The sequence below is a fragment of the Streptomyces sp. NPDC002564 genome, assembly GCF_042889645.1.
Lineage (GTDB): Bacteria > Actinomycetota > Actinomycetes > Streptomycetales > Streptomycetaceae > Streptomyces.
This window is the reverse complement of the sequence record NZ_JBIARE010000014.1, coordinates 1-57,671: the sequence shown is the minus strand read 5'-3', so window position 1 is coordinate 57,671 and position 57,671 is coordinate 1. Positions and strand designations below refer to the sequence as shown.

Here is a 57,671-nt window from a genome sequence, read left to right as displayed (position 1 = left end):
GTCGAATCGGATCACGGATGCACCACGGGTTGCCGGGGGTAGGTGAGCGTGACCATACGCGAAGGCGGTACGCGAGCGCAGTCGGCGTCCTGAGTTGCGCGAATTGTCACGGAAGTGTGGGGGTTCGGAACGGTCGGAATCCGTCGACGGGCGGCGGGCCGCGCCGAAATCCGCGGAAGCTGGCACAGTGGTAGGGGGAACGATTGGGTTCCCCCCAGCGTTGGGCAGGCTGAGACTGTGCGGGAGGAGAAGCGCATGACCCTGGACCGGTTGGTATGCGCGAACTGCGCAGCGCCCGTGAGCGAAGGCCGTTGCCCCGTGTGCCGGGCCCATCGCGCGCGCATGCAGCAGGAGGGCCCCTTCGCGGGGCTCAACCCCGCGGCACTGATAGCGCTGCTCGTGGTGCTGATCGCGGCGGTCGCGCTGCTGGCGCACCAGACCGCGTAGGAATTTCCGGCGCAGTACCCCACCGGCACCGCGCGCGACGGCGGGCGCACGGCGCGTCACCGCCGGCGGAGGGCGCGGCGACACGGCGACACGCGGAAGGGCCCGGAGCTTCGGGAAGCTCCGGGCCCTTCGGCTGTCACGTCGCACGGGCCGCGGACGGGTCACCGGCGCCGCCGCACCGGTGCCACCGTCGGTCAGGCAGCGGCGCCGCGGTTGCCGACGAGGCGCGGCAGGAGGCGGAAGCCGATACCGCCGGCGATCATCGTCGCGGCGCCGACCAGCAGGAACGTGGTCTCGGTGGCACCGGTCTCGGCGAGCTCGCCGCCCTTGTCCGCCGTGTTGCCGCCCTGCTGGACCGGCTTGGAGCCGGTGTCGGACAGGCTGTCCTTGCCCTTGCCCTGCGCGGCCGGGGCGGCCCCGCCGTCGGGGTTGGTGTCGTTGCCGCCGGTGGCGCCGCCGTTCCCGTTGCCGGGGCCGCCCGGGTCGGAGGTGGGCGGGTCGGTCGGGTCCTCGGTGGGGTCGGTCGGGTCCGTCGGGTCCTCGGTGGGCTCCGTCGGCTCCTCGGTCGGCTCCGTGGGCTCCTCGGTGGGCTCGGTCGGCTCCTCGGTGGGCTCCTCCGGGTCCTCGGGGCCCGGAATCGTCGGGTCGTCCGCGTCGGGCTCCTCCGCGCCGGGGCCGGGCACGTCCACGTCGACACCGACGCCGCTGTCGTCGGCGTGCGCACCGGCGCTCGCACCGCCGAGGTCGACACCGACGTCGAGGGCGGATGCGGCACCCGCGGCGGTCAGCGAGGCACCCGCGGCGATCACGGCGCCGGCGGCTATCCGCGCGACACGGATCCGCGTCTTCTTGGTCATCTGGTTGCTACCCCCAGTAGCTGAATCGTCAGTGAGGCAGCGTCCGGGGCTGCGCTCGCCGGGGGGCGATGCGATCAGCCCCCACAGATCCCATGCGCCCCAGTAATACGCATGCCGCGCGCCAGCCTTTCTACTTTTCACAGCAGCGTCAAGGTCGTTGCGCGCGCGATGTCCGTTATTGGGGCAGTTGCCCGGCGTACGGAGATGTGACTGTGACGAAAAAGGCAACTGCCGCCCATTTGGCGGCAGTTGCCTTGTCGATAAAGCCGTTTCCGGTCGCTGCGACCGGCTTTTACTTCTCCTGCTGCTTGCGCCAGCGAATTCCGGCTTCCAGGAAACCGTCGATCTCGCCGTTGAACACGGACTCCGGATTGCCGACCTCGAACTCCGTCCGCAGGTCCTTGACCATCTGGTACGGGTGCAGGACGTAGGAGCGCATCTGGTTGCCCCAGGAGTTTCCGCCGTCGCCCTTGAGGGCGTTCATCTTCTCCTGCTCCTCCTGGCGGCGGCGCTCGAGGAGCTTGGCCTGGAGGACGTTCATCGCGGTCGCCTTGTTCTGGATCTGCGAGCGCTCGTTCTGGCAGGAGACGACGATGCCGGTCGGCAGGTGGGTCAGGCGCACCGCGGAGTCCGTGGTGTTGACGCCCTGGCCGCCGGGGCCCGAGGAGCGGTACACGTCGACGCGCAGCTCGCTCTCGTCGATCTCGATGTGGTCGGTCTGCTCGACGACCGGGAGGATCTCGACACCGGCGAAGGACGTCTGGCGGCGGCCCTGGTTGTCGAAGGGCGAGATGCGCACGAGGCGGTGGGTGCCCTGCTCGACGGAGAGCGTGCCGTACGCGTACGGGGACTGGACGGAGAAGGTGGTCGACTTGATGCCGGCCTCTTCCGCGTACGACGTCTCGTAGAGCTCGGTCTTGTAGCCGTGGCGCTCGGCCCAGCGCAGGTACATGCGCTGGAGCTTCTCGGCGAAGTCGGAGGCGTCCACGCCGCCGGCCTCCGCGCGGATGGTGACGACGGCCTCACGGGCGTCGTACTCACCGGAGAGGAGGGTCCTGACCTCCATCTCGTCCAGCGCCTTCTTGACGGCGGCGAGCTCGGACTCGGCCTCGGCACGGGTGTCCGGGTCGTCCTCCTCCTCGGCCATCTCGAAGAGCACGCCGAGGTCGTCGATGCGCCCGCGCAGCGCCTCGGCCTTCCGCACCTCCGCCTGGAGGTGGCTCAGCTTGCTGGTGATCTTCTGCGCCGCCTCGGGGTCGTCCCACAGGGACGGCGCGGCCGCCTGCTCCTCGAGCACGGCGATATCGGCCCTCAGCTTGTCGAGGTCCAGGACGGCCTCGATCGACTCCATGGTCGAGGAGAGGGACTTGAGCTCTTCGGATACATCGACGACTGCCACGACTCCAGCCTAACGGCTGCGGCAAGCGACGCTGTCCGGGCCGGGGGCCGCGGGCGCGCGGGGGCCCCGCCACGGGCCCCGGGCTAGGGGGTCTCGGGGGCGGAGGTGCCGCTGTCGGGCGCGGGGGCGTCCCCGTCGTCGCCGCTCGTGGCCGCCCAGGTGCCGATGCCCGCCGCGGCGACCAGCACCGCGCCCGCCACCCCGAGCGTGATCCGGCGCCGCCGGGCCGATGCCCGGTGCTTGGCCGAGCCGGGGCGGGCCGCGCCGGACGCGCGCGGCGCGCGGGCCGTGCCGCGCGCCCCGCCGGCCAGCTCGTCGGGGCCCGGCACCCGCATCGAGGTGTGGGTGTCCCGGTTGGAGTCGGCGGACGCCGAGCCGGGCACCAGCGGGACCGCGCCCCGCCGGGGAGCGGCCTCGCGCGGCTCGGGGGCGGTGTCCTCGTACGCCTCGTCGGCCTGCGCGGGCTCGCTGTCCGGCTCGTCGACGTCCAGCGGGGGCATGCCCGCGACCAGCGGCAGCAGCTCGCGCAGCCGCGCGGCGAGCTCGGAGGCGCGCAGCCGGGAGGCGGGCGCCTTGGCCAGGCACTGGACGAGGAGCTGCCAGAGCTCCTCGGGGATGCCGGGCAGGGGGACCACGGTCTCGGTGACGTGGCGGCGCAGGATCGCGCCGGGGTGGCCGCCGCCGAAGGGGGTGAAACCGGCGAGGAGCTCGTAGAGGACCGTCGCCAGGGCGTAGATGTCGACGGCGGCGCGGGGCGGCAGGCCCTCGATGATCTCGGGGGCGAGGTAGTCGGGGGTACCGATGATCTTCGTCGCGCGGGTGCGGCGCGGGGAGTCGATCAGCTTGGCGACGCCGAAGTCCGTGAGGAGGGCGGGGTGCGCGCCGCCGGGGCCGAGGGGGCCCTGCATGTCCAGGAGGACGTTCTCCGGCTTCACGTCGCGGTGCACGATGCCCGCGGCGTGCGCGGCGGCCAGGCCGTCGGCGACGTCCGCGACGATGGCGACGGCGGCCTCGGGTGCCATCCGGCGCTCGCGCTCCAGGCGGGTGCGCAGGTCCGTGCCGCGCACGAGGTCCATGACGAGCGCCAGGTCGTTGCCGTCGACCACCAGGTCGTGGACGCCGACCACGCGCGCGTGGTCGAGGCTGAGCAGCGCCGTGCGCTCCTGGACGAAGCGGCCGACGAGTTCCTGGTCGGACGCCAGGTCCTCGCGCAGCAGCTTGATGGCGACGGGCCCCTCGGGGCCCTCGCCGAGCCACACCGTGCCGGCGCTGCCACGGCCCAGGATCTGGTGGGCGGTGTACCGGCTGCCGATCTTGCGCGTCAAGACTGCTCCTACGGATGCGTGTTGGCGACAAAACTACGCGGCCTTGCCGCCAACCTTCACTCCGGGAGCGGAAATCACTCTGCAGATGTCGACAAATCCCCGGAGTGACCCGGGGATTGCCGCCCGTCAGTTGCCGTTGATCTTCCCGACCCAGTCGCTGACCTTGTCGTACCCGTCGCCGAGCTGGCCCCAGAAGCTCTTCGTCGTGCCGATCCAGTCCTGGAGCGGGCTGAACTCCCACACCAGCCAGCTCGCCACGAAGAGGATCAGGAGGGTGAACAGGCAGCCCTTGAGGCAGCCGAGGCCCGGGATCTTCATCGGGTTGGCGCTGCGCCTGCGCGGCTCGCGGGGCTCGCGTGCGGGACGCGGCGCGGGCTGCTGGGGCGGCGGCGCCTGCGGGGGCGCGGCGTACTGCTGGGGCTGGTGCTGGGGCTGGTGCTGGGGCTGGTACTGCTGCTGTTGCGGCGCGTACTGCTGCTGCTGCGGCTGGCGCCGGCCGCGCGGCTGCTGCGGCGCATACTGCTGGGGGCGCTGCTGCGGCGGCGGCTGCTGCTGGGGGCGCGCCACCTGGCGCTGGGGGCGGCGGCGCAGCGGGTCGTCGTTCGGGTCCAGGTGCGCCTGGTACTGGGTCTGTTCGTTGCGGTCGCGGGCCGCGGCCATCTGGCTCTGCCAGGGGTGCGGGTCGTTCGGGTCCCCGCCCGGGCCGTTCGGCGGGACCGGCGGCATGACCGCGGTGGGGTCCGCGGCGCCGCGGCCGTGCGGCAGGACGGAGGTCGGGTCCGCGTCGCCGTGGCCCGGTCCGCCGGTGTTCGGCAGGACGCTGGTCGCGGCGTTCGGGTCGTACGGGCCCGCGGTGTTCGGCAGGACGCTGGTCGCCGCGTTCGGGTCGGCCGCGCCCGGGGTGTCCGGGACGGGGGCCGGCGAGGGGTCCGGCATGAGCAGCGCGCCCACGCCCTCCGCGGCGGCGATCTGCGCCGGGCTGGAATGCACGCCGACGCCCTCGGCGACGGCGCGCAGGCCGCGGGCGAGGTTCTCGGCGCTGGGGCGGCGGTCCGGGTTCTTGTCGAGGCAGCGCTCGATGACCGTCCACAGCGGGTCGGGGACCGTCGAGGGGCGGCGCGGCTCGGCGCTCAGGTGCTGGTGCAGGACCTCCAGGGCGGAGCCGCCGGAGAACGGCGGGCGCCCGGTGACCAGCTCGTACAGCAGGATGCCCGCGCCGTAGATGTCCACGGCGCTGGTCTGCGGACGGCCCTCGGCGGACTCCGGCGCCACGTACGCGGGCGTGCCGACGAACTCGTGGGTGCGGGTCAGGCCCGGGGAGTCGGCGAGGCGGGCGATGCCGAAGTCGGTGAGCATCGGGTGCATGCCCCCCTCGTCCTGCTTGAGCAGGACGTTCGCCGGCTTCAGGTCGCGGTGCACCACGCCGTCGGCGTGGCTCGCGGCGAGCGCGTCGGCGATCTGCGCGGTCAGCAGGGCCGCCGCGACCGGCGTGAACGGGCCGTTCTCGCGCAGGTAGCGGTGCAGGTCGGGGCCGTCGACCAGGTCCATGACCAGGGCCAGGAGGTCGCCCTCGACGACCAGGTCACGCGTGCGGACGATGTTCTCGTGCGTGAGCCTGAGCAGGACGGACCGCTCTCTGAGGAACCGCATCACGACGTCCGCGTCGTTGGCGAGCTCTTCCTTGAGGACCTTGATCGCGACGGTCTCGCCGGGCTGGCCGGGAACGGCCGCCTCGGCACCCGCGGTCTCCCGCTGGCGGGCTCGCCAGACGGTGCCCGTGGCGCCGCGCCCGAGCGGCTCCTCGAGCAGGTACTTGCTGCCTACCGGCCGCACGTCATGCGCTCCCTGCTGGTCTGGCTGGTCCCGTCCGGACGCTGGTCCTGTCCGGGGGTCTGTCCGAAGGTGTTCCGACCCACTGTAGTGCCGCCGAAAGCGGCGCCGGCCGGTCGGATTCCGCCCGGCCTTTTCTCTCCGGGGTCTCTCCGGTGGTCTTTCCGGGGCGATCCGGATCGCTGTTCGGTGGAAAGACGCTCTCCCGTGGCCGTTGGTTGCCGAGTGGTCCGGAATTGACCTTCCCCGGATATCTCCCGCAGATATCCGCAACGGTCCAAGCAGGCACTTTTGTGAGCAGAGCCGACCAATCAAGATCACTTACGGGTGGCCGCCGGGCGTGTTGTCGGTGGCAGGTGCGAGGATGCCTCCTGTACTGGCCGACGTGCCCGTGTGCGGTGGGGGGAATCACAGCGCGTGTCCCCGTACCGGGCGCCCAGCGCAGAAGGGACCGCTGACGGCGATGCAGATCCGGCTGACCGTCCTCGGGCCGCGCAGCGGCCAGACCGAGCAGCAAGGCCGCCCGGTGGCGGCGGGGGCGCACGGCCCCTGTGACGTCCTGGTCACCGCCCCGGCCGGGACCGCGCTCGCCGCGGTGGCCTCGGGCCTCGCCACGGCCGTGGCCGGCACCGACACCCCCCTCGTGCTGTACGCGGGCCCCGAGCGCCTGGACGCCCAGCGCTGCACGCTCGGCGAGCCCCCCTTGATCGACGGCGCGGTGCTCTCGCTGGGCGCCCCCGCCGAGCCAGGACCCGAACCCGCGGGGGCGCCCGCCCAACTGCACGTGGTCGCCGGACCGGACGCGGGCGGCGTCCACCTGCTGCACGGCGGCCAGATCCGCGTCGGCCGCTCCGCCGACGCGGACGTCGCGCTGGACGACCCGGACGTCTCCCGGCTGCACTGCTCGGTCACCCTCGCCCAGGACGGCCGGGTCACGGTCACCGACCTCGGCTCGACGAACGGCACGGCGGTGGACGGCAGGGAGATCACCGACCGCCCGGTGCGCCTGTCCCCCGGCTCCCTGCTGCGCATCGGCGAGTCCGCGCTGCGCCTGACGGACGGCGGGGGCGGCACCGGCGGCGCCGGGGCGTACGGCCCGCGCGGCCCGCTCACCACCGCCCCGGACGGCGAGGGCCACGTGCGCGTGCGCCCCGCCCCGGCCCCGCCGCCCACCCTGGGCGACGCCGCGCCGGGCCCCGAGGGCACTCACCACGCGTACGGCCCCGCGGGCTGGGGCGCCGCGGGCGGCACCGGCGGCACCGGGGCGTACGGCCCGCAGGGCACGTACGAGAACCGGCCGTCGCCCGCCCTCGACACCCCCGGCGCGTTCGGCGCCCCGCCGCCCGTCGACACCTCCGTCGTGCCCCCGCAGGGCGGCGCGCCCTACGCCGAGCGGACCCGCACCGGCACCCCCGCACGCGGCACGACCGTGCCCCAGAACCTGCGCAGGCGCGGCGGCCTCTCCGCCTGGGCCAGGCGCCTGACCGGCGGCCGGGACGGCGGCCAGGACCCCGCGGGGCACGAAGGGCCGGACGATCACGTCCCCTATGACGGGCACACCGGTGGCCCCGCCCCGTTCGCGGACGGCGGGTACGGCGGCGACGGCGGGCAAGCCCCCCTGGAGCCCTCGCCGGAGGAGCTCGCCGTGGCCGCCGCCGCGCGCACGCCCGAGGCGTGGCCGGATCCCGCCGCCCTGCTGCTCACGGCGCTCGGCCCCGGCCCGCGCCTCTGGGAGCGCGGCCCCGGCCACCCCGAGGCTCTCGCGGTGCGGCTCGGCACGGTCGACCGGGCACTGCCCGCCGCGGACGGCTCGGAGGCGCTGCTGCCCGCCGTGCCCGTCACGGTGAGCCTGCGGGAGGCCGGGTCACTGGGCCTCGCCGGACCCCGGGCGCGGCTGACCGGCCTGGCCAGGGCCGTCGTCGCCCAGCTCGCCGCGCTGCACTCCCCCGACACCCTGGAGATCGTGCTGATCAGCACGGACCGCGCCCGCCCGGTGGCCGAGCGCACCGCGGAGTGGGCCTGGCTCGGCTGGCTGCCCCATCTGCGGCCCACCCACGGCCAGGACTGCCGTCTCCTGCTCGCCTACGACCGGGACCAGGCGGCCGCGCGCACCGACGAGCTGATCCGCCGCCTGGACGACCGCATCGCCGACGCCGCCGCGTACGCACCCGCCGACCCGTTCGCGCCGGGCGTCCCGGACCGTGCGGACGGCCCCGGGGCCGGTGCCCGCACGGTCGTCGTCGTCGACGGCGACCCCGGTTCCGCCGGGCTGCGCGAGGCCACCGTCCGGCTGGCCGGCGAGGGCGCGCGGGCCGGGATCCATGTGGTGTGCCTGGCCGAGACGGTGGCCGCCTCGCCCGCCTCCCCGGTCCTCGACACCTACGAGGCGGCCTGCTCGGTCACCCCCGCCTTCCGCGCGTGCGGCGCCGCCGCGCTGCTCAGCGGTGACGTGGCGACGGCCCTGCGGCTGATGCGGACGGCGGGCGGGCGGCCCGCGGGGCACGGCACCGTCGCCGCCGTGGACGCGGTGTCGGCGGCCTGGGCCGAGCGGTTCGCCCGGGCGCTCGCACCGCTGCGCACGGACGGCGCGGCGGGCGAGGGGCACGCGCGTGTGTCCGCTCCGCTGCCCCAGGCCGCCCGGCTCCTCGACGAGCTGGGGCTTGCCCGGGCCACGCCCGCGTCCCTGATGGCGCGCTGGGCCGCGGCGGCCGACGACCCGGAGGCGCTCGGCGGCCGGGCGCTCGCGGTGCTCGGCGCCGGACCGCGCGGCCCCGTCGTCGCCGACCTCGGGTCCGACGGGCCGCATCTGCTGGTCGAGGGCCCCCCGGGCAGCGGGCGCACCGAGCTGCTGCGCTCCGTCGCCGCCTCGCTGGCCGCCGCCGAGCGGCCCGACCGGCTCGGCGTGGTGCTGGTCGACGGGCGGGACGCCACCGGCGCGGGCGGCTCCGCCGCCCGGCAGGGCACCGGCCTCGGCGTCTGTACGGACCTGCCGCACGTCACCACGCACCTGGCGGCCAACGACCCGGTGCGCATGCGGGAGTTCGCGCAGTCCCTCGCCGCGGAGCTCAAGCGCAGGGCCGAGCTGCTCGGCAGGCTCGGCTTCGCCGAGTGGCACACCCGGCGCGAGGTGTCCGGGCGGATGGTCGCGCAGCGGTCCGGCCAGGCGGGGACCGGCGGGAGCCCCGGTGCCGGGGCGTCCGGCGGTGCGGACGGCGGTCCGCCGGCCGGTGGCGCCGTGCTTCCCGCGCAGGTCTCGGACGGCGACCTCGACGCTCCGTCGACGACGTCCACGATGCGGCTGCGGCCCGCCGCCGCGCGCGAGCGGGTGGACCCGGGGCCGCCGCTGCCCCGGCTCGTGGTGCTGGTCGACGACTTCGACGCGCTGCTCTCGCCCGCGCTCGGGTCCCCCGGGCGGCCCGCCGCCGGTTCCGTCGTACGGGCGCTGGAGGCCGTGGCCCGGGAGGGCGAGCGGCTGGGGGTGCACCTGGTGGCGGCGACGGCGCGCAGCGAGCGGGTCCTGGAGACCGAGCTCGGCCAGCGGGCGTCGCTGCGGGTGGCGCTGGACGCGGTGGTGGCCGGCCCCGAGGAGCCCGCGCCCGGGCGGGGCGAGCTGCGCTCGCCCGACGGGCGGGCCACCGCCTTCCAGGCGGGCCGGGTGACCGGGCGCATCCCGCGCACGGCGACGCTGCGGCCCACGGTGGTGCCGCTGGAGTGGGAGCGGATGGGCGATCCGCCGGCCCGCAGGCCGGTGCGCGAGCTGGGCAACGGACCGACCGATCTGGCCCTGCTGGCCAGCGCGTTGGAGCGGGCCGCGCGGTCCGTGTCGGCCGACCAGGTGCCGTCCCTGCTCTGACCCGGTAGGACCCCCGCCCCGATCCCGTACGGCCCCCGCTCCCCATCCCGAACTGCCCCCGGCGGGGGCCCGTGCCGCCCCTGGGCGCCCCAGCAGGACCATGCGGCAGGGCATGCACACCTGTGGTGACACGACGTCACAACGGCATCACGATCGACGAGTTGACAGCGCAGGCCATCTTGCCGCCCCTCCCCGCGCGGGCGTAGACAGACCGCACGGGATCCGCCAGGGAAGAGAACGGGGCAGTGATGCGCAGCACTCTTCGTACACGCAGGGCACCGCTACAACGGCGTACCACCGCCAGGATCGCCGCGGCCGTCGTCGCCGGCGCGCTCGCGTTCACCGTCACCGCGTGCGGCGGCGACGGTGACGACGACGACAAGGACCCCGGCAAGGGCGGGGCCAAGGACACCGGGTCCACGCTCAAGCTGCCGAAGCTGGACGGGGAGAGCGTCTCGGTGAGCGCCGTGTGGGGCGGCGCCGAGCGCAAGGTGTTCCTGAAGGTCCTCGACGAGTTCGAGAAGCGGACCGGCGCCAAGGTCTCCTTCGTGCCCGCGCAGGACCCCATCATCAGCTTCCTGGAGTCGAAGGTGGCGGGCGGCCAGCCGCCGGACGTCGCGATGCTGCCGCAGGTCGGCGCGATCGAGCAGGCCGTGGCGAACAAGTGGGCCAAGCCGGTGGGCCCCGAGGCGCTGAAGCAGCTCGACAAGAACTACGCGCAGGGCTGGAAGGACCTCGGGGCCGTCGACGGCAAGCAGTACGGCGTGTACTTCAAGGCCGCCAACAAGTCGCTGGTCTGGTACAACGCGCGGGTCTTCGACAACGCGGGCGTCAAGGTCCCCAAGACCTGGGACGCGTTCCTGCAGACCGCCCAGACCATCTACGACTCGGGGGTGCCGCCGGTGTCCGTGGCGGGCGCCGAGGCGTGGACGCTCACCGACTGGTTCGAGAACATCTATCTCTCCCAGGCGGGCCCGGAGAAGTACGACCAGCTCGCCCAGCACAAGATCAAGTGGACGGATCCGTCCGTCAAGGACGCGCTGACCACGCTCGGCGGGCTGTTCGGCAAGAAGGGCTTCGTGGCGGGCGGCGCGGACGGCGCGCTGCAGACCGAGTTCCCCGCGTCCGTGAAGCAGACCTTCCGGGGCGGCGACCAGCCCAAGGCCGGCATGGTCTTCGAGGGCGACATGGTGTCTCTGTCGATCGCGGAGACCAAGGCCGAGGTGGGCAAGGACGCCAAGGTGTTCCCCTTCCCCGCGGTCGGCTCCGACTCCCCGGCCGTGGTCGGCGGTGACGCGGCGGTCGCGCTGAAGGACAGCAAGGGCGCCCAGGCGCTGCTGACGTTCCTCGGCTCGCCGGACTCGGCGAAGATCTGGGCCGAGGCGGGCGGTTTCGTCTCGCCCAACAAGAACCTGGACATGTCGGCGTACCCGAACGACGTGCAGCGCAACATCGCCAAGGCCCTGATCGCGGCCGGCGACGACATCCGCTTCGACATGTCGGACCAGGCGCCGCAGTCGTTCGGCGGCACGCCGGGCAAGGGCGAGTGGAAGGCGCTGCAGGACTTCCTGAAGAACCCGAAGGACGTCGCGGGCACCCAGAAGGTTCTGGAGACGGCCGCCGCCAAGGCCTACAAGGACTGACGCGATGTCGTCCGCGAACGCCGGGGGCGCACCGGAGCCGGTGACGCCCCCGGCACCGGCCTCGCGCAAGAGCGTGACCGGCACCCGCAAGGCGGTGGCGGTCCTGTTCCTGCTGCCCGCCCTGGTGCTGCTCGGCGCGCTCGTCCTCTACCCCATCGGGTACTCGCTGTTCCGCAGCTTCTTCGACAAGTCGGGCGACTTCACGGCGTTCGACAACTACGAGACGCTCTTCACCGACGACGGCATCCGCACCGCGATCAAGAACAACGCGATCTGGCTGGTCGTGGCGCCCACGGTGGCGACCGCGCTGGGCCTGATCTTCGCCGTGCTGACCGAACGGGTGCGCTGGGGCACGGCGTTCAAGCTCGTCATCTTCATGCCGATGGCGATCTCGATGCTGGCCGCGGGCATCATCTTCCGGCTCGTGTACGAGTCGGACCCCGACCGGGGCGTGGCCAACGCGGTGATGGTGAGCGTGCACGACACGTTCGCCGAGTCGTCCGCGTTCCCGCAGGGCCATCCGAGCACGAACTCGCCGCTCAGGTCGGCGGGCGGCGGCGCCTTCGTCACCAGGGAGCCGGTCCGGGCGGGCACCCCGGTGGTGCTGCCGCTGACGGGGGTGCCGCCCGGCGACATGCCGGACGACGCCGAGGCGGCCAGGCCGGCGCGGGCCGACCCGGACCGGGTCACCGGCACGGCCTGGCAGGACTTCACGCGGGGCAAGGGGCGGGGCGAGGCCAACGCCCCCGACGCCACCGAGTTCGGCTACGCGGGCATCACCGTCGAGGCCGTGAAGGACGGCGAGGTGGTCGCGTCCACGCAGGCGAAGGCGGACGGCACCTTCGCGCTGCCCAAGGAGGCCGACGGGGCCCTACTGCGCTATCCGGCCTCGAACTTCCGGGAGGCGTACAACGGCATCGACTGGCTGGGCCCCACCCTGATCACGCCCGCGATCATCGGTTCGTACCTGTGGATGTGGGCCGGGTTCGCGATGGTCCTGATCGCGGCGGGCCTGGCGAGCGTGCCGCGGGAACTCCTGGAGGCGGCGCGGGTGGACGGCGCGAACGAGTGGCAGGTGTTCCGCCGGGTGACGGTGCCGCTGCTCGCGCCGGTCCTCGCGGTGGTGCTGGTCACGCTCATGATCAACGTACTGAAGATCTTCGACCTGGTCTTCGTGATCCCGCCGGGCTCCTCGAAGGACGAGGCGAACGTGCTCGCTGTCCAGCTCTACAACTCGGCGTTCGGCGACCGGGACGCGGGCGTGGCGAGCGCGATCGCCGTCCTGCTCTTCCTGCTCGTGATTCCCGTGATGCTGTTCAATATCCGGCGGATGAGGCGGGAGGGGCAGCGGTGACGACGCAGACCGAGATCGTCAAGGCCAGGCAGTCCGTGGGCGGGCGGATCGCCGCCGCGCTCGGCGGCACCGCGCTGCGCGTCTTCCTCGTGCTGGTCGGCCTGTTCTGGCTGGTGCCGACCATCGGGCTGCTCATCGGCTCGCTGCGCACGCCCGCCGACATGAGCGAGTCCGGCTGGTGGAAGGTCTTCAGCACGCCGTCGCAGATGACGCTGGACAACTACACCAGCCTCCTCAAGGACGAGACGATCACCGACTCGATCCTGTCCAGCGTCATGATCACCGTCCCGGCGACGCTGCTCGTCGTGATCATCGGCTCGCTCGCCGGGTACGCCTTCGCCTGGATGGAGTTCCCCGGCCGCGACTGGTGGTTCATCGGCGTGGTGGGGCTGCTCGTCGTGCCGGTGCAGGTGGCACTGGTGCCGATCTCCAAACTCTTCGGCGAGATCGGGATCTTCGAGACGACGATCGGCGTGGTCCTCTTCCACGTGGCGTTCGGCCTGCCGTTCGCGATCTTCCTCCTGCGGAACTTCTTCGCGGAGATCCCGCGCGAGCTCCTGGAGGCGGCACGGCTCGACGGCGCGGGCGAACTGCGGCTGTTCCTGCGGGTCGTGATGCCGCTGGGCGCGCCCGCCATCGCCTCGCTGGGCATCTTCCAGTTCCTGTGGGTGTGGAACGACATGCTGATCGCACTGATCTTCGCGGACTCGCAGAATCCGCCGATCACCGTCGCGCTCCAGCAGCAGGTGCGGTTCTTCGGCGACAACGTGCAGATCCTGGCGCCCGGCGCGTTCATCTCGATGGTGATCCCGCTGGCCGTCTTCTTCGCGTTCCAGCGGCAGTTCGTGTCCGGCGTGATGGCCGGCGCGGTGAAGTAGCGGCGCGGCGGGGGCGGCCGCGACGCGGCACGGCGGGGGCCGGGGCGGGCCCTCGGCGGGGCCTGATTATGGCGGCCCGCGGGGGCTGATCCGGGGAGGCGGTCCGTGACCGGGCCGCCTCTTCGCGCACATCCCCCGGATGCCGCATCCGGCGTAACTCGCCCCCGGCGTCGGCCGTTGCCGGGAGAACGCCCGCGCCGACCCATGGATGTGTCTTGCCCCGGTTCAGTGTCATCGTCCCCGTGTACCAGGTGCAGGCGTATCTGCACGAGTGCCTGGAGTCCGTGCTGGAGCAGTCCTTCACCGACCTGGAACTCATCGTGGTGGACGACTGCTCACCGGACGCGAGCGGCGAGATCATCGACGAGTTCGCGGCCCGCGACGCGCGCGTGCGGGCCGTCCACCTCGTGGAGAACGTGGGCCTGGGGCGGGCCCGCAACGCGGGCATGGAGCACGCCACCGGCGACTACCTGATCTTCCTGGACAGCGACGACACCCTCACCCCGGGCTCCCTGCACGCCATCTCCGACCGCATCAAGGAGACCGACGAGCCGGACGTCCTGGTCTACGACTACGCGCGCACGTACTGGTCGGGCGAGGCGGCCCGCAACCAGTTCGCCTGCCATCTGCACGAGGACGGCGCGGCCCCCTTCCGCCTCGCCGACCGGCCGGGCCTGCTGAGGGTCCTGATGGTCGCCTGGAACAAGGCGCACCGCCGCGACTTCATCGAGCGCGAGCGCTTCACCTTCCCGCCCGGCTACTACGAGGACACGCCCTGGACGTACCCGATCCTGATGGCCGCGGGCACCCTCGCCACCCTCGACCGGGTCTGCGTGCACTACCGCCAGCGCCGCCAGGGCAACATCCTGGGCACCACGAGCCGGCGGCACTTCGACATCTTCGACCAGTACGACCGGGTCTTCGCCTATCTCGACGAGCACCCGGAGCTGTCCGCGGCCTGGCGGCCCGTGCTGTTCCGGCGGATGGTCGACCACCTCACGACGGTGTTCACCAAGCGGGGCAGGCTGCCGCGCGGCTCGCGCGCCGAGTTCCTGCGCAAGGCCCGCTCGCACTACCGGCGCCACCGGGCGCCCGGCGTCCGCCTCCCGGCCCGCACCCGGCTGCGGCACGGCCTGGTGCGGCTCGGCTCGCACCGCACCTACCGGGGCCTGTGGGCGGCGATGCGGCTGCGCATCCGCCTCCTGCGCCTTGCCGCCACGGTCCGCCACCACTGCCGGGGCGCCGCGCTCCAACTGCACTACCGCGTCCAGCTGCGGCTTCCGGTGCGCGAGCGGTGCGCCGTCTTCTCCGCGTACTGGGGGCGCGGCCACGGCTGCAACCCGGGGGCGCTGGAGGCCGCGATGCGCGAGCTGGTGCCGGGGATGCGCACGGCGTGGATCGCGCACCCCCGCCACCACCACACGATCCCGACGGCGACGGCCCGGCTGCGGCCCGGCACCGCCGCGTACTGGACGGCGCTGGCCCGCTCCAAGTACCTCGTGAACAACGTCAACTTCGACCGCAGACTGGTCAAGCGTCCCGGACAGGTCCTCCTGCAGACCCAGCACGGCACGCCCCTCAAGCACATGGGCCTCGACCTCCAGGAGCGCCCGGCGGCCGCGCGCGGCATGGACTTCGCCGCGCTGCTGCACAACGTCGACAAATGGGACTACGTCCTGTCGGCGAACCGGCACTCGACGCTGGTGTGGGAGCGCGTCTTCCCGGCCGGATACACCACGCTCGAATACGGCTATCCGCGCAACGACCGCTTCCAGACGGCGACGCCGGACGAGGTGGCGCGGCTGCGCGCGAGCCTCGGCGTCCCGCCCGGCGCGGTCGCCGTGCTGTACGCGCCGACCCACCGCGACTACCGGGCCGGCCAGCGCGTCGGCCTCGACCTGGAGCGGATGCTGCACGCGCTGGGCCCGCGCTTCGTGGTGCTGGCCCGCGCGCACCACTTCTACGGGGCGCCGATGACCGGCGCGACGCCGTCGGGTCGGCTCATCGACGTGTCGGACCACCCGAGCGTGGAGTCGCTGTGCCTGGCCTCCGACGCGCTGCTCACCGACTACTCGTCGATCATGTTCGACTACGCCAACCTGGACCGGCCCATCGTGGTGCACGCCGACGACTGGGAGGCCTACGAGGCGGCCCGCGGCACCTACTTCGACGTGCGGCGGTTCCCGCCCGGCGCGGTCGCCCGCAGCCAGGACGAGCTCACCGACATCTTCGCCACCGGGCACTGGGCGGGCTCCCGCTCCGCGCAGCTGCGCAGGGCGTTCCGGGAGCGGTTCTGCGCCTTCGACGACGGGCGGGCGGCCGAGCGCGTCGTCCGCCACGTGGTGCTCGGCGAGGGGGGCGGGCTGCCGCCCGTGGTGCCCCTCGCGGAGCGGCGGCCGGTGCCCGCGGCCGCCCCGCAGCCCGAGCGGGTGCCGTCCCCGGGCCTGCGGCACTCCCCGCACCTGTGATCCGCGTCGTGTGAACCACCACCGAGAGAGGCTGTCTTGTCGCGCTTCAGCATCATCGTCCCCACCCATGGCGTACCGGGGCGGCTCGCCGACTGCCTCGCCTCGGTCCTCGGGCAGTCCTTCACCGACTTCGAGCTGATCGCCGTCGTCGACTCCCCCGACGAGGGCGCGGGCCAGGGCCCGGCGATCGTCGCCGAGCACGTGGCGCGCGACCCGCGGGTGCGCCGCGCGCAGTCGCCGCCCGGCGCGGGCCTGCCGGGCGCCCGCAACACGGGGGTGGCCGCGGCGTCCGGCGAGTACCTGCTGTTCCTCGACGGCGACGACACCCTCACGCCGGGCGCGCTCGACGCGCTCGACGCCCGGATCAAGGAGTGCGAAGGCGTCGACCTGCTGCTCTTCGACCACGAGCGGCTGCACTGGTTCGAGGGCGGCCAGGGCCCGGCCCTGGAGCGGCTGTGGCGGGGCGCGCCGCGGGGGGCGTTCACGGTGGCCGAGCACGCCGCGCTGCCCGATCCGCTGGTGCCGGCCTTCTCCGCCGCCTACCGGCGCGCGTTCGTGGCCGGGCACGGTCTCTCGTTCGCGCCGGGGATGTTCACCGACGCGGTGTGGGGCGTGCAGAGCGCGCTGCGGGCCGACCGGATCGCGGTGCTCGACCGGGTGTGCGTGCGCCATCTGCTGCGCCGCCAGGGGGCGCGCAACCGCCGGGTGGGCGTCCATCATCTGGAGCTGCTCGACCAGTTCGACCGGGCGATGGCGGGGGCCGCGGTGCTCGACGTGCCCGCGCCCGTCGTCGCGCGGCTCTTCGGCCGGTTCACCCACGAGGTCCTCAAGACGGCGTCGACGCCCGCGCGGCTGCCCTCGGCGCCGCTGCGGCGGCGCTTCTTCCGGCAGGCGACGCGGCTGTACCGGCGCCACCGGCCCGCCGGGTTCCGGCCGCCCCCGGGCAGCATCGGGGTGCAGCACCGGCTCCTCGCGGCGGGGGCGTACGAGGCGTTCTGCGCGCTGCGCGGCCTCAAGTCCCGTGCGGACAAGGCCTGTGCGTCGGTGCAGGAGGTGCGGGAGACGCTGGAGCGGCGGCTGCCGGGGCGGGACGTGTACGCGGCCGCGCTGAAGCGGCCGGTGGACGAGAACCTCGCCGTGTTCTCCGCGTACTGGGGGCGCGGCTACGCCTGCAACCCGGCCGCCATCCACGCCAAGGCCCGCGAGCTGGCCCCGCACCTGCGCTGCGTGTTCCTGGTCGACGAGGAGCACGCGCACCAGATGCCGGAGGGCGTGGAGTGCGTGGTCACCGGCAGCGGCCGCTACTGGGAGGTGATGGCGCGCGCCAAGTACACCTTCAACAACGTGAACTTCGAGGGGCGCGTCCAGAAGCGGCCCGGCACCGTGCACGTGCAGACCCAGCACGGCACGCCGCTCAAGCACATGGGCGTCGACCAGGCCGCGTACCCGGCGGCGGCCGCGGGCATGGGGCCGTTCGGCAGGATGCTGACCCGCACCGACCGCTGGGACTACAACCTCTCCGCCAACCGGCACTCCACCGAGGTGTGGGAGCGGGCCTTCCCCAGCGGCTTCGAGCAGCTGGAGTACGGCTATCCGCGCAACGACGCGTACTACACCTCGACCGCGGAGGACGTCCGCAGGATCCGCCGCGGCCTGGGCATCCCCGAGGGCAGGACCGCGGTGCTCTACGCGCCGACGCACCGCGACTACCGGGAGGGCTTCTCCGCGCAGCTGGACCTCGCGGCGTTCTGCGCGGCCCTGGACGAGTCGTACGTGGTGCTGCTGCGCGCCCACCACTTCTACGAGGGCTCGGCCGGCCTGGCCCGGGCGGTGCGCGCCGGGAAGCTGATCGACGTGACCGCGCACCGGTCGACCGAGGAGATCTGTCTGGCGGCGGACGCGCTGATCACGGACTACTCGTCGATCATGTTCGACTACGCCAACCTGGACCGGCCCATCGTGGTGTACGCGGACGACTGGGACGTCTACCGGGAGTCGCGCGGCGTCTACTTCGACCTGCCCGCCAACCCGCCGGGCCCGGTGGCCCGCACGCTGGAGGAGCTCGTCGGGGTCTTCCGGGGCGACACCCTGCACGGGGAGCGGTCGCGGCGGCTGCGGGCCGCCTTCCGCGAGCGGTTCTGCGCCTTCGACGACGGACACGCGGCCGAGCGCGTGGTGCGCCGGGTGCTGCTCGGCGAGGAGCCCGACGCGATCCGGCCGCCGATGCCGCTGCACGTGCGGGTGCCCGCTCCCGCGTCGCCCTGAGCCGGGCCCGGCGCCCCGTCCCCATCCGTCACGACCCGTGGAATCACCGTGCCCCGTTTCAGCATCATCGTCCCCGCCTACCAGGTCCAGGGCTTCCTGCGCGAGTGCCTCGACTCGGTGCTCGGCCAGTCCTACCCGGACTTCGAGGTCATCGCCGTCGACGACCGCTCGCCCGACGGCTGCGGGGCGATCATCGACGAGTACGCGGCGCGCGACGACCGGGTGACGGCGGTCCACCTGCCGCGGAACGTGGGCCTCGGCCGGGCCCGCAACGCCGGGCTGCCGTACGCGCGGGGCGACTACCTGCTCTTCCTGGACAGCGACGACAGCTACACGCCCGGCACCCTGGAGGCGCTCGCGCGGCGCATCGAGGCGGCGGACGACCCGGACGTGCTGATCTTCGACTACGCCCGCACCCACTGGTGGGGCGGCTTCCAGCGCAACATCATGCACGGCGTCTTCGCGGCCGCGGGCGACGCGGTGTTCACCGCGGCCGAGCGCCCCGAGTTCCTCGACCTGATCATGGTCGTGTGGAACAAGGCGTACCGCAGGGACTTCACCGAGCGGCACGGCTTCGCCTTTCCGCCGGGCTACTACGAGGACACGCCCTGGACGTTCCCGGTGCTGCTGTCCGCCGGGCGGATCGCCGTCCTCGACCGGGTCTGCCTGCTGTACCGCCAGCGCCGCCAGGGCAACATCCTGCGCACCACGAGCCGCAAGCACTTCGACATCCTCGACCAGTACGAGCGGGTCTTCGCGTTCCTCGACGAGCACCCGGAGCTGGCCGACTGGCGCCCGTACCTGCACCGCCGGATGGCCGGGCACTGCCTGGAGATCCTCGACAAGAGCAACCGGCTGCCCGAGGGCGACAAGCCCGAGTTCTACCGGCTGGCCGCCCGCGCCTGCCGCCGCCACCGGCCCGCGGGCCACACGCTGCCGGTGTCCTCGCAGCGCACCGCGCTGCGCCTGCTGTCCGGCGCCCCCTACTGGCTGTTCGCCGCGCACCGCGGCTGCCGGGCCGCCCTCACCCGGCTGCGGGCGCACGGCACGAAGCTGCGCGGGCGCGCCCTGCAGCGCGCCAAGCGGCTGGTCCACCGCCTGCTGTCGCTGCGCCCGCTCGACCCGCACCTGGCCGTGTACTCCGCCTCGCACCACCGCGGCGTCCTCGGCGACCCGGCCGCGATCCACCACCGGGCCCGCCAACTCGCCCCGCACATCAGGAGCGTGTGGGTGGTGCGCCCGGACGCGGTGGCCGGCCTGCCGCCGGGCATCGACCACGTCACGCCCGACTCGCTGCGCTACTGGGCGACCGTGGCCCGTGCCACGTACTTCGTGAACAACGTCAACTGGGCGCACGAGCTGGTCAAACGCCCCGGCTCGGTGCACGTCCAGACCCACCAGGGCACCCCGCTCAAGCACATGGGCGTCGACCTGCTCGGCCACCCGGCGGCCACCCACCGCACCAACGTCCGCGCCATGCTGCGCCGCTGCGACCGCTGGGACTACAGCCTGGCCGCCAACGCGCACTCCGAGCGGATCTGGGACCGCGCCTACCCCTGCCACTTCACCTCGCTGCCCACCGGCAGCCCGCGCAACGACGTGCTGTTCACCGCGGACCCCGCGCACGCCGCCCGCGTCCGGCGCCGCCTCGGCATCCCGCAGGGCGACACCGTCGTGCTGTACGCGCCGACCCAGCGCGACCACCACGCCACCGGCTATGTCCGGCGCGTCGACCTGGCGGCGTTCACCCGGGCGCTCGGCCCCGGGCACACCCTCCTGGTGCGGCTGCACCCCACGCTGGCCCGGCACCCGGTGCGCGGCACGGAACTGGCCGACCTGGCGCGGCAGGGGCTGCTGATCGACGTCACCGACGAGCCCTCGGTGGAGGACCTGATGCTCGCCTCCGACGCCCTCGTGACGGACTACTCCTCGCTGATGTTCGACTACGCGCACCTGGACCGCCCGATCGTCCTGCACGCCGACGACTGGGAGACGTACCGGGCCAACCGCGGCGTCTACTTCGACGTGCTCGCCGAACCGCCGGGTCACGTCTGCACCGACACCGGCCGGCTCGCGGCCCTCTTCCGCAGCGGCGCCTACGCCGACGAGCGCGCGGCGCGGCTGCGGGCCGCCTTCCGCGAGCGGTTCCGGGGCTACGACGACGGGCACGCCGCCGCCCGTGTGGTGGGCCGCCTGATGCTCGGCGAGCGGCCGGCGACGGCCATCCCGGCCCAGGAACAGGGGCCCGCCGCCGAGCCGGTGGCCGGGCTCGTCGAGGGGGGCCGGGCATGACGCAGGCGATCCCCCACCCCGCCGCCGAGCCCGTCGTCGCCGCCGCACAACCGCCCGCGGGCGCGCCCCGGCGGCGCCGGCTGCCCGACGTGCTCGCCGCCCTCGCGGGCACCGCCCTGATCGGCTGGCAGGGCGCCCGGCTCGGCCAGTGGATGGTCGACGACGCGGCGATCACCTTCGCGTACGCGCGCAGCATCGACGAGGGGCTCGGCCCGGTCCAGCAGGCGGGCGCACCGCCCGTGGAGGGCTACTCCAACCCGGCGTGGCTGGCCCTGCTGCTCGTCGGGCGGCGGCTCGGACTCTTCGACCACCGCGCCTACGCCGGCGTCCCCGACCTGGTGCTCTACCCCAAGCTGCTCGGTCTGCTCTGCGCGTTCGGCATCCTGCTGTGCGTCGGTCTGGCGGCGCGGGGCGCGGTCCGGCACTCCTGGGCGGTCACCGCGCTCGCCGGGACGCTGCTTGCCGCCAACGTCTCCTTCACCGCCTGGATGTTCTCGGGCCTGGAGAACCCGCTGTACGCACTCGCGGCGACCGCCCTGGCCGCCGTCCTGGCCCGGGCCGCCGTCGGCGGCGGCCTGCTGCACCGCGGGCCCGCGGTGGCGGCCGGGCTGCTCGCGCTGGCCGCGGCGCTGACCCGGCCCGACGGCGCGGTGCTCGCCGCCGTCCATCCGCTGCTGCTGCTCCTGCACGTCACCCGGGCGCGGCTGCTGCCGTCGCTGCGGGCGGCGGCGCTGGGGGCCGCGGTGTTCCTGCTGCCCTACGCCGGATTCCTCGCCTGGCGGTACGCGACGTTCGGGCGGCTCGTGCCGAACACCGCGGTGGCCAAGGCGCAGGAGCCGCCGACCCTGGAACTCTTCGCGGGCACCGGCGCGTTGCTGGCCTTCGCGGGCTGGACGGCGGTGCTGGTCTGCGCGGGCGTGACCGGTGCGGTGCTGGGGCGCCCCGGGCCCGCGCGCGCCGCGCTCGGCGCCGTACTGCTGCCGCTGGCGCTCACCCTGGCGTCGTTCGGGGTGCTCAAGCCCGACTGGATGGGGCTGTACCGCTTCGCCACCCCGGTGTGGGCGCTGGCCGCGTGCGCGGTCGGCGTCGCCACGGTCGCCCTCCTGGAGCGCGGCCCGGCGCGGGCCGGCGCGCTGACCGCCGTGACGGTGTGCGGGGCGCTGCTCCTCGCGTGGGGCGGGCAGCGCGAGCGGGCCGCGGAGTTCCGCGCGCACCCGACGCTGCCGATGTGCGTGGTCGTGGACCGCTACGGCGTCACGTTCAACGAGTACGCGGACCGGCTCGGCCTGAAGGACGCCAGCTTCCTCACCCCGGACCTGGGCGGCACGCTGCTCACCAGCGACCTGGTGGTGCAGGACCTGGCCGGGCTGACCGAGCCGGACCTGGCCGACGCGTTCGCCGCCGGGGACATGGCGGCGCTGCGCGCCCACGTGTTCGGCACGCTGCGGCCCACCCTCGTGCATGCGCACGGCTACTGGGCCACCTATCCGGGCCTGACCCCGCGGCGGATGGCGGCCGAGGGCTATCTGCCGCTGTACGCGGAGAGCAGCAGGCACGGCGACGGCGGCGACTGGGTGCGGGCCGACGCCGTCCGCGACCCCGGGCGGCTCGCGGCGACGCGCGCCTGGGCCCGGCGCGAGGTCGGCCGGATCCTGCGCGCACAGGAGGCGGGCCGGCGCGGCGACTGCGGCGAGGTCCTCCGCCCCGGACAACGCCTGTCCTGACCAGGGCACGCGAGCTTTTCCCCTCCCCCACCGAAGGAGTTCCGTCCATGAGCGCCACCGAGACCGCACCGGCCAGGCCCGCCACCCTCGACGAGGTGCCGGGCTGGTTCCACCGCCTGGACCAGCAGTTGTTCGCGTTCTTCCTGGAGGCCACCGCCGAGCGCGGCGGCGACGTCCTGGAGATGGGCTGCTACCTCGGCAAGTCCACCATCGTGATGGGCCGGCACGTCCGGGAGGGCGAGACCTTCACGGTCTGCGACCTGTTCGGCGACGAGTCGCAGGGCAGTTACAGCCGCGAGGAGACCCGCGACTTCTACCAGAAGACGCTGTCGCTGCGGGCCTTCGAGACCAACTACCTGGCCTTCCACGACACACTGCCCACCATCGTGCGGGGCCGCACCAACGTGCTGGCCGACTCGATCCCCGCGGACAGCTGCCGCTTCGTCCACATCGACGCCTCGCACATGTACGAGGACGTCAGCGTCGACATCGACACCACCCGCGAGATCCTGCGCCCGCACGGCGTCGTCGCGCTCGACGACTACCGCACCGAGCACACGCCGGGCGTCTCCGCCGCCGTCTGGGAGGCCGTCTTCGCCAAGGGCATGCGGCCCGTCTGCGTCTCGGGCAGCAAGCTGTACGCGACCTGGGGCGAGACCGCCGGACTCCAGGAGCGGCTGCGCGCCTGGGCCGCGGACGTGCCGACCTGCACGCTCGCGGAGGACCTGATCGACGGCGAGGTGATGCTGCGCCTGGCCGCGAAGAAGCCCCGCCCGAAGCCCGCGGCCAAGACCGCCCCCGAGCAGACCGCCCCCCGGCCGGCCGCCCCCGCTGCCGGTGCCCCCGCTGCCGCCCCGAAGGTGCCCGTGCAGGCCGCCCCCGCCGCGCAGGCCCCGCCCGCCGGGCGGTCGCTGGCGCGCCGGATCGCGCTGAACGTGCTGCCTCCGGTGATCACGCGCGCGGTGCGCCGCGCGAAGCGGGGCTGACCCGCCGGGGGGTGGCGACGGCCGGAATGGCGTAGCCGCGCGAGTAAAAATCCCCATAAGCGGTCAAAGTTGTTAAATGCCGTACATGTGGTTCACTTCGCCCCTGCGGTCCGGGCCGCCTCCCCCGCTCGTCCGGCGGCTGCGCGCCACCGCGCGGACCACGCGCTTCCGGCTGGAGCGCGCGGTGGCGGGCCGCACGGCCACCGGCCCCGCGGAGGGCTCCGGCACCGGGCCGCTGGTGCCGCCCGTGCACCTCTCGCTGCGCGACAGCCGCACCCTGAACCTCGCGCTCGACGCCGACGCCGTCCTCGCGGCCGGCGCCCCGCGCGAGGACGGCGGGCACCCCCGGCTCCTGATCACCCGGGGCCGCCGCAGGATCGCCGTCCCCCTGGTCCGCGAACCGCAGCACTCCGGCGCCACCCCGCTGCTGACCGCGACCGCCACCCTGCGCGGCCTGCGGGACGGCGTGTGGCGCCTGACCGTCGAGACGCGGGGCCCCGACGGGCGCCTGCGCCGGTTCGGGCTCGCCCCCGCCGACCCCGGCACCCCGCCCGCGACGCCCACCGCTCCGCACGCCCCCGACCCGGCCACCGGCACGCTCGTGCGGGTCGTGCGCACCCGCGGCGGCCGGGCCGTGCTCCAGGCCACCCGGTCGCGGCCGCGCGCCGAGCTCGTCCGCTTCGTGCCGTCCGGCGACGGCATCACCGTGCACGGGCGGCTCGTCGCGGGGGCGCCGTCCGGCGGGGCCAGCGCGGTACGGCGGCGCGACGGTGTCGTCGTACCGGCCGAGGTCGCCTGGCAGGGCACGGCGTTCACGCTGCGGGTGCCGCTCGGCGCGATGGCCGGGGCCGGCGACGGACAGTGGGTGTGGGACTTCCGCGTCGGGCCGCACCGCCTGGGCCGGTGGCTGTCCGACGTGCGCGACCCCTCCGCCGCCTACCCCACCCCCTTCCGCGTCCACGCGCTGCCCGGCGGCGCGCTGGTGCGGGCGCACGCCCACTTCACCGCGACGGGCGCCTTCGCGGTCACGTGCTGGGACATCACCGCCGTCTCGGAGGAGACCTCATGAAGATCACGTATCTGCTGGGCTGGGGCGACGAGATGGGCGGCACCGAGCTCGCCACGTACACCCAGGCGCGGCACCTCGCCGAGCGGCCCGGCGTCGAGGTCGAGGTGCTCTCGGTGTTCCGGACCCGCGCCGAGCCGTTCTTCCCCGAGGCGCGGGAGCTGACCGTGCGCCACCTCGTGGACCGCACCGTGACGCCCGAACGGCCGGTGCGCGCGAGCGCGTTGGACGAGGCGGCGTGCCGCACCCTGGCCGCGCTGCCCAGCGAGCTGATCAAGCCCGCCTGGGAGGACGCCTTCGACCGTCTCTCGGACATCGAGATGACCGCCGCGCTCGGCACGCTGGACACCGACGTGCTCGTCACCACCACGCCCGCGCTGCTCGCCGCCGCGGTGGCGCTGGTGCCCGCGCGGGTCGTCACCGTGCACCAGGAGCACCGCCCCACCCAGCGGCGCGGCCCGTCCGGCGAGCCGCTGCTCGTGCACGCGCCGCGCCTGGACGCGCTGGTCACGCTGACCGACCGGACCCGCGACTGGCTCGCGGAGTCCCTGGGCGCGACCGCCCCCGAGCTCGCCGTGGTGCCCAACGCGGTGCCCGACGGCTACCGGCCGCGCGCGGACGGCGAGAGCAGGGTCATCGTCATGGCCGCCCGGCTCACCGGCGAGAAGCGCGTCGACCACGCCATCCGGGCCTTCGCCCAGGTCGCGGAGGCGCACCCGGAGTGGACGCTGCGGATCTTCGGCGACGGCCACCGCGAGCGGCACCTGCGCCGCCTGGTCGACGGGTTCGGCCTGCACGACCGCGTCGAACTCCTCGGCCCGTGCCGGGACATGGCCGCCGAGTGGGCCAAGGCCGGGCTGAGCCTGATGACCGCCGGGCACAACGAGGCGTTCCCGCTGGTCCTCCTCGAGGCGCTCGCGGCCGGGGTGCCCGTCGTCGCGTACGACGTGCTGACCGGGCCCGCCGAGATCGTGCGGCACCGCGTCGACGGGCTGCTCGTGCCGCCCGGCGAGGTGCGGGAACTGGCCCTCGCCATAGACGAGTTGATGGGCGACGACGCCCGGCGCCGCCGGTACGCGGAGGCGGCTCGCGAGGGCGTCTACGCCCGCTTCTCCCCGGCGGACGTCACCGCGCGGTGGGAGGAGCTGTACGAGCGGCTGGTGGCGGGGCGCGACCGGCCGGAGCGGCTGCGCGGGCGCGCGGACCGGGTCGCGCTCGGCGTGGCGTCCGGCGGCTGCGGCTTCCGGCCCACCGCGCCGCACACCTTCGACGCGGCGGCGGCCGCCGACGAGCACGCCCGCGAGGGCGAGATCCTCGCCGCCGACACCACCGGGCGCCTCATCCGCTCGGTGGGCCGGCTCGCCGAGCGGCGCGACGACGTGCTCGCCCCGGACATGGCCGACCAGAACCTGCGCCTGGCCGCCGAGGCCCTGGAGGCGCAGGAGGTCCCCTACGCGCTGGTCCGCACCTCGGGCGGCACCGCGCACACCCTGGCCGTCGCCGCCGACGACCGGGACCGCGCGCTGAAGGCCCTTGCGGGCGCGCTGCACGGGCAGCCGGTCTACGCGGAGCTGGTCCACCCGCGCGACGCGGCGCCCGGCACGGTGCTCGCCGAACGCCTGGACTCCATCGGCGAGCTGGCGGGCCTGAAGCTGTTCAGGCCGGTGACGACGACCACGCTGTCGCTGCGGCACGGCGCCGGGCTCGCGTGCACGGTGGCGTTCTGGCCGCGCACGGACACCGGCGCCTTCCACGCCCCGTTCGGCGCGACGCTCGCGGGCGCCGAGCTGCCCTCGCTCACCCCGACGGCGACGCTGCGGGTGGCCGACCGCGACTACCCGACGCTCGACGTGTTCACCGAACTCCTGGTCAAGGACGTCGACTTCCCCGTCGACGCCGTCTACACCTGGGTCGACGACTCCGACCCCGAGTGGCGGGCCCGGCGCGACGCGACGCGCGGCGGCGGCGACACCTCCGCGGACGACGGCGCGGTGCGCTTCCGCAACCGCGACGAGCTCCGCTTCAGCCTGCGCTCGCTGGCGATGTACGCGCCCTGGATCCGGCACGTGTACCTGGTGACGGCGGGACAGACCCCGTCCTGGCTCGACCGGGACCACCCGGGCCTGACCGTCGTCGACCACCGCGACCTGTTCGCCGACCCCGGGGCGTGCCTGCCGACCTTCAACTCGCACGCCATCGAGTCCCAGCTGCACCGCATCGAGGGCCTGTCGGAGCACTTCCTGTACTTCAACGACGACATGTTCCTGGGCCGCCCGACGGCGGCGGACACCTTCTTCCTCAGCAACGGCCTGGCCCGGTTCTTCTGGTCGTCGGCGTCCGTGCCCGCGCTGCCGGTGTCGGACGCCGACGAGGGCTATCTGGCGGCGGCGAAGAACAACCGCGAGCTGCTGCGCGCGGAGTTCGGCAGGACGACGACGCACAGCTTCTTCCACGTGCCCTACGCGCTGCGCCGCAGCGTCCTCACGGAGATCGCCGAGCGGTTCCCGGAGCGGACGGCGGCCACCGCCCGCAGCCGCTTCCGCTCCACCGGCGACCTCGCGCTGGTCTCCTCGCTGCACCAGCACTACGCGTACCTGACCGGGCGCGCGGTGCCCGGCGGGATCTCCTACGACTTCGTGGACATCGGCGACCGCGCCGACCACGCCCGCCTGGGGCGGCTGCTGCAGAACCGCGACCGGACCGCGTTCTGCATCGGCGAGTCGCCCGACGGCGGGGTGGCCGACGAGGAGATGGCGCTCGCCATCCGGTCGTTCCTGACGGCGTACTTCCCGGTGCGCTCGCCCTACGAGGTGCGCCCGGCGGGCTGAGGCCCGCCCGTGCCGAGGAAGAGCCGCCGGACGACGCGTTCGGCGGCCTTCCCGTCGTCGTAGGGGCAGAAGCGCTCGCGGAACGCGGCCCGCAGCGCGGTCGTCTCCGGCGTGTCCCAGCCGCCGAGCCGGAAGAGGCCGGCCAGCTCGTCCTCGCCGGTGGCCACCGCGCCCGGGGTCTCGCCGGGGCGCCCGGAGAGCAGGTCGAAGTAGGTGCCGCGGGCGAGCCGGTAGGCCTGCCAGTCGGGGGCGTACGTCACGATCGGGCGGTCCAGGCAGGCGTAGTCGAACATCAGCGACGAGTAGTCCGTGACGAGCGCGTCGGCGGCCAGGCACAGCTCCTCCACCCGCGGGTGCCCGGTGACGTCGACGAGCTGCGGGTGCTCCTCCAGGCCCGCGTCGGCGCCGTAGAAGTAGTGGGCGCGCACGAGCACGACGTACGAGGGGCCGAGCCGCTCGGCGAAGCGGCGCAGGTCCAGGCGGGGCAGGAAGCCCTTCTGGTAGTCGCGGTGGGTGGGCGCGTACAGCAGCACCGTGCGCCCGTCGTCGACGCCCAACTGCGCGCGCACGCGCGCCACTTCCTCGGGCCCGGCGGAGAAGTACACGTCGTTGCGCGGATAGCCGGCCTCCAGGGGGCGGTAGGCCGCGGAGGGGTAGACGCGCTCCCAGATCTCCGTGGAGTGCGGGTTGGCGGAGAGGCTGAGGTCCCACTGGTCGGTGTGGTCCAGGACCTTCTGGAAGCTGATGCCGTGCGTGCCCGCGGGGTAGCGGCGCTGGTCCAGGCCCATCGTCTTGAGCGGCGTGCCGTGGTGGGTCTGGAGGTAGACCTGGCCGGGGCGTTTGGTGAAGCCGCCCGGGAAGCTGGAGTTGTTGATCAGGTAGGTGGCGGTGGCCATCGCCTGCCAGTAGCGGCGCGAGCCCTCGATGACGTACTCGACGCCGGGCGGCACCCGGTGCTTGTTGCGGCTGGAGACCACCCACACGCCCCGGATGTGCGGGGCGAGTTCGCGGGCCTTGGCGTGGATGGCGGCGGGGTTGCAGGAGACGCCGCGGTTCCAGTAGGCGCCGTAGACGGCGAGGTGCGGGTCCAGGGCGCGGCGCAGGTCGGCGCGGTAGGCGGCGCGCATGGCGCGGGCGCGCAGCTTCTTCTTCTGCCGGGCCAGCTGCCGGGTCAGGCGCAGGCGCCGCGTCTCGGCCTTGCGCACGCCCTCGTAGGCGGCGTACGAGCCGGTGGCCAGGGCCCGGCCCTCGGGGGTGGCGGGCGCGGTGCCGCCGGGCGCGTGGGTGCGGTGCAGGCGGGACGCCTCGCGGAAGAAGTCGCGCCGGTCGCCCTCGGTGATCCGCCCGGGGTCCTCCAGGACGGCGAGCAGGTGGGCGGCGGTGTGCGGCAGCAGGCGGGCGCGTTCCTCGGGGGTGGCGGCGGCGAGGAGTTCCTCGTGGCGGGTGACGACGGCGAAGTGGGTGCGGCCGGGCGACCTGGCGAAGCTGCCGGCCCGGCGCTCGCGCCAGCGCACGCAGGGCCGGTCCAGGACGGCGAGGCGTTCGCCCGCGTCCAGGACGGCCCGCAGGGCGGGCACCACGTCCTCGTAGGCGCCGTCGGAGAAGGCGAGCCGCCGCTCGTGCCAGAACGCGCGCCGCACGACGCGGTTCCAGGCGGCCGGGGTGACGGCGAGGGGGTCGCCGGTGAGGTCGTCGCCGCCGGGGCGGACCTTGTCCCACCAGTCGACGCGGTCGTGCGCGCAGAGCAGGACGTCCGGGTCGCCTGCGGCGGTCAGGGCGGCGTCGATCGCCGCGAGGGCGCCGGGCAGCAGCAGGTCGTCGCCGTCGAGGAAGAGCAGGTGGTCGCCGGTGGCGCGGTCGGCGCCGATGTTGCGGGCGGGGCCGGGCCCCGCCTGGGCGGGGACGCGGACGAGTTGCGCGCGCGGGTCGCGCTCCGCATACTCCGCGGCGATCGCCGCGCAGGCGTCCGGGGACGCGTCGTCGACGACGACGAGTTCGAGGTCGCCGAAGGACTGGGTGAGCACCGACTCCAGGCACGCGCGCAGGTATCCCTGGACACGGTGGGCGGGGACGACAACCGAGAAGCGCGTCATGGACACCGACCGTAGTCAGCCGGACACCGCCTGTCGAAGACCGTTCGTCACTCGTTGGGGTGGTCGATACCGGAGAAATTGACCGGGGAGTGCGCGGAGCGGGCAAAGGGGACGAATATGCCCGTATTCCCACGAAAGGCCGGTCGCCGTGCAGCCCCGTCTCAGCGTCGTCGTACCCATCTACAACGTCGAGGAGTTCCTGGAGGAGTGCCTGGAGTCGATCGCCGGGCAGACCATGGACGGACCCGGCCTGCTGGGCGGTCCCGAGGCGCGCGGCGGTCTGGAGTGCATCCTCGTCGACGACGGCTCCACGGACGGCAGCCCCCGCATCGCCCGTGAGTTCGCCGCCAAGGACCCCCGCTTCGTCTACGTCCGCCAGCGCAACGCCGGGCTGAGCGCCGCCCGCAACACCGGGGTGCGCAAGGCCTCCCCCACCGCCGAGTTCCTGACCTTCGTCGACAGCGACGACGTCGTGCCGCACGACGCGTACGGACGGATGATCGCGAGCCTGGACGCCTCGGGCTCCGACTTCGCGAGCGGCAACGTCTGGCGGCTCAACGAACGCGGTCGCTCCCAGGCCTGGCAGTACCAGTGGCTCACCGAGCCGCGCACCGGCACCCACATCACCCGCGACCTGGACCTGCTCTCCGACCGGGTGGCCTGGAACAAGGTGTTCCGCCGCGCCTTCTGGGACCGGCACCGCTTCACCTTCCCCGAGGGCAAGCTCTACGAGGACACCCCCGTGATGATCCCGGCGCACTTCCTCGCCGGGTCCGTGGACGTGCTCAGCGACCACGTCTACTACTGGCGGGTCCGCGAGGGGTCGATCACCCGGCGGCGCACCGACGTCAAGGGCGTGCGCGACCGGATCGCGGCGTGCGCGCACGTCAGCGCGTTCCTCGCCGAGCACGCGCCGCAGATGAAGAAGACGTACGACGTGTCCTGTCTGCGCGACGACTTCGTGTACTTCCTGGAGGGGCTGCCGATGGGCGGCCCCGAGTACCGCTCGGCGTTCGTGACGGACACCGGCGCCTTCCTGCGCCGCGCCGACCCGGACGTCGTCGCGCGGCTCCCCGTCGACCTGCGCCTGAAGTGGCAGCTCGTGCGCGAGGGGCGCACCGCCGAACTCATCGAGCTGCTCTCCTTCGAGCGGGCCAACGGCACCGCCTTCCACGTCCGCGGCACGGTCCGGCGCAGCGCCTCCTACCCCGGCGTGGGCCCCGTCCCCGAGAAGCTCGCGCGCATCGGCCGGGGCGAACTGCCCGTGGTGGCCCGGGTGAGCGAGGCGCGGTGGGGCGCCGACGGGAAGCTGCGGATCAGCGGCTACGCGTACGTGCGCAACCTGGCGGCGACCCGCCCCGGCCACAGCGTGAAGGCCGGGCTGCTCAAGTCGGCGCACGGCAAGGGGCAGTTCCGCCGGGTGCCGACGAGGACGGTCGCCGCGCCGCAGGCCACCGAGAAGTCCCGCCAGCAGCTGCACTGCTACGACCTGTCCGGCTTCGAGATGACCGTCGACCCGGACCGGCTGAAGTCCGGCGGCAGCTGGCGGCCGGGCAACTGGCTGTTCGGGGTGGTCCTCGCGGGCCACGGCACCGTGCGCAGGACCGCCGTGCGGGCCCAGGAGGGCGCCTCCGCGCAGAACGTGGTGCGCGAGCTCGGCGACGGGCTGCGGCTCGTCCTCGGCTTCAGCAAGGGGCGCCTGGTGCTGCGCGTGCAGGAGTACGCGGCGCGGGTGGACGCCCACCGGCGCGACGGCGACGACGTGGTGCTCACCGGCGGCCTTGCCGGACGCGCGCGCCCCGCCGCGCTGCGCCTGACGCACGCCGCCACCCGGACGGACCTCGACTACCCCGTCCACCTCACCGGCGACCGCTTCGAGGTCCGGGTGCGGCTGGCCGACCTGGAGGGCGTGGCGCCCACCCCGCACCGCGCGCCCAAGGAGGTCGAGCCCCCGCACGGCGACCGCTGGCAGGCCAACCTCGTCCTGCCCGACGGCACCCTGAAGTCCCTGGCCGCCACCCTGGACCTGCCCCCGGGGCGGTACGCGTCGCAGCCCGGCCGCGAGCTGTGCGCCACCGCCAACGACCAGGGCAGGCTCGTCGTCGAGCTGACCCGGCAGCCGATCGCCGACCACGTCGGCTGGGCCGCGGACGGCACGCTGACCGTGGCCGGCACGGCGGCGGAAGCCAGTTGGCGCGACCCCGAGCTGGTGCTGCGGCACAGCGGCCGCGACGAGGAGCTCACGGTGCCGCTCGACCGGGACGGCGACCGCTTCACCGCGCGGGTCGCGCCGGGCGGCGGGGTGCTGCGGGAGGGCCGCTGGTACGCGTTCGTGCGGGACCGGGACGCCGCCGCGCCGGACACCGGCACCGCGCCGGGGCGCGCCGAGGACGGGATGCCGGTGCGGCTGCTCGCCGCCGCGTCCGCCACGCTGCCCCTGCACCAGAGCGTCCGGGGACGGGAGTTCACCGCCGACCGGCGGTTCGGCGACCGGCTGTTCGTCGAGGCGGGCTCGGTGCTCGCCCGCTCCGAGCGCGGCGCCTACCGCCGCCACCGGCTGCGCACCGCGCACTACCCGGACCGGCGCAGACAGCCGCTGACCGACGCCGTCCTGTACTTCGACGGGGACTCGCCGCGCGCCGTCCACGAGGAGCTGGTGCGGCGCGGCGCCGACGTCGAGCACCTGTGGGTCACCCAGGACCAGCAGACCCGCGTCCCGGCGGGCGCCAAGGGCGTGGAGGAGCACAGCGCCGCCTGGTACGAGGCGCTCGCCCGGTGCCGCCGCATCGTCACCGCGGGCCATCTGCCGGACTTCTTCGAGCGCCGCGAGGGCCAGACCGTCGTCCAGACCTGGAACGGCGCCCCGCTCAAGCGCATCGGCACCGACCTCACCGACACCCTGTACGCCGACCACGGCCACCTGGACGCGCTGCCCAGGCTGTCCCGCCAGTGGGACGTGCTCGTCTCCCCCAACCGGTTCTCCACCCCGCACCTGGGGCGCGCCCTGGCCTACGACGGGGAGGTCCTCGAGGCGGGCTCGCCGCGCAACGACGTGCTGTTCACCGAGGACCGCGGGAAGGTCGCCGAGCGGGTCCGGCGCGAGCTCGGCATCACGCCGGACAAGAAGATCGTGCTGTACGCGCCGACCTACCGGGACCATCTCGCCTACTCCCCGGGCCGGTTCCGCTACGAGTCGGCGCTCGACTTCCGCGCGGTGGAGTCCGTGCTCGGCGACGACCACGTGCTGCTGGTGCGCAAGCACCCGCTGACGGCGGGCCGCCTGTCGGGGGCCAGGGCGCCCTTCGTGCGGGACGTCTCCGCCCACCCCCGCACCGCCGAACTCCTGCTCCTGGCCGACGTGCTGGTCACCGACTACTCCTCGCTGATGTTCGACTTCGCGCACACCGGCCGCCCGATGCTCTTCCACGCCTACGACCTGGAGCACTACCGCGACACGGTGCGCGGCTTCTACCTCGACTTCGAGACGCGCGCCCCGGGCCCGCTGCTCGCCTCCACCGGCGAGGTCGTCGAGGCGCTGCGCGACCTGGACGCGATCTCGGCCCGGCACGCCGACGCGTACGCGGCCTTCCGCGACGCCTACTGCGACCTGGACGACGGCGGGGCCGCGGCCCGGGTCGCGGAGAGGCTGATGCGGTGAGCGGGGCGCTGCTCACCCGCAGGACCGCGCACGGCGCGACGGCGCTGGGCGGCGGCCCGCGCCGCAGGCCCACCCCGTACCTGGTCTTCGGCGGGCTGTTCTGGCTGGTGATGTCGCTGGCGTTCTGGCGGGTCCCGATGTGCTGCGACTTCGGCCAGCACGCGGCCGTCGTCGAGCGCCTCAAGGAGAACCTCCTGCACCCGGCGCACCCGATGGCCGACCTGCCGGGCCGGGGCAGCGCGTACTACTCGCCGTACGCCGTCGCGCAGGGCCTGTTCGCCAGGGTGACGGGCCTGGCGGGCTGGGAGGTCGTGAAGCTCTCCGGGCCGCTGAACCTGCTGGTCCTGCTCACCGGCATCGGGCGGTTCGTGCGGGTCCTGACCCCGCGTCCGTGGGCGCCGGTCCTGGCGCTGGGCGCGATGGTGCTGCTGTGGGGCACCCGGATGGCGTGGTGGAGCGGCTATCTGGGCCTGATGTCGATGACGGGCAACCTCGGCTACCCGTCGACGTTCGCGATCGGCCTGGCGTTCTGGGCCTGGGCGTGGGCCGGCACGCTCGTGCGCGACGGGGGGCACGGCCGGTGGGCGTACGCGGGTCTGGGCGCCCTGTGCGGGCTGATCCTGCTCGTGCACCCCATCTCGTCGGTCGCCGCGGTGATCGGCGTCGTCGCCTTCGCCGCGTCCGGGCGCCGGGTGCGGCCGTGGGCGGCGACCGCGCTCACCGCGGCGGCGATCGCCGCGCTGTGGCCGTACTACAGCGTCTTCTCGCTGGTCGGGGACCAGTCCGTCGACTGGATCCACCGCCAGCTCTACACCGGGATGCCGCAGCGCTTCTGGCTGGCGCTGCTCGGGCTGCCCGCGCTGTGGCTGCGCTTTCGCCGGGACCGCAGGGACCCGCTGGTCCTGATGTTCGCCCTGGAGTGCGCGGTCGTCGCCTACGGCTGGGTCAGCGGCCACTACACGTACGGCCGCATCCTGGGCCTGACCCTGGTGCCGCCGCAGTTCGCGCTGGCCGTCGAGCTCGCGGCGCCCCGGCCGTGGGGGTGGCGGCGCGGCGCGGTCGCCGGGGCCGCGGCGCTCGGCGCGTGCGTCGGATTCTTCCAGCTCCAGGCGGGCGCCGTGGTGCCGCGCGCCCTCGACCCCGTCGGCTTCGACCAGCCGCCGCGCTGGCCGGGCTACGCGTGGGCGGTGGACCATATGCGCCGGGGCGACGTCGTCCTGACGAACGGTTACCGGCCCACCCGTTCCGTGCCCGGCTACGGCGCCAACCTGGTCGCGCCCGCCTGGCCGGACCCCTCCCTCGACGAGGGCGTGCGCAACCGGCGCCTCGCGGCCGTGCGCGCCTACCTCGCGCCCACGTCCACGCCCGCCGAGCGCACGGCGATCGTGCGCCGCTACGACGTGCGGTGGCTGCTGCTCGCCCCCGACCAGCGGGTGCCGCCCGAGGCCGTGGTGGTCGACTGGAGCCGGCACACCGGCGAGGTCCTGGCCCGGGTGTCCGGCGCGGCGCAGCGCCGCACGTAGAGCCGCAGGGTGGCGCCCGGCAGCACGTGCCGGGCGCGCGGCGCGAACTCCCGCTCCAGAAGGTCGATCTTGACGTTCTCCGGGGTGACGCCGGGGCGGACGGGCCGGCGCAGGTCGCCGCTGAGGGCGCGCGGTTCGGTCAGCACCCAGAGCCGGTCCACGGAGACGAGCCTGCGCCGCAGTTCGGCGGGGCCCGTCTCCACTCCGTAGAGCGTGCCGGAGGCGGCGGGCGAGGCGGCGAGCCCGATGTCGCGCGCGCCCCGGAAGGCATCCGGGTGGGCGAGGGTGACGCGCCGGGCGCGCGAGGGCAGGTAGAGGACCGGCTCGCCGGGGCGCAGCGTGCGGGCGGCGAAGGCGGCCACGGCGGCGGGGTCGTCCGGCCCGCGCCCCGCGGTCCGGTCCAGGCGGTGCGCGGGCAGCTGCGACCACAGCACCGCCCCGACGGCGGCGACACCCACGACGGCGACGGCGGCACGGGGCCAAGCACGGGGCCAAGGGACGGGGGACCGCGCGGGCCCGTCGGCCGCCGTGCCCCGGGCGCGGGCGCTCCCCGCCGCCCGGACGGCCCGGACGGCCCGGACGGCCCGGTCTGATCCCGCCGCCACGAGCAGCGGCAGCCCCGCGAGGGCGAACAGCACATAGCGGTCGTGGTAGAGCGGCCAGCGCTGCGAGACCGTGAGGAGTGCCAGGGGCGGGAGCACCAGCAGGGGCAGCGCCACCGCCCGTACCGACAGGCGCCCGGCACGCCGCCACGGCGGGGCCGCCGCGAGCGCGGCGAGCAGCAGCTGCCCGGCGAGGACGAGCGGCGCGGGCCCGGCGAAGCTGCGCAGCAGCCCCTCGGCGGCCGCCCCGTCCGGCGCCACCAGCCAGGCGACCTGCGCGGACTGCGCACCGGAGACCAGGAGCAGCGGCAGCAGGGCGAGAGCGACGGCGCCCGCCGCGGCCGCCCAGCCGCGCCACACCCGGCGCGGGGCGCGCGCAAGGAGCAGCGTCGCCGCGTGGGCGAGCAGGAGCAGCGCGGCGAGCTCGTGCAGCAGCGCGGTGCCGGCCGCGGCCGCCGCGTAGGCGCACCAGGCGCGCCGGGCGGGCGGGGCGGCGGTCCGTTCGACGGCCCGGACCAGGAGCAGCGTGGCGAGCGCGGCCCCGGCCGCGACGAGCGCGTACGAGCGGCCCTCCTGCGCGTAGTGCCCGGCGAACGGCGTCACCGCGTACAGCAGGCCCGCCCACAGGCCCACCCGCGGCCGGGCGAGCCGGGTGCCCAGGGCCGCGACCAGCGCGGCGGCGCAGGAGGCGGCGAGCACCGAGGGCAGCCGCAGCGCGAACTCCCCCGGTCCGGCCGGGCCGCCGGGGAGCAGGACGTGCAGCACGAGGTAGTAGAGGCCGTGCACCGCGTCGACGTGGTGGAGCAGGTGCCAGATCTCGGGGAGCGAGCGCCGGACCACCTGGGCGGTGTCGCCCTCGTCGCGCCAGAGCGTGCCGCGCTCCAGGCCCCACAGGCCGAGGCCGAGCATGACCAGGGCGGGGACGAGGGCCGCGAGCACGGGGGCGGCGGGCATGGGTGCGGCGGGCACGGGGGCGGGTGCGGACGGGCCGGGAGCGGGGACCACCTTGACCTGCATGGTGCCGAGTCTGTGCCGTTCACCGGCTTTTGGGCGGGATTGAGGGCACGTGCCCCGCCCGGGAAAGCCCCCTTAATCGGATAATTACCGGAAGCACCTAAAATTTCCCCTGTGGAACGCTCCCTGTCGCCTTCGCCTGCCCAGCACCGGACCTCCCGGAACCGGACCGCCCAGATCTCCGTCGTCGTGATCGGGTACGACGACGCGGCGCACGTCGCCGACGCGGTGCGCTCCGCCCTCGCCCAAGGTCCCGCGGTCCACGAGGTGATCGCCGTCGACGACTGCTCGACGGACGGCAGCGCCGACGTCCTCGCCGCACTCGCCGCCGCCGACGCCCGGGTGCGGGTGGTCCGCCGCACCGCCAACAGCGGCGGCTGCGGCACGCCCCGCAACGACGGGATCGACGCCGCCCGCGCGCCGTACGTGATGTTCCTCGACAGCGACGACGTGCTGCCGCCCGGCGCCGCCGACGCGCTGCTCGCCGCCGCGCTCGACCGGGGCGCGGAGGTGGCGTCCGGGCTGTGCGTGCGCCGCGAGCTGCCCTCGGGCCGTGAGGTGCCCTGGCAGCCCGAGCTCTACCGGAAGGCACAGCTCGTCGCCCGCCCCGAGCTGCGCCCGCGGCTCGTGCACGACACGCTCTGCGTCAACAAGCTCTACCGCACGGAGTTCCTGCGCGAGCACGGCGTCCGCTTCCCCGAGGGCCGCTTCATCTACGAGGACTTCGTCTTCACCGCGCGCGTGCTGGCCGCCGCCCCGCGCATCGCGCTCGTGCCCGAGCGGGTCTACGTCTGGCACGTGCGGCGCGCCGCCGCCCGCCTCTCGATCTCCCTGGACCGCTCGGGGATCGCCAACTGGCAGGCCCGCCTGGAGGCGCACCGCCAGTCCGTGGACATCCTGCGCGACGCGCGGGGCACCGGCGGCAAGCGGCTCGCGCGGGCGGCCCGCGCCAAGTTCGTCGACCACAGCCTGCGCATGTACGCCCGGGAACTGCCCGCCCGCGGCGAGGAGTACCGGCGCGCCTGGTGGGCCAGCACGCGCGCGTACCTGGAGACGTTCGACACCGCCGACCTCGACGCGGCCCCCGCGCCCGGCCGCGTCATCGCGCGGGTGCTGCTCGCCGCCGACGAGCCGCGCGACCTGGACCGCCTGAAGCAGGTGGCGGCCCGCCCGGCCCGGCTCGTCCCGCCCTACCCGCGGGCCGCCGACGCGACGCCGGTCTGGGCCGACGACCTCCCCCAGGTCACCCTGGAGCACCTGCTGGTGCGGCCGCTGCGGCTGCTGCCCCTCGCGGTCGACGGCGAGCTGCGCCCCGGCCCGGGCGGCTCGCGCCTCACGCTGCGGCTGCGCGAGCTGTACGGGCGGGTGGCGCAGGCCGGCCCCGCCACGGTCGACGTCGAGCTGGTGAACCGGCAGGGCGGACCGCCCGGGCTGCGGCGCACGGCGGCGTTCCGCCCCGGGGAGTCCGGCGACATCTGGGCCGCCGAGGTGCTGCTCGACCTGCCCGCGCTGGCCGACGGGGTCTGGGACGTGCGGCTGCGGCTCCACTTCGACGACGGGACGACCCGCGACACCACCGCGCGCGCCGTCGCCGGGCCCGGCCTGCTGCGCCGCACGGTGGTGCCGAGCAGGCGGCGCGGCGTCCTGCTGGTCCAGCCGTACGCCACCCAGGCGGGCAACCTCTCGGTGCGGCTGGCCCCGGGCGTGCGGGGCGTCGCGGGGGTCGCGAAGCGGCGGCTCGCCCGCGTGCTGCGCGCGGTCGGGGCCCGGGCAGGCCGCTGACGGCTGCCCGACACCGCCTCTGCGACACTGCACCTCCACGCATCACACTCGCGACAAGACGGGACAAGACGACCATGACCTGGCTGATCACCGGCGGCGCCGGATACATCGGGGCGCACGTCGTCCGCGCCATGACGGAGGCGGGCGAGCGGGCCGTGGTCTACGACGACCTGTCCACCGGCATCGCCGGGCGCGTCCCCGACGGGGTGCCGCTGGTGGTCGGCTCGGTCCTGGACGGCGAGCTGCTCGCGCGCACCTTCGCGGAGCACGGCGTCACCGGCATCGTGCACCTGGCGGGCAAGAAGCAGGTCGGCGAGTCGGTGGAGCGCCCCCTGCACTACTACCGGGAGAACGTGGAGGGCCTGCGCGTCCTGCTGGAGGCGGCGGTCGCCGGGGGCGTCGCGCACGTCGTGTTCTCCTCCTCCGCCTCGGTGTACGGCATGCCTGCCACCGAGGGCGGGCTAGTCACCGAGGACACGCCCTGCCTGCCGATAAGCCCGTACGGCGGGACGAAGCTGGCCGGCGAGTGGCTGGTGCGCGCGACGGGCCGCGCCCACGGCCTGTCGACGGCGTCGCTGCGCTACTTCAACGTGGCGGGCGCGGCGGCCCCCGAGTTCGCGGACACCGGCGTCTTCAACCTCGTCCCGATGGTCTTCGAGAAGCTCACCGAGGGCGCGGCGCCGCGCGTCTTCGGCGACGACTACCCCACCCCCGACGGCACCTGCGTACGCGACTACATCCACGTCGTCGACATCGCCGAGGCCCATGTGGCGACGGCCCGCAGGCTGGCGTCCGCCGCGCCGGGCACGGACCTCACCCTCAACATCGGGCGCGGCGAGGGCGTGTCGGTCCGCGAGATGACGGACCTCATCAACGAGGTGACCGGCCACGACACCCCGGCCGAGGTCACCGCCCGCCGCCCCGGCGACCCGGCCCGCGTGGTGGCCTCCGCGGACCGCATCGCCCACGAACTGGGCTGGTCCGCCAAGCACGACGTACGCGACATGATCACGTCGGCGTGGGCGGGCTGGGTCCGGCTGCACCCGGAGGCCGAGCGGGGCTGAACGGGGCTGAACGGGGCTGAGCGGGCCGCGCAGGACGCGCGCCAGCGGTGCGGCAGGGGTGCGGCAGGGGTGCAGCGGGCAGCCGCCCGCCGACCCGATGAAAGGATGAAACACACCGCACCACCGGCACACCGCACCACCTGCACCACGCACCCGGCACCGCCCACCGCCCGCACCGCACCGCACCGCGACCGAAGGACGACCCCACCCGTGAAAGCCCTGCTCTGGCTCCTGCTCCTCGTCGCGCTCGGCGTCAACATATCCAGCAGCTTCCTCCTGGACGGCGCCCCGCAGGCCCTCGTCAGCGTGGCCTCGGGCCTCACCGCGCTCGGCGCCGGACTCGCGCTGTACCTCACGCGGAAGAAGGCCGCCTGAACCGCGCCTACGCCCGGTTCAGATAGGCGAGTACCGCCAGTACCCGCCGGTGCCCGCTGTCGCTCGGCGGCAGCCCGAGCTTGGCGAAGACGTTCCCGATGTGCTTGCTGACCGCCCCGTCGGAGACGACGAGCTGCGCGGCGATCGTCGCGTTGTCGCGGCCCTGCGCCATCAGCTGGAGCACCTCGCGCTCGCGCGGCGTCAGCGAGTCGAGCGGGTCGTCGCGGCGCCGCGTCAGGAGTTCCGTGACGACCTCCGGGTCCAGCGCCGTGCCGCCCGCGGCCACCCGCTCCAGCGCGTCGAGGGACTCGTCGACGCGCCCCACCCGGTCCTTCAGGAGATAGCCGACGCCGCTCGCGCCGCCGCCCAGCAGCTCGGCGGCGTAGGTCTCCTCGACGTACTGGGAGAGGACGAGGACCGGCAGGCCGGGGATCTCGGCGCGGGCGGCGAGCGCGGCCCGCAGCCCCTCGTCGCGGAACCCCGGCGGCATGCGCACGTCGAGGACCGCCACGTCGGGCCGGTGCCCGAGGAGGGCGGGCAGCACCTCGGGGCCGCTGGAGGCGACCGCCACCACCTCGTGCCCCGCGGAGGTGAGCAGCAGCACCACCCCTTCCCGCAGCAGGGCGTTGTCCTCGGCGATCACCACGCGCACGGCAGCTCCACATCGATCACGGTCGGCCCCCCTGCGGGGCTCGACACCCGGACGGTCCCGTCGAGCGCGGCGACCCTGCGCCGCATGCCGAGCAGCCCGCTGCCGCCCGACTCGTCGGCCCCGCCCCGCCCCTCGTCGCGTACCGAGATGCTCAACACCGCGTCCGCCCGGGAAAGTTCCACCGCGGCCCGCCCGGCGCCGCTGTGCTTGGCCGCGTTGGTCAGCGCCTCGGCGACGACGAAGTACGCGGCGGCCTCCACGGCGGCCGGGGCGCGCACCGCCGCGCCCGCCGGGTCCTCGACCCCGTCGGCGGCGACCGTCACGTCGAGCCCGCTGCCCGCGGCCAGCGCCCGCACCGCGCCGAGGAGTCCGCGGTCGGTGAGGATCGGCGGGTGGATGCCGCGCACCACGTGGCGCAGCTCGGCGAGCGCCTCCTCGGCCTGGTCCTGGGCGTCGTCGAGGAGCCTGCGCGCCGCGTCGGGGTCCGTGTCGTAGGCGCGGCGCGCGAGCCCCACCCGCATCGACAGGGCGACGAGGCGGGCCTGTGTCCCGTCGTGCAGGTCCCTTTCGATGCGGCGCAGTTCGGCGCCGTGCGCGGCGACGGCCCCGGCGCGCGTGACGGTGAGCTCCTCGACGCGCTCGGCGAGCGCGGCGCCCCGCCGCGCCTCGGGCGGGGCGGTGAGCAGCGCGCGCGACCACGCCGCGTCGAGGTCGGCGAGGCGGGTGACCAGCGGCAGCAGCACCGCGGGGCGCCGCGCGAGCCCGCACCACACGCCGTCGACGAGCAGCCCGAGCAGGGCCAGCGGCAGCGCGACGTACAGCAGGAGCAGGGCGTGGACGAAGTGGACGGCGAGCCAGCGCAGGTCGCGCCAGGTGCCGGGGTCGGTCAGGGCCGTGCGCACCCGCTCGCGGACGTCGCCGGTGAGCGGGAGGTAGGCCTCGGGGACCGGCCGGCCGGTCCAGCCGCCGACCAGGCGCCGCTTGTACCCGGCGGTCCTGCGCAGCAGGCGGACGGTCTCGGGCAGCACGGCGGCGCCGACCACCAGCAGCGTGACGACCGCGGTGAACAGCACGAGGGCGAGGTACAGGTACGAGACGAGGGCGAGCCCGGCCCCCTTGAGCAGCTGGGCCAGCGCGGCCCCCACCCGCCGCAGCGTCTCCTTCATGCGGGTGAGGCTAGGTCACTGCGCGCGGGCGCGGGAGGGAGCCGCCGCCCGGGCGATGGTGGAGCCCGCTCCACCACGGGTCCGGGGGAGCACTCACTCGTGGCGGCGCGGCCCGCTCGGCACGATGGACCGCAGGTCGCCGCGCGAGGCGCCGGCCGTCCCGCCCGGAAGGCATCCCGATGAAGGTCCTGCTCTGGCTCGTACTCACCGCCGCCGTCGCCGTCAACGTCTCGACCAGCCTCGCCTTCGAGGGCGTGCGGCAGGTGCTGATCAGCACCGGCACGGGCGTCGTGGCCCTCGCGACGGCCGTGACGCTGTTCCTGACCCGCCGCCGCGGGGTCTGATCCCCGGGCCGGACCGGATCGTGCGGCCCCGCGCCTCAGAGCGCCCGCAGCCCCGCCGCCGTGGCCGTCGCGAGCCGGGCCAGGTAGCCCTTGGGGAGCTCGGCGCGGACCACCACCGACCGCCAGTACAGCGGCCCCGACACCAGGTCGAGCGCCAGGTCCTCGTCGGCGCCCGCCCGCATCTCGCCGCGCTCCACGGCGGCCCGCACGATGCCGCTCGCGACGCCGTGCTGTCCCTCCCGCAGCGCCTTCTGCAGGGCCTCGGCGATCTCGGGGTTGCGGGCCGCCTCGGCCTGCAGGTCGGGGATGACCTGGGAGGCGACGGGGTGGCGCAGGGCGCGCGAGGTCACCTCGTACAGCAGCCGCAGGTCCCCCTCCAGGGAGCCGGTGTCCGGCGCGGGAAGGCCCTGGACCGCTATCGCCGAGACCAGGTCGAGGACGAGGTGCAGCTTGGAGCGCCAGCGGCGGTAGACGGCGGTCTTGCCGACGCCCGCGCGGCGCGCGATGCCCTCGATGGACATGCGGGCGTACCCCACGGAGGCGAGCTCCCCGAAGACGGCCGACCTGATGGCCTCGGTCACGTCCTCGCGGAGCACGGCGGCTCCGGCGGGCGCCCTGCGGCGCGGTTGTTCACCCTGTGGCCTGCTCGTCGTCATGCGAACAGCATAAAGCGTGACGACGATACGGTTGCGTTCCGACGTGACGACGCCCTACTCTCGGCGAAGCGACGATACGGGTCCGTCCCGACGTAACCCGACGTGCGCGTCCCCGCTTCCCCGAGCGAAAGCAGTGGATGTGAGCCAGGTCCTCGAGACACCGCCCCACGGCACGCCCCCCGTGGGCCCGGCCGGTCCCGCCGCCCCGGCGGCGCCCGCACCGGACCCCGCCGAGCTGGCCGCCCGGCACGGCCTGACCGTCAGCGGCGCCCGCCCCTCCCTGCCCGCCTACGTCCGGCAGCTGTGGCAGCGGCGGCACTTCATCACCGCCTTCGCGACCGCCAAGCTGACGGCCCAGTACAGCCAGGCCAAGCTCGGCCAGCTCTGGCAGGTGATGACCCCGCTGCTGAACGCGGCGGTCTACTACTTCATCTTCGGCGTCCTCATGGACACCAAGCGGGACGTCGACGACTACGTCCCCTTCCTGGTCACCGGCGTCTTCATCTTCACGTTCACGCAGCAGTCCGTGATGGCGGGCACCCGCGCCATCTCCGGCAGCCTCGGCCTGGTGCGCGCCCTGCACTTCCCCCGGGCCTCACTGCCGATCTCGTACTGCCTGCAGCAGCTCCAGCAGCTGCTGTTCTCCATGTGCGCGCTGCTGGTGATCCTGCTCTGCTTCGGCGTGCCGCCCACCGCGTCCTGGCTCCTGGTGATCCCCGCCCTGGCGCTGCAGTTCACCTTCAACACCGGCCTGGCGCTGGTCATGGCCCGGCTCGGCAGCAAGACGCCGGACATCGCGCAGCTCATGCCGTTCGTGCTGCGCACCTGGATGTACGTGTCCGGCGTGATGTGGAGCATCGACGCGGTCCTCAAGGACCAGCGCCTGCCGCACGCCGTGCAGGTGCTCCTGGAGTCCAACCCGGCCGCCGTCTACATCGACCTGATGCGCTTCGCCCTGATCGACTCCTTCCAGCGCGACCAGCTCCCGCAGCACGTGTGGGCCTGGGCCCTGGGCTGGGCACTGCTCGCCGGGGTCGGCGGGTTCATCTACTTCTGGAAGGCAGAGGAGACCTACGGCCGTGGCTGAGACGACTCACCCCCCGACGCGCACCCAGACTCACACCCCGACGCGCACCGACCGGAAGCCCCGCGCGGGCACCGCCCCCGGCGCCCGGGAGGACGCCCCCACCGTCATCGTCGACCAGGTCGACATCGTCTACCGCGTGCACGGCGCGGGCGCCCCGGCGGGCCGCGGCGCCGCGGCCGCCGCGCTCGGCCGCATCCTCAGGCGCGGCAAGGGCGGCGAGCCCTCGGGCGTGCGCCGGGTGCACGCCGTCAGGAAGGTGTCGTTCACCGCGTACAAGGGCGAGGCCATCGGCCTGATCGGCACGAACGGCTCGGGCAAGTCGACCCTGCTCAAGGCGGTCGCCGGACTGCTGCCCGTGGAGGGCGGCCGGATCTTCACCGACGGCCAGCCCTCGCTGCTCGGCGTGAACGCGGCCCTGATGAACGACCTGTCCGGCGAGCGCAACGTCCACCTCGGCGGCCTGGCCATGGGCATGTCCCGCGAGCAGATCCAGGAGCGCTACCAGGAGATCGTCGACTTCTCCGGGATCAACGAGAAGGGCGACTTCATCACGCTCCCGATGCGCACGTACTCCTCCGGCATGTCCGCGCGCCTGCGCTTCTCCATCGGCTCCGCCAAGGACCACGACGTCCTGCTCATCGACGAGGCGCTGGCCACCGGCGACCGCTCCTTCCAGAAGCGCTCCGAGGCCCGCATCCGCGAGCTGCGCGAGCGCGCCGGCACGGTCTTCCTGGTCAGCCACAACAACAAGTCGATCCGCGACACCTGCGACCGCGTGCTGTGGCTGGAGCGCGGCGAGCTGCGGATGGACGGCCCGACCGAGGACGTGATGGCGCAGTACGAGCTCTTCACGGGCGGCGGCAAGGACTGAGCACCCGAGCGCATCCCGGCCGGGAGCATCCCTTTTGTCGCATCAATAGACGGATCCTTACACTATGGGAGCGTTTAGCAACAGAAGGAGTGCGCGTGCAGCCACGGCTGAGTGTTGTCGTCCCCGTCTACAACGTCGAGCTCTACCTCGACGAGTGCCTGGAGTCCCTGGCCGCCCAGACGTTCCAGGACTTCGAAGTGATCATGGTCGATGACGGGTCGACGGACGGCAGCGCGGCGATCGCCGAGGCCTTCGCGGCGGCCGACCCCCGCTTCCGGCTGATATCCCAGGAGAACAAGGGCCTGGGCGCGGCACGCAACACCGGGGCGCGGGAGATGTCCCCCGGCAGCGAGTACCTCGCGTTCGTGGACAGCGACGACACCCTGCCCGCCACCGCGTACGCCCTGATGATCGAGACGCTCGACGGGACCGGCTCCGACTTCGCCGCGGGCAACGTCACCCGCTTCCGCTCCGCCGGGCACGTCCAGTCCCCCGTGCACCGGGTGCCCTTCGCCGCGACCCGGCTGCGCACGCACGTGTCGAAGTTCCGCCCGCTGCTCACCGACCGCACCGCGTGGAACAAGGTGTACCGCCGCGCCTTCTGGGAGCGGCACGCTCTCGCCTACCCCGAGGCGATGCTCTACGAGGACGCCCCGGTCAGCGTCCCCGCGCACTACCTCGCCACGTCCGTGGACGTGCTGAGCGAACCGATCTACAACTGGCGCGAGCGCGAGATCGGCGAGCGCTCCATCACCCAGAACCGCACCAACCCGCAGGGCCTGATCGACCGGGTCAAGTCGATCCGCATGGTCCGCGCGTTCCTGCTCGGCCACGTCGGCGAGGACCCGATGTACGCCGAGCACCTGCGCGTCTACGACAACAACGCGCTCGCCGAGGAGATCCCCCTCTTCTGGAAGGTGCTGCCCGGCTCGGACGCCGCCTACCAGGAGGCGTTCCTGGAGCACGTGGGCCGCCTGGTCCGCGAGATCGGCCAGGACGCGGTGCGCGCGCTGCACGTGCCGCACAAGCTGAAGCTGTACCTGACCGTGCACCGGCGCCTGGACGAGCTGATCGGGCAGCTGGAGTTCGAGAAGGAGCACCCCGGCTCCCTCCCCGTCACCGGCACGCTGCGCCCCAGGGCCGACTACCCCTTCCTCGACCCGGCGGCCCCCGTCCCCGACGCGGTGCTGCGCCTGGACGCCGAGCTGCGGCTGCGCAGCCGCCTGAACGAGGCCGCCTGGCACGACGGCAAGCTGTGGCTGTCCGGCTGGGCGTTCGCGCGCCAGCTCGGCGCCGAGTCCCGGTCCAAGGCCCTGAAGTCGCTGATCCTCAAGGAGAAGGGCAGCCGCCGCACGGTCGTCGTGCCCGCCCGCAGCCACCTCGACGCCGAGGCGACGGTGGCCTCCGGCGCGGAGTTCCGGCACGCGGACTGGGCGGGCTTCGGCGCGCTGGTCAACCCCTCGCGGCTGCGCCACCGCGGCACCTGGGTCGACGGCCTCTGGTACGTCCGGATCGCCGTGGCCGGCACCGGCTCCACCCCGCGGCGCGGCCCGCTGCTCGGCGCCGGCACCGGCTCCGGCCAGACGCCGCCCGCGCACTGGGTCACCCAGGACGTGCGGGTGGCCCCGCAGATCCAGGACGGCGAGCTGGCCGTCCGCGTGGAGACGGCGCACGCCCGCGCCCTGGAGGTCCGCGCCGAGGACGGCCACCTCGTCGTCCGCGGCGTCCTGCGCACGGCCCCCGACGGCACCCCCCGGCTCCGGATGCGCCACCGCGAGTCCGGCACGATCCTGACCGCCCCGCTGGACCTCGGCGCCCCCGAGGACGGCCGCGTCCCCTTCACCGCGCGCGTCGGCACGACGGCCCTCGCCGACGTCCGCACCGACCACGAACGCCTGCGCCCCACCCAGGCGGAACGCTCGATCGCGCGCTGGGACATGTCGGTGGAGATCGTCCACACCTCTGCCACCTCCGCCACCTCCGCCACCTCCGCCGCCTCTGCCACCTCCACCACCCCCGCCGCCGAGCCCGCGTCGACCCGCCTGGCCCTGATCCTGGACGACCGCGAGGGCTTCTCCGGCGCCCAGTTCGCGCAGGGCGGCACCGGCAGGACCGTCTACGCCCGGCGCAGCCCCGGCGGCTACCTCCAGCTCTGCGACCAGCCCGTGCAGCCCCTCGTGGGCCACGTCTCCGTACGCCCCGACGGCACCGTCACCCTCACCGGCAGCTACCCCGCCCCCGGCACCCACCCCCTGGAACTCGTGCTGCGCCAGACCTGGTCGGGCCACGAGTACACCTTCCCCGCGCGGGCCGCCGACGGCCGGTTCGAGGCGAGCTTCGTGCCCGCCCCCACCCACCGCTACGCCGGGGCGACCCCGCTGCGCGCCGGCTTCTGGTGGCCCTCGGTCCAGAAGCCGGACGGCTCCCGCACCGCCGTCCAGCTCGCCCCGCCCGTCCACGGCACCCTCCCCCTGGAGGTCGAGGCGCACGGCAAGCGCGTCGAGCTGCAGGCCCGCCAGTACGACCAGCTGGCGCTGCTGGCCCACTCCGAGCTGCGCCCCGAGGAGCGCAGCCGCCACCGCCAGACCCGGCTGCGCACCGAGACCTACCCGGCCGCCCGCCACGAGCCGCTGCGCGAGGCCGTCCTGTACGACGTCTTCGGCGGCCGCATGTACGGCGACTCGCCGCGCGCCGTGCACGAGGAGATGGTCCGCCGCGGCCTGCCCGTCGAGCACCTCTGGGTCGTCAAGGACGGCCAGTGCGAGGTCCCGGCCACCGCGAAGGCGGTCCGCGTGCACAGCCCCGAGTACTACGAGGCGATGGCCCGCTCCCGCTACCTCGTCGGCAACACGCACTTCCCGCGCTGGCTGGAGCGGCGCGAGGGCCAGCAGATCGTGCAGACCTGGCACGGCACCCCGCTCAAGCGCATCGGCTTCGACTTCGACAACGACCACTTCGCGAGCACCCAGTACCTCACCGACCTGGACCGCGAGCGCCACCAGTGGACGATGCTGCTCTCCCCCAACCGGTTCAGCACGCCGATCCTGCGCAGCGCCTTCCGGTTCGGCGGCGACGTCGGCGGCGAGCTCCTGGAGGCCGGCTACCCCCGCAACGACGTGCTGCTCGCCCCGGACCGCGCCAAGCGCGCCGAGAAGGTGCGCCGCGCCCTCGGCCTGCCCGAGGGCAAGAAGGTCGTGCTGTACGCGCCGACCTGGCGCGAGGACAAGCAGCGCCACCGCGGCGGCTTCCTCCTCGACCTGCGCGTCGACCTGGCGAAGGCGCGCGCCGCGCTCGGCGGGGACCACGTCCTGCTCGTCCGCCCGCACGCCCACATCGTGGAGCCGGTGCCGGACGCGGGCGACGGCTTCGTGTGGGACGTGGCCGGCTACCCCGACATCATGGACCTGCTCCTGATCGCCGACGTCCTGGTCACCGACTACTCCTCGGTGATGTTCGACTTCGCCGTCACCGGCCGCCCGATGCTGTTCTTCACCTACGACCTGGAGCACTACCGCGACCGCCTGCGCGGCTTCTACTTCGACTTCGAGCGGCGCGCGCCGGGCCCGCTGCTGCCCACCTCCGACGAGCTGATCGCCGCGCTGCGCGACGTCGACACGGCGAGCGCCCCGTACGCGAGGGCCTACGAGGAGTTCCGCGCCGAGTTCTGCGACCTGGACGACGGGCAGGCCGCGCGCCGCGTCGTCGACCGGATGCTCGCCCACCGAGGGACGGCCACCGCATGACCACACGAGAGGGGGGCGCCGCCATGCCCGAGCTGAGCGTCATCGTCCACGGCCGCAACGTGCAGGGACACCTCGGCGCCTGCCTGGACTCCCTGGCGGCGCAGGCCGCACCGGACGTCGAGGTGATCGTCGCCGCGGTGGGCGCCTCCGCGCAGGCCGCCGCCGCGGACCGGCCCGGCGTCACCGTCGTCCCGCTGCCCGAGGGCACCGGCGACGGCGCGGCCCGCGCCGCGGGCGCCGAGCGGGCGGGCGGCCGCTGGCTGCACTTCGTGCCGAGCAAGGACGGCGTGCCGACGGGCGCCCCGCGCGCCGTCGCCGACCGCGTGGCGGAGCTGCCCGCGGGCGCGGACGTCCTCGTCGTCGACCACGTCCGCTCGACGTGGCGCCACCAGGGCATGCCGGGCCCCGACGGCAGGCACCTGGCCAAGCAGGGCCGCCGCGACCTGCCGCTCGCCGACTGCCCGAACCTCCTGAAGGTCACCCCGCTGCTCGGCAACCGCGTACTGCGCGCGGAGTTCTGGCGGGCGCACCGCGCCCGGCTGGCCGTCGACGACACGCCGTTCGCCGCGTACGCCGCGCTGCTCCTCGCCGACCGGATCGCGACGCTCGACCATGTGGTGCTCGACGTGCGGGAGTTGCGCCCCGAGAGCCTGCCCAAGGGGCCGCCCGAGGAGCGCTACGGCGTCATCGACCGCTACGAGTCGCTGCTGCGCCTCGCCGCCGAGCGCGGCCTGCCGACGGCGCCGCGCGCCGCGCTGTACGACGTGATGGTCGGCGACTGCCTGCGCGTGGTGGCCCGCGAGCGGCTGCCCGACACGGTCCGCAGGGAGTTCTTCCACCGCGCGTCGATGGCGGCCGAGGCCTGGCGCCCCGCCGGGTACCAGCGGCCCGGCGGCCTGGAGGGCGTGCGGCGCCGCCTCCTCGAGGAGGACACGTACGCCAGGTACCGCGCCTTCCAGACGGCGAACCAGCAGCGGCGCAGGCTCAGGGCGGCGGTGCTCGCGCGCAAGCACAAGGTGGGCCTGAAGGTCCGCGACCTGCGCTACCGCCGGGCCCTGGAGCGGCCCGTCGACCCCGACCTCGCCGTCTTCACCGCGTACTGGGACCGGGGCGTGGCCTGCAACCCGGCGGCGATCGCCGCCAAGCTCGCCGAACTCGCCCCGCACATCCACCCGGTGTGGGTCGTGTCGGCGGCGAACGTCCCGCTGCTGCCGCCCGGCACCGACCACGTCGTGCCCGGCACGCCCCGCTACTGGGAGGTGCTGGCGCGCGCCGCGTACTTGGTGAACAACGTCAACTTCCCCAACGCGGTCGTCAAGCGCCCCGAGGCCGTCCACCTGCAGACCCACCACGGCACGCCGCTCAAGCGCATGGGCCTGGACCAGCTGGACTACCCGGCCGCGTCCAAGGGCCTCAACTTCCACAGCCTGCTGGCCCGCGTCGACAAGTGGGACTACAGCGTCTCCGCCAACGGCCACTCCACCGAGATGTGGGAGCGCGCCTACCCCTCGCACTACACCTCGCTGGACCACGGCTACCCGCGCAACGACGTGTACTACGGCGCGAGCGCCGCCGACGTCCGGGCGATCCGCGAGAAGCTCGGCATCGCGCCGGGCAAGCGGGCGATCCTCTACGCGCCCACCCACCGCGACTACGAGGCGGCGTGGACCCCGCGCCTGGACCTCGCCACGCTCGCCGACCGGCTCGGCGAGGACACCGTGCTGCTGGTGCGCGGCCACTACTTCTACGGCGGCGCCGCCTCGCCGCTCTCGGGGCTGCGCAGGAGCGGCCGGGTCATCGACGTGTCCTCCTACGACCCGGTCGAGGAGCTCTGCCTGGCCGCGGACGCCCTGGTCACCGACTACTCGTCGATCATGTTCGACTACGCCAACCTCGACCGGCCGATCGTCATCTACGCCGACGACTGGGAGACGTACGCGAAGACGCGCGGCGTCTACTTCGACCTGATGGAGCAGCCGCCGGGCCGGGTGGCCCGCACCCAGGAGGAGCTGACCGGCCTGTTCACCTCCGACGCCTGGCGCGACGAGCAGGCCGCGAAGACGCGCCGCGCCTTCCGGCTGCGCTTTTGCGAGTACGACGACGGGCGCGCGGCCGAGCGGGTCGTGCGCCGGGTCTTCCTCGGCGAACGCGAGGAGTCCCTGCCGCCCGTGACCCCGGTCGACGAGCGCACCCCGGCACCCACGCCCGAGGAGGCGGACCAGCGATGACCACCACCCCCGACGTGACCGTCACCGTCATCGTCTACAACGACGCCGAGCGCCTCCCGCGCGCGGTCGCCTCGCTGCGCCGCCAGACGCACGCGAACATCGAGATCATCATCAGCGACGACCACTCGACGGACCGCACGCCCGAGGTGGCACGGAAGCTGGCCGCCGAGGACGACCGCGTCAGCTATCTGCGGCTGCCGCAGAACAGCGGCGGCTGCAGCGCACCGCGCAACCGGGCGCTGGAACAGGCCCGCGCGCCCTTCCTGATGTTCCTGGACAGCGACGACGAACTGCCCGGGCGCGCCGTCGAGCTGCTGCTCGCCGCCCACCGGGAGCGGACGGTGGACTTCGTGATGGGCGCGGTGGAGCGGGTCCGCGTCGACACCGGCCGCACCTCCACCTGGATGCCGCACCTGGTGGCCGAGCGCCGCACGGTCGAGGGCATCGAGGCGGAGCCCGCGCTGTTCTTCGAGCACCTCTCGACGAGCAAGATGTACCGCCGCGCGTTCCTGGACCGCAACGACCTGCGCTTCCCGGAGGGCATCCACTACGAGGACCAGCTGTTCTCGGCACAGGCGTACTGCCTGGCGACGGCCTTCACGGTGATCCCCGATCCCGTCTACCGCTGGTACATAGCCCCCTACGAGGCGGCCGAGTCGGCGTCGATCTCCAACCAGCGCCACAAGCTGACGAACGTCCGCGACCGCATCCACGTCCAGCGCCTCATCGACGCGTTCCTCGTGTCGAGCGGCCACACGGGCGTGCGGGAGGCCAAGGACTACAAGTTCCTCAAGCACGACTTCCGCATGTACGCGGGCGACCTGCCCTTCCGCGACGAGGAGTGGCTGACGGGCTTCGCGGACATCGTGAACCCCTACCTCGCCGAGCTCGCCCCCGGCGCGTACGCCCGGCTGCCGCGCGCCGAGCGGGTCGTCCTCCAGCTGGTCCGCGACGGCCGCCTCGCCGACGCCCGGCTCGCCGCGCGCGGCCTCGGCCACGGGGTGGCGCCCCGCGAGACGGCGGTGGACGGTGCCGGGCGCGTCTACTGGGGCGGGCGCGTGCCCGGCACGGAGGCGGCCCGCGCCGAACTCGACCTCACGGACCAGGGCCTGGAGTCCCGCCCCTTCCCGAGCGCGCAGTTCCGCCACGAGATCACCCGGATCGAGCGCGGCCCCGGCGCCTGTGTCGACCTGACCGTGCGCACCTACGACCCGGGCCTGCGCCTGCCGGTCGGCCCGCAGGTCGCCACGCTCCTGGTCGCCCCCGGCCGGCGCCGCCTGCAGACACCCTTCCGCCTCGACCCGGTGCGCCCCGGCGTCTTCGAGGGCACGGTCCGCCTGGACCTGACGGCGGCCCCGCTGCCCCTGAACGGCTTCGCGGGCGCCCGCCACCCGGTCCTCCAGCTCACCCAGGGCAAGCTGCGCAACACCTCCCTGCTCCTGGCCCCGCTCACCTTCCCGACGCTCACCGCCCGCGTCGACTACCGCGGCGGCGCGCTCCCGCACGAGGTGACGGTGGAACCGGAGGGCCGCGCATCGGGCCGCCTCCAGCTCCGCTGGACCCCGGTGGGCGTGACGTCGAAGGTCATCCGCCCCCTGGCCCGCAAGGCAGGCGCCGGAGCCAACTCCCGCATCCGCAGAGCGGCCCGCCTGGCAGCGAGCCTGTCCCGCTGAGGGACGCGTCAAGCCCCCGCCCGGTCACCGAATGACCGTATTCGGACAACAACGGAGGTTCCACTCCTGAAGAGTTGAGGGAGCGGGATGATTCCCGGGTCATCGCCGGGCGTCTTGCGGTTCCGCCGTCGTGGTGCGGGGCCGCCGAAGGGGGAGCTCCCTTGAATCGTGCACTCGTCAGACCCTCCGGACCGTTCGGGCCGGGCGCACGCCCCGCGCGGCGGCTCGCCTCGCTCGCGGTGGGCGGGGTCCTCGCCCTGACCGGCGTGGTGGCGCTTCCCGCGCCCGCGCAGGCCGCCGAGGGTCCCTCGGCCTACGTGGCCAACTTCCACGGCGACAGCGTCTCCGTGGTCGACACCGCGGCGAACGACGTCGTCGACAGCATCCCCGTCGGCAACAGCCCCGTCGGGGTGGCCGTCGGGCCCGGGCACGTCTACGTGACCAACTTCGACGAGGCGACCGTCTCGGCGATCGACCCCGCCACCCGCACGGTCACCGCGACCGTCCCGGTCGGCGGCAACCCCCTCAACATCGCCCTGACGCCGTCCGGCACCCGCGCGTACGTCGCGAACAGCGGCGGCACCACCGTCTCGGTCATCGACACCGCGACGAACACGGTCAGCACCAGCATCCCGGTCGGGGAGTCCCCGAACGGCGTGGCGATCGCCCCGTCGGGCGGCACCGCCTACGTGACGAACAACAACGGCAACTCGGTCTCGGTCATCGACACCGCCACCAACGCGGTCACGGCCACCGTCCCGGTCGGGAACTCCCCCTCCGGTGTGGCGGTCAGCCCCTCCGGGGCCTTCGCCTACGTCACCAACAACGGCGGCACGACGGTCTCGGTCCTCGACACCGCGACGAACACGGTCAGCGCCACCGTCCCGGTGGGCGACGCCCCCAACGGCGTCGCGTTCAACGCGTCGGGCAGCCGGGCCTACGTCGCCGACCGGGGCAGCGACGACGTGAAGGTGATCGACACGGCGACCCGTGCGGTGACGGCGACCGTCCCGGTGGGTGACAGCCCGGCCCGGGTCGAGGTCGCGCCGTCCGGCACGGCCGTCTACGCGGCCAACGTCTCGGACAACACCGTCTCGGTCATCGACCCCGCGACGAACGCCGTCACCGACACCATCAGCGGGTTCGACGGCCCCTACGGACTCGGCTTCGCCGCCGCCCCGCCGACGGGACGGGCCGACATCGACGTCGACCTGGCCGCCCAGCCGCACCTGAGCCTCCTGGTGCCCTACCTGTCGTACACCCTCACCGCCCGCAACACCGGCCCGGAGGGCGTCACTTCGGCGACCGTCACCGCGAAGCTCCCGCGGGGCGCGACCGCCACCAACCTCGCCGCCGGATGCACGGTGGCCTCGTCCACGGTGACGTGCTCCTACGGGGCCATCGCGGACCACGCGAGCGCCTCCAAGACCTTCCGCGTCCCGCTGCACCTGCTGAGCCTCGGCCAGGTCAAGGTCACGGGCCAGCGCACCGCGTCCGCGCCCACCGACCCGGAGCCGGCCAACGACACCGCGTCGGTCACCTGCACCGCCGTCTCGATCGTCCTCGTCACCTGCCCCTGACGCGGCCCGGCCGGGCGGGGTGCCCCCGCCCGGCCGCACAGCGGCTCCCTCAGCCGTTCACCTCGTACAGCACCTGCCCCCGCGGCCCCGTCGCCGCCCTGCGCAGCGCGGGGTCGTCGGGGCCGAGGCCCCCGTCGCCCGGATACTGCACGATCCACCGCACGCCGTAGCGCCACAGGATGTCCAGGCGCTCCGCGCGCGGGGTCGACGCGGCGAAGTAGTCGCGGACGGCCCGCAGCCGCGCCTCCTGGTCGGGCAGGAAGAAGTCCGGGTAGCCGGGGGCCACCGTATAGGGGCCGTAGGCGGGGATCTGGCGGGCCGGGAACGTCTTCGCCAGCACGATGTCGCCGTACTTCACCTGCCCGGTGAGCCAGTGGTAGCCGGGCCACGGCGGCCGGTACTTCGCCTCGACGCGGGCCGGCAGCGCAGCGCGCGGGACCACGTAGCCGAGCGTGCCCGCCTGGGTCCACGCGCCGAGCAGCAGCGCCGCGCCGAGCACCGCGGCGTACGCGCGGCGCACCGCGGGCCGCCCCGCCCCGACGACTTCGAGGGCCACCGCGAGCTGCGCGGGGATCAGCGCCGCGGGCAGCACCCTGCCCCACGAGTAGTGGCCGGTCAGGCCGCCCGCCGCGAACATCAGCGCGCCCAGCAGGAAGAAGAGGGCGAGCGGGTCGCGGCGGTCCCGGCGCAGGCGCAGCGCGAGCGCGACGACGCCCGGCAGGACCAGGCCGAAGTGCGCCGGCAGGTCGCGGTAGAGGGAGCGGTGGATCTGCTCCAGGTCGCCCGCGCCGAACAGCCCGAAGAAGGAGTAGTACGGCCAGGCCGCGAGGACCGCGAGCCCCAGGGCCAGTCCCCCGGCCAGCCGCAGCAGGAGCGCGCGCGTCGGCAGGGGCCGGGCGCCGAGCACCATCGCCAGCACGCCGAACGACGCGACGACGCCGGTGAACTGGTGGCTGAGCAGGACGGCCGCCCAGAGCAGCCCGAGCCCGAGGAACGCAGGACCCCGCGCCCCGTCCCGCAGGGCCTTGCGCAGCAGGGCCCAGAGGTGGAAGGAGAGGCCCAGCGCGAAGGTGCTCGGGTACGCGATGGTCAGGGCCAGCGAGTTGAGGCCGGGAAAGCCGCTCCAGGTGAAGAGCCGCGGGCCCCAGAGCAGCAGCAGGCAGAGCAGGGCCAGCGGCGGTGCCGCCCGGCGCGCGCTCAGCGTGCGCACGAAGTGCCACACGCCGGTGACCAGCAGGGTCAGCCCGGCCAGCGCGGCCACCCGCAGGACCACGAAGGTGCCGAGCCCGGTCGCCTTGGCCAGGCAGCCGAGCAGCAGCATCCAGGGCGAGTAGTACGGGCTCGGGGTGTCGGCGTCGACCAGCGGGTTGCCGGGGTGGACGAGGTCGTGGCGCAGGCGTTCGACCGTCGCCGCGTGGATGCCGAGGTCGCCCGCCCAGGGCAGGCGGAGGACGACGAGGAGGAGCAGGACGATCAGGAGCAGGGCCGCGGCCCAGGTGATCCGCCGTGCGACCGCGTTAGTGGCGACGCGCATCGTGCTGGAAGACCCACGTCCGGTAGACCAGGAAGCGGAACGCCGAGGCCAGGACGATCGACAGGGCCTTGGCGATGTTCGAGCCGAGCGGCCCGCTCATGCCCGCGCCGTGGTACCCCGCGTAGAACAGCAGGCTCTCCATGGCCACGCCGATCCCGCTGAACGCGAAGAAGAGCACGATCTGCCGCTTGGTGCGCGAGGCGCGGTCCCGGTAGGCGAAGAAGCGGAAGCCCAGGTAGTTGGTGCCCATGGCGACGCAGCTGGCCAGCACGGTCGCCGTCATCGGGCCCGAGGACAGGCCGTGCAGCAGGAGGTTGAAGACGACGAGGTTGACCGCGACGCCGCTGCCGCCGACCACGCCGAACTTCACGACCTCCAGGAACAGCCTGCGCAGCCGTGCCAGGGAGAACCGGGGCCCGGCGGGCGCCGGGGCGGCCGGGGCCGGAGCGGGCGGGGCGGGCGGGGCGGTCCGGGGCGCCTCGCGCAGGGTGGGCGCACTCATCCGCGCGCTCCCGTGCCGCGGCCGCCCGCTCTCGCGTCCAGGCGCAGCTTCCAGGGCATGACGACGGACTCCAGCTGCACCATCAGGTTCATCTTCGACTCGCCGACCGTGCGGTCCTCGAAGTGGATGGGCACCTCCAGCACGCCGAAGCCGCGGCGCAGCGCGCGGTACTTCATCTCGACCTGGAAGCTGTAGCCCGCGCTGTCCACCGAGGCCAGGTCGATGGCGCGCAGGGCGTCGGCGCGCCACAGGTTGAAGCCGCCGGTGATGTCGCGGACCCGGGTGCCGAGGATGGTGCCCGCGTAGGCGTTGGCCCAGCGCGAGAGCAGCTTGCGGTGGGCGCCCCAGGCGTCGGAGAGCGTGCCGCCCTGGACGTACCGGCTGCCGATGACGACGCCCGCGTCGGTGGCGAGGGCGACGCCGAGCAGTTCGGCGGCCTTCGCCGCGGGGTGGCTGCCGTCGGCGTCCATCTGCAGCACGTAGTGGGCGCCCTCGGCGACGGCCTGCGCCATGCCGGCCGCGTAGGCCCGGCCGAGGCCGTCCTTCTCGGTGCGGTGCAGGACGCTCATGCGGGCCGCGCCGTACCGCTCGGCGAAGCGTTCGGCGATCTCGCCGGTGCCGTCGGGGCTGGAGTCGTCGACGACGAGGAGGCGCAGGCCGGGCAGCGGGAGCGCCATCAGGGCCTCGGCCATGCCGGGCAGGCTGCCCGCTTCGTTGTACGTCGGCATGACGACGGTCAGGGGGGTCGCGGCCCAGGCTTCGGGCAGCCGGGCGGCGAGGCTCTGGGAGAGGTCGGCCGAGATGTCCTGGGGGAAGTTCACGGTCACTGCTGGAGCCCTTCGGTGGTCTGGGGTCGGCGTCCGGTGGGTGCGGCCGGGTCGTCGGGCGAGAAGCGGAGCACCGCGTCGGGCAGCACCGCCTCGCACCACACCCGCGCCCCGGTCCGCAGTTCGTTGTCGGCCCCCACGCGCGCGCCGTCCCCCACGACCGCGCCGTCCAGGACGGTGCGGCGCCCGATGCGGGCCCCCGCGCCGACCAGGCTGCGGCGGACGTCGGCGCCCTCGCCCACCTCCGCCCCGTCGAGCACGACCGAGCCGTGCACGAGCGCGCCCGCCCCGATGCGGGCCCCGGCGCCGACGACGGTCCCCGCGGCGAGCAGGGCGTCGGCGGCGACCTCGGCGCCCGGCAGGACGAGGGACTCGCCCCGCTCCCCGGGCACGGCGGGCGAGTCGACGACGCCGCGCACGAGGTCGGCCGAGGCCTGGACGAGCGCCTCGGGGCGGCCGAGGTCCAGCCAGTAGGAGTCCTCGGCGTGGCCGTGCAGGTACGCGCCGCGGGCGAGCAGCCCCGGGAAGGTCTCCCGCTCCACGGAGACGGCGCGCCCCTCGGGGATGGTGTCGATGACGGACCGCGTGAAGACGTACGCGCCCGCGTTGACCTGGTCGGTGACGATCTCCTCGGGGGTCTGCGGCTTCTCGGTGAAGGCGAGGACGCGCCCGTCGGCGTCGGTCGGCACGAGCCCGAAGGCGCGGGGGTCCTCGACGCGGGTGAGGTGGAGCGTGACGTCGGCGCCGCGCTCGCGGTGCGCCGCGACCAGGCCGCGGATGTCGACGCCGCTGAGGATGTCGCCGTTGAGCACCAGGACCGGCCGGTCGGGGCCGCCGCGCAGGCGCCGGGCGGCGTGCCGGATGGCGCCGCCGGTGCCCAGCGGCTCGTCCTCGACGACGTACTCCAGGCTGAGGCCGTGGGCGGAGCCGTCGCCGAAGTGGGGTTCGAAGACCTCGGCGAGATAGCAGGTGGCCATCACGACGTGGTCGACCCCGGCGGCGGCCAGGCGGGCGAGCTGGTGCGCGAGGAAGGGCACCCCGGCCGCGGGGACCATCGGCTTGGGCGTGTGGACCGTGACCGGCCGCAGCCGGGTGCCCTGCCCGCCGACCAGCAAAATGGCTTCCGTCATCGCCTCGCCCGCGACCTCTCTGCTGCGCTTCGGCTCTCTGCTGCGCTTCGGATGTCGTACCTCCATCAGACAATCTCACCCACCTTAGACCAAATGTCTGAATTGATGGGATATGGCGAATCTCATCACCCATTCCGCGCCACGCGGGCAACCAATCCCCCCACGCCGCACTCCACCCCCGTACACCGGCAGGCGGGCGGCGGCAACGCAAACGGGGGCGCCCCCGGGCGGGGGGGCCCGGGGGCCCCCCCCCCGGGGGGCCCGCGCCCGGGGGGGGGGCCCCCCCCGGGGCCAGGGGCGCCATGGGCCCCCCCGGGTGCGCCCGTGCCACCCCTCCCGGCGCAGGGGAAAC

37 protein-coding genes and 1 pseudogene (1 of these 38 running past the window's edge) are annotated in these 57,671 nt (G+C 74.5%); 24 read left to right on the top strand and 14 right to left on the bottom strand.

What is annotated here, in order from left to right:
- Positions 1 to 15: the 5' portion of a cell division ATP-binding protein FtsE gene (ftsE, locus tag ACFYXE_RS33875; RefSeq protein WP_055569411.1), read on the bottom strand. The gene continues 675 nt to the left of window position 1, outside the view; only the first 15 of its 690 coding nucleotides appear in the window; it begins with the start codon at positions 13 to 15; the stop codon falls past the left edge of the window.
- Positions 16 to 255: 240 nt separating this feature from the next.
- Here ftsE and ACFYXE_RS33870 point away from each other — a divergent pair, with 240 nt between their 5' ends.
- Positions 256 to 447, top strand: a complete 192-nt coding sequence (locus ACFYXE_RS33870) for a hypothetical protein (RefSeq protein WP_361181107.1) — start codon at positions 256 to 258, stop codon at positions 445 to 447.
- A gap of 194 nt (positions 448 to 641) precedes the next feature.
- On the opposite strand, the gene ACFYXE_RS33865 is transcribed toward ACFYXE_RS33870, so the two are convergent.
- The 4 genes from ACFYXE_RS33865 to ACFYXE_RS33850 all read right to left on the bottom strand — a co-directional run bounded on the left by ACFYXE_RS33865 (position 642) and on the right by ACFYXE_RS33850 (position 5,861).
- A complete protein-coding gene (locus ACFYXE_RS33865; protein ID WP_389319235.1) occupies positions 642 to 1,304 on the bottom strand; it encodes an LPXTG cell wall anchor domain-containing protein in 663 nt (220 codons plus the stop codon).
- A 292-nt stretch (positions 1,305 to 1,596) separates the two neighbouring features.
- On the bottom strand, positions 1,597 to 2,703 hold the full coding sequence (prfB, locus tag ACFYXE_RS33860; RefSeq protein WP_361181105.1) for a peptide chain release factor 2: 1,107 nt from the start codon (positions 2,701 to 2,703) through the stop codon (positions 1,597 to 1,599).
- An 83-nt stretch (positions 2,704 to 2,786) separates the two neighbouring features.
- Positions 2,787 to 4,028: a serine/threonine-protein kinase gene (locus ACFYXE_RS33855; protein ID WP_389319232.1), complete on the bottom strand. Its 1,242-nt coding sequence runs from the start codon at positions 4,026 to 4,028 to the stop codon at positions 2,787 to 2,789.
- 126 nt (positions 4,029 to 4,154) lie between these two features.
- Positions 4,155 to 5,861 carry a serine/threonine-protein kinase gene (locus ACFYXE_RS33850; RefSeq protein WP_389319230.1) on the bottom strand — a complete coding sequence of 569 codons (1,707 nt, stop codon included), beginning with the start codon at positions 5,859 to 5,861 and terminating at the stop codon, positions 4,155 to 4,157.
- Between the two features lie 460 nt (positions 5,862 to 6,321).
- Here ACFYXE_RS33850 and ACFYXE_RS33845 point away from each other — a divergent pair, with 460 nt between their 5' ends.
- The 11 genes from ACFYXE_RS33845 to ACFYXE_RS33795 all read left to right on the top strand — a co-directional run bounded on the left by ACFYXE_RS33845 (position 6,322) and on the right by ACFYXE_RS33795 (position 27,215).
- Complete coding sequence (locus ACFYXE_RS33845) at positions 6,322 to 9,711, top strand: FHA domain-containing protein (protein ID WP_389319228.1); 3,390 nt, start codon at positions 6,322 to 6,324, stop codon at positions 9,709 to 9,711.
- 248 nt (positions 9,712 to 9,959) lie between these two features.
- Positions 9,960 to 11,354, top strand: coding sequence for an ABC transporter substrate-binding protein (locus ACFYXE_RS33840; protein ID WP_389319226.1), 1,395 nt, complete (start codon positions 9,960 to 9,962; stop codon positions 11,352 to 11,354).
- Positions 11,355 to 11,358: 4 nt separating this feature from the next.
- The gene (locus ACFYXE_RS33835; protein ID WP_389319224.1) at positions 11,359 to 12,708 is read left to right on the top strand and encodes a carbohydrate ABC transporter permease; all 1,350 of its coding nucleotides are present in this window, start codon (positions 11,359 to 11,361) and stop codon (positions 12,706 to 12,708) included.
- Positions 12,705 to 13,586, top strand: a complete 882-nt coding sequence (locus ACFYXE_RS33830) for a carbohydrate ABC transporter permease (RefSeq protein WP_389319222.1) — start codon at positions 12,705 to 12,707, stop codon at positions 13,584 to 13,586. Before ACFYXE_RS33835 ends, ACFYXE_RS33830 begins: the two co-directional genes overlap by 4 nt.
- A 215-nt stretch (positions 13,587 to 13,801) precedes the next feature.
- Positions 13,802 to 16,054, top strand: coding sequence for a CDP-glycerol glycerophosphotransferase family protein (locus ACFYXE_RS33825; RefSeq protein ID WP_389319220.1), 2,253 nt, complete (start codon positions 13,802 to 13,804; stop codon positions 16,052 to 16,054).
- Between the two features lie 36 nt (positions 16,055 to 16,090).
- A complete protein-coding gene (locus ACFYXE_RS33820; protein WP_389319218.1) occupies positions 16,091 to 18,319 on the top strand; it encodes a CDP-glycerol glycerophosphotransferase family protein in 2,229 nt (742 codons plus the stop codon).
- Between the two features lie 48 nt (positions 18,320 to 18,367).
- A complete protein-coding gene (locus tag ACFYXE_RS33815) occupies positions 18,368 to 20,611 on the top strand; it encodes a CDP-glycerol glycerophosphotransferase family protein (protein ID WP_389319216.1) in 2,244 nt (747 codons plus the stop codon).
- On the top strand, positions 20,608 to 22,335 hold the full coding sequence (locus ACFYXE_RS33810) for a hypothetical protein (RefSeq protein ID WP_389319214.1): 1,728 nt from the start codon (positions 20,608 to 20,610) through the stop codon (positions 22,333 to 22,335). The genes ACFYXE_RS33815 and ACFYXE_RS33810 overlap by 4 nt, the downstream gene beginning before the upstream one ends.
- Before the next feature lie 47 nt (positions 22,336 to 22,382).
- The gene (locus ACFYXE_RS33805; protein WP_389319212.1) at positions 22,383 to 23,321 is read left to right on the top strand and encodes a class I SAM-dependent methyltransferase; all 939 of its coding nucleotides are present in this window, start codon (positions 22,383 to 22,385) and stop codon (positions 23,319 to 23,321) included.
- A gap of 85 nt (positions 23,322 to 23,406) precedes the next feature.
- Positions 23,407 to 24,390 carry a hypothetical protein gene (locus ACFYXE_RS33800; RefSeq protein ID WP_389319210.1) on the top strand — a complete coding sequence of 328 codons (984 nt, stop codon included), beginning with the start codon at positions 23,407 to 23,409 and terminating at the stop codon, positions 24,388 to 24,390.
- Positions 24,387 to 27,215 carry a stealth conserved region 3 domain-containing protein gene (locus ACFYXE_RS33795; protein ID WP_389319208.1) on the top strand — a complete coding sequence of 943 codons (2,829 nt, stop codon included), beginning with the start codon at positions 24,387 to 24,389 and terminating at the stop codon, positions 27,213 to 27,215. The genes ACFYXE_RS33800 and ACFYXE_RS33795 overlap by 4 nt, the downstream gene beginning before the upstream one ends.
- On the opposite strand, the gene ACFYXE_RS33790 is transcribed toward ACFYXE_RS33795, so the two are convergent.
- The gene (locus ACFYXE_RS33790) at positions 27,191 to 29,308 is read right to left on the bottom strand and encodes a CDP-glycerol glycerophosphotransferase family protein (protein WP_389319206.1); all 2,118 of its coding nucleotides are present in this window, start codon (positions 29,306 to 29,308) and stop codon (positions 27,191 to 27,193) included. The two genes, ACFYXE_RS33795 and ACFYXE_RS33790, sit on opposite strands and share 25 nt — an antisense overlap.
- A gap of 148 nt (positions 29,309 to 29,456) precedes the next feature.
- Here ACFYXE_RS33790 and ACFYXE_RS33785 point away from each other — a divergent pair, with 148 nt between their 5' ends.
- The gene (locus ACFYXE_RS33785) at positions 29,457 to 32,966 is read left to right on the top strand and encodes a CDP-glycerol glycerophosphotransferase family protein (RefSeq protein ID WP_389319204.1); all 3,510 of its coding nucleotides are present in this window, start codon (positions 29,457 to 29,459) and stop codon (positions 32,964 to 32,966) included.
- Positions 32,963 to 34,489: a hypothetical protein gene (locus ACFYXE_RS33780; RefSeq protein ID WP_389319202.1), complete on the top strand. Its 1,527-nt coding sequence runs from the start codon at positions 32,963 to 32,965 to the stop codon at positions 34,487 to 34,489. The genes ACFYXE_RS33785 and ACFYXE_RS33780 overlap by 4 nt, the downstream gene beginning before the upstream one ends.
- Before the next feature lie 971 nt (positions 34,490 to 35,460).
- On the opposite strand, the pseudogene ACFYXE_RS33775 reads toward ACFYXE_RS33780, so the two are convergent.
- Positions 35,461 to 36,000, bottom strand: a pseudogene (locus ACFYXE_RS33775) (glycosyltransferase family 39 protein); the annotation flags it as partial.
- A gap of 219 nt (positions 36,001 to 36,219) precedes the next feature.
- On the opposite strand from ACFYXE_RS33775, the gene ACFYXE_RS33770 reads away from it, so the two are divergent.
- From ACFYXE_RS33770 to ACFYXE_RS33760, 3 genes are all read left to right on the top strand, one after another.
- Entirely contained in the window at positions 36,220 to 37,887 is a 1,668-nt protein-coding gene (locus ACFYXE_RS33770; protein WP_389319200.1) for a glycosyltransferase family 2 protein, read from the top strand.
- Between the two features lie 74 nt (positions 37,888 to 37,961).
- On the top strand, positions 37,962 to 38,951 hold the full coding sequence (gene galE, locus ACFYXE_RS33765) for a UDP-glucose 4-epimerase GalE (RefSeq protein ID WP_389319198.1): 990 nt from the start codon (positions 37,962 to 37,964) through the stop codon (positions 38,949 to 38,951).
- 210 nt (positions 38,952 to 39,161) lie between these two features.
- Positions 39,162 to 39,326 (top strand): hypothetical protein, encoded by a 165-nt coding sequence (locus ACFYXE_RS33760; RefSeq protein ID WP_389319196.1) that lies wholly within the window; start codon positions 39,162 to 39,164, stop codon positions 39,324 to 39,326.
- 7 nt (positions 39,327 to 39,333) lie between these two features.
- On the opposite strand, the gene ACFYXE_RS33755 is transcribed toward ACFYXE_RS33760, so the two are convergent.
- Positions 39,334 to 39,978, bottom strand: coding sequence for a response regulator transcription factor (locus tag ACFYXE_RS33755; protein WP_389319194.1), 645 nt, complete (start codon positions 39,976 to 39,978; stop codon positions 39,334 to 39,336).
- On the bottom strand, positions 39,966 to 41,144 hold the full coding sequence (locus ACFYXE_RS33750) for a histidine kinase (RefSeq protein ID WP_389319192.1): 1,179 nt from the start codon (positions 41,142 to 41,144) through the stop codon (positions 39,966 to 39,968). Before ACFYXE_RS33750 ends, ACFYXE_RS33755 begins: the two co-directional genes overlap by 13 nt.
- A gap of 179 nt (positions 41,145 to 41,323) precedes the next feature.
- Here ACFYXE_RS33750 and ACFYXE_RS33745 point away from each other — a divergent pair, with 179 nt between their 5' ends.
- Positions 41,324 to 41,488: a hypothetical protein gene (locus ACFYXE_RS33745; RefSeq protein WP_389319190.1), complete on the top strand. Its 165-nt coding sequence runs from the start codon at positions 41,324 to 41,326 to the stop codon at positions 41,486 to 41,488.
- Positions 41,489 to 41,523: 35 nt separating this feature from the next.
- Here ACFYXE_RS33745 and ACFYXE_RS33740 read toward each other — a convergent pair whose 3' ends face one another.
- A complete protein-coding gene (locus ACFYXE_RS33740) occupies positions 41,524 to 42,144 on the bottom strand; it encodes a TetR/AcrR family transcriptional regulator (protein ID WP_389319188.1) in 621 nt (206 codons plus the stop codon).
- Positions 42,145 to 42,283: 139 nt separating this feature from the next.
- Here ACFYXE_RS33740 and ACFYXE_RS33735 point away from each other — a divergent pair, with 139 nt between their 5' ends.
- From ACFYXE_RS33735 to ACFYXE_RS33710, 6 genes are all read left to right on the top strand, one after another.
- On the top strand, positions 42,284 to 43,231 hold the full coding sequence (locus ACFYXE_RS33735) for an ABC transporter permease (protein ID WP_389319186.1): 948 nt from the start codon (positions 42,284 to 42,286) through the stop codon (positions 43,229 to 43,231).
- Entirely contained in the window at positions 43,224 to 44,102 is an 879-nt protein-coding gene (locus tag ACFYXE_RS33730; protein WP_389319184.1) for an ABC transporter ATP-binding protein, read from the top strand. Before ACFYXE_RS33735 ends, ACFYXE_RS33730 begins: the two co-directional genes overlap by 8 nt.
- A 95-nt stretch (positions 44,103 to 44,197) precedes the next feature.
- Positions 44,198 to 47,845, top strand: coding sequence for a CDP-glycerol glycerophosphotransferase family protein (locus ACFYXE_RS33725; protein ID WP_389319182.1), 3,648 nt, complete (start codon positions 44,198 to 44,200; stop codon positions 47,843 to 47,845).
- Positions 47,846 to 47,868: 23 nt separating this feature from the next.
- Entirely contained in the window at positions 47,869 to 50,073 is a 2,205-nt protein-coding gene (locus ACFYXE_RS33720) for a CDP-glycerol glycerophosphotransferase family protein (protein ID WP_389319384.1), read from the top strand.
- Positions 50,070 to 51,746, top strand: a complete 1,677-nt coding sequence (locus tag ACFYXE_RS33715) for a glycosyltransferase family 2 protein (RefSeq protein WP_389319180.1) — start codon at positions 50,070 to 50,072, stop codon at positions 51,744 to 51,746. The genes ACFYXE_RS33720 and ACFYXE_RS33715 overlap by 4 nt, the downstream gene beginning before the upstream one ends.
- A gap of 161 nt (positions 51,747 to 51,907) precedes the next feature.
- A complete protein-coding gene (locus tag ACFYXE_RS33710; protein ID WP_389319178.1) occupies positions 51,908 to 53,326 on the top strand; it encodes a beta-propeller fold lactonase family protein in 1,419 nt (472 codons plus the stop codon).
- A gap of 49 nt (positions 53,327 to 53,375) precedes the next feature.
- On the opposite strand, the gene ACFYXE_RS33705 is transcribed toward ACFYXE_RS33710, so the two are convergent.
- From ACFYXE_RS33705 to ACFYXE_RS33690, 4 genes are all read right to left on the bottom strand, one after another.
- Positions 53,376 to 54,860 carry a hypothetical protein gene (locus tag ACFYXE_RS33705; RefSeq protein ID WP_389319176.1) on the bottom strand — a complete coding sequence of 495 codons (1,485 nt, stop codon included), beginning with the start codon at positions 54,858 to 54,860 and terminating at the stop codon, positions 53,376 to 53,378.
- A complete protein-coding gene (locus tag ACFYXE_RS33700; protein ID WP_389319174.1) occupies positions 54,844 to 55,362 on the bottom strand; it encodes a GtrA family protein in 519 nt (172 codons plus the stop codon). The genes ACFYXE_RS33705 and ACFYXE_RS33700 overlap by 17 nt, the downstream gene beginning before the upstream one ends.
- The gene (locus ACFYXE_RS33695) at positions 55,359 to 56,090 is read right to left on the bottom strand and encodes a polyprenol monophosphomannose synthase (protein ID WP_389319382.1); all 732 of its coding nucleotides are present in this window, start codon (positions 56,088 to 56,090) and stop codon (positions 55,359 to 55,361) included. Before ACFYXE_RS33695 ends, ACFYXE_RS33700 begins: the two co-directional genes overlap by 4 nt.
- Before the next feature lie 95 nt (positions 56,091 to 56,185).
- Positions 56,186 to 57,319: a sugar phosphate nucleotidyltransferase gene (locus ACFYXE_RS33690; RefSeq protein ID WP_389319380.1), complete on the bottom strand. Its 1,134-nt coding sequence runs from the start codon at positions 57,317 to 57,319 to the stop codon at positions 56,186 to 56,188.
- Positions 57,320 to 57,671 lie beyond the last annotated feature (352 nt).

Excerpts from the sequence above, each read along its gene's own strand:
- ACFYXE_RS33870 (WP_361181107.1), top strand. The coding sequence starts at position 256 with ATGACCCTGGACCGGTTGGTATGCGCGAACTGCGCAGCGCCCGTGAGC.
- ACFYXE_RS33865 (WP_389319235.1), bottom strand. The coding sequence starts at position 1,304 with ATGACCAAGAAGACGCGGATCCGTGTCGCGCGGATAGCCGCCGGCGCC.
- ACFYXE_RS33845 (WP_389319228.1), top strand. The coding sequence starts at position 6,322 with ATGCAGATCCGGCTGACCGTCCTCGGGCCGCGCAGCGGCCAGACCGAG.
- ACFYXE_RS33840 (WP_389319226.1), top strand. The coding sequence starts at position 9,960 with ATGCGCAGCACTCTTCGTACACGCAGGGCACCGCTACAACGGCGTACC.
- ACFYXE_RS33835 (WP_389319224.1), top strand. The coding sequence starts at position 11,359 with ATGTCGTCCGCGAACGCCGGGGGCGCACCGGAGCCGGTGACGCCCCCG.
- ACFYXE_RS33810 (WP_389319214.1), top strand. The coding sequence starts at position 20,608 with ATGACGCAGGCGATCCCCCACCCCGCCGCCGAGCCCGTCGTCGCCGCC.
- ACFYXE_RS33805 (WP_389319212.1), top strand. The coding sequence starts at position 22,383 with ATGAGCGCCACCGAGACCGCACCGGCCAGGCCCGCCACCCTCGACGAG.
- ACFYXE_RS33800 (WP_389319210.1), top strand. The coding sequence starts at position 23,407 with ATGTGGTTCACTTCGCCCCTGCGGTCCGGGCCGCCTCCCCCGCTCGTC.
- ACFYXE_RS33795 (WP_389319208.1), top strand. The coding sequence starts at position 24,387 with ATGAAGATCACGTATCTGCTGGGCTGGGGCGACGAGATGGGCGGCACC.
- ACFYXE_RS33790 (WP_389319206.1), bottom strand. The coding sequence starts at position 29,308 with ATGACGCGCTTCTCGGTTGTCGTCCCCGCCCACCGTGTCCAGGGATAC.
- galE (WP_389319198.1), top strand. The coding sequence starts at position 37,962 with ATGACCTGGCTGATCACCGGCGGCGCCGGATACATCGGGGCGCACGTC.
- ACFYXE_RS33750 (WP_389319192.1), bottom strand. The coding sequence starts at position 41,144 with ATGAAGGAGACGCTGCGGCGGGTGGGGGCCGCGCTGGCCCAGCTGCTC.
- ACFYXE_RS33745 (WP_389319190.1), top strand. The coding sequence starts at position 41,324 with ATGAAGGTCCTGCTCTGGCTCGTACTCACCGCCGCCGTCGCCGTCAAC.
- ACFYXE_RS33740 (WP_389319188.1), bottom strand. The coding sequence starts at position 42,144 with ATGACGACGAGCAGGCCACAGGGTGAACAACCGCGCCGCAGGGCGCCC.
- ACFYXE_RS33720 (WP_389319384.1), top strand. The coding sequence starts at position 47,869 with ATGCCCGAGCTGAGCGTCATCGTCCACGGCCGCAACGTGCAGGGACAC.
- ACFYXE_RS33715 (WP_389319180.1), top strand. The coding sequence starts at position 50,070 with ATGACCACCACCCCCGACGTGACCGTCACCGTCATCGTCTACAACGAC.
- ACFYXE_RS33705 (WP_389319176.1), bottom strand. The coding sequence starts at position 54,860 with ATGCGCGTCGCCACTAACGCGGTCGCACGGCGGATCACCTGGGCCGCG.
- ACFYXE_RS33700 (WP_389319174.1), bottom strand. The coding sequence starts at position 55,362 with ATGAGTGCGCCCACCCTGCGCGAGGCGCCCCGGACCGCCCCGCCCGCC.
- ACFYXE_RS33695 (WP_389319382.1), bottom strand. The coding sequence starts at position 56,090 with ATGCCGACGTACAACGAAGCGGGCAGCCTGCCCGGCATGGCCGAGGCC.
- ACFYXE_RS33690 (WP_389319380.1), bottom strand. The coding sequence starts at position 57,319 with ATGACGGAAGCCATTTTGCTGGTCGGCGGGCAGGGCACCCGGCTGCGG.